The 57,671-nt window shown below is 48.2% G+C and carries 52 protein-coding genes, 2 tRNA genes and 2 pseudogenes (2 of these 56 cut by a window edge); 21 read left to right on the top strand and 35 right to left on the bottom strand.

Annotation, left to right across the window (positions count from 1 at the left end; all coding sequences use genetic code 11):
* On the bottom strand, positions 1–855 hold the 5' portion of the coding sequence (sbcB, locus tag AM379_RS23620; RefSeq protein ID WP_425592153.1) for an exodeoxyribonuclease I. The gene continues 582 nt to the left of window position 1, outside the view; only the first 855 of its 1,437 coding nucleotides appear in the window; it begins with the start codon at positions 853–855; its stop codon lies off the left edge, out of view.
* 198 nt (positions 856–1,053) lie between these two features.
* On the opposite strand from sbcB, the gene dacD reads away from it, so the two are divergent.
* The 4 genes from dacD to AM379_RS23600 all read left to right on the top strand — a co-directional run bounded on the left by dacD (position 1,054) and on the right by AM379_RS23600 (position 4,468).
* Positions 1,054–2,208, top strand: a complete 1,155-nt coding sequence (dacD, locus tag AM379_RS23615; RefSeq protein ID WP_106504320.1) for a serine-type D-Ala-D-Ala carboxypeptidase DacD — start codon at positions 1,054–1,056, stop codon at positions 2,206–2,208.
* Positions 2,209–2,339: 131 nt separating this feature from the next.
* Positions 2,340–2,813, top strand: a complete 474-nt coding sequence (gene sbmC / locus AM379_RS23610; protein WP_059305514.1) for a DNA gyrase inhibitor SbmC — start codon at positions 2,340–2,342, stop codon at positions 2,811–2,813.
* 92 nt (positions 2,814–2,905) lie between these two features.
* Positions 2,906–3,964: an FUSC family protein gene (locus AM379_RS23605; protein ID WP_020883296.1), complete on the top strand. Its 1,059-nt coding sequence runs from the start codon at positions 2,906–2,908 to the stop codon at positions 3,962–3,964.
* A 168-nt stretch (positions 3,965–4,132) separates the two neighbouring features.
* Positions 4,133–4,468, top strand: coding sequence for a DUF496 family protein (locus AM379_RS23600; protein ID WP_008499467.1), 336 nt, complete (start codon positions 4,133–4,135; stop codon positions 4,466–4,468).
* Between the two features lie 49 nt (positions 4,469–4,517).
* Here AM379_RS23600 and AM379_RS23595 read toward each other — a convergent pair whose 3' ends face one another.
* Together AM379_RS23595 and AM379_RS23590 are read right to left on the bottom strand one after the other, a co-directional pair.
* Entirely contained in the window at positions 4,518–4,850 is a 333-nt protein-coding gene (locus AM379_RS23595; protein ID WP_063858300.1) for a gamma-glutamylcyclotransferase family protein, read from the bottom strand.
* Positions 4,851–4,903: 53 nt separating this feature from the next.
* Positions 4,904–4,979 (bottom strand) — tRNA-Asn (locus AM379_RS23590).
* Between the two features lie 190 nt (positions 4,980–5,169).
* Between AM379_RS23590 and emmdR the strand changes: the two genes are divergently transcribed.
* Together emmdR and AM379_RS23580 are read left to right on the top strand one after the other, a co-directional pair.
* Positions 5,170–6,648, top strand: a complete 1,479-nt coding sequence (gene emmdR, locus AM379_RS23585; RefSeq protein ID WP_425462589.1) for a multidrug efflux MATE transporter EmmdR — start codon at positions 5,170–5,172, stop codon at positions 6,646–6,648.
* Between the two features lie 80 nt (positions 6,649–6,728).
* Positions 6,729–6,804, top strand: a tRNA-Asn gene (locus AM379_RS23580).
* Between the two features lie 119 nt (positions 6,805–6,923).
* Here the strand turns inward: AM379_RS23580 and AM379_RS23575 are convergent.
* The 3 genes from AM379_RS23575 to shiA all read right to left on the bottom strand — a co-directional run bounded on the left by AM379_RS23575 (position 6,924) and on the right by shiA (position 11,559).
* Positions 6,924–8,696, bottom strand: a complete 1,773-nt coding sequence (locus AM379_RS23575) for an aminopeptidase P family protein (protein ID WP_106504319.1) — start codon at positions 8,694–8,696, stop codon at positions 6,924–6,926.
* 18 nt (positions 8,697–8,714) lie between these two features.
* The gene (locus tag AM379_RS23570) at positions 8,715–10,169 is read right to left on the bottom strand and encodes an AMP nucleosidase (RefSeq protein WP_014170778.1); all 1,455 of its coding nucleotides are present in this window, start codon (positions 10,167–10,169) and stop codon (positions 8,715–8,717) included.
* A gap of 73 nt (positions 10,170–10,242) precedes the next feature.
* Entirely contained in the window at positions 10,243–11,559 is a 1,317-nt protein-coding gene (gene shiA, locus AM379_RS23565; RefSeq protein ID WP_032680659.1) for a shikimate transporter, read from the bottom strand.
* A 190-nt stretch (positions 11,560–11,749) separates the two neighbouring features.
* Between shiA and ldtA the strand changes: the two genes are divergently transcribed.
* Positions 11,750–12,649: a L,D-transpeptidase gene (gene ldtA, locus AM379_RS23560; RefSeq protein WP_106504318.1), complete on the top strand. Its 900-nt coding sequence runs from the start codon at positions 11,750–11,752 to the stop codon at positions 12,647–12,649.
* A gap of 8 nt (positions 12,650–12,657) precedes the next feature.
* Here the strand turns inward: ldtA and AM379_RS23555 are convergent, their stop codons facing one another.
* Positions 12,658–12,876 carry a hypothetical protein gene (locus tag AM379_RS23555; protein WP_106504317.1) on the bottom strand — a complete coding sequence of 73 codons (219 nt, stop codon included), beginning with the start codon at positions 12,874–12,876 and terminating at the stop codon, positions 12,658–12,660.
* A 495-nt stretch (positions 12,877–13,371) separates the two neighbouring features.
* On the opposite strand from AM379_RS23555, the gene AM379_RS23550 reads away from it, so the two are divergent.
* The 7 genes from AM379_RS23550 (at position 13,372) to cap3 (ending at position 22,060) form a co-directional block, all read left to right on the top strand.
* Complete coding sequence (locus AM379_RS23550; RefSeq protein WP_001593459.1) at positions 13,372–14,334, top strand: patatin-like phospholipase family protein; 963 nt, start codon at positions 13,372–13,374, stop codon at positions 14,332–14,334.
* Positions 14,335–14,349: 15 nt separating this feature from the next.
* Complete coding sequence (locus AM379_RS23545; RefSeq protein WP_106504316.1) at positions 14,350–15,243, top strand: nucleotidyltransferase domain-containing protein; 894 nt, start codon at positions 14,350–14,352, stop codon at positions 15,241–15,243.
* Between the two features lie 60 nt (positions 15,244–15,303).
* Complete coding sequence (locus tag AM379_RS23540) at positions 15,304–17,049, top strand: hypothetical protein (protein WP_106504315.1); 1,746 nt, start codon at positions 15,304–15,306, stop codon at positions 17,047–17,049.
* A 422-nt stretch (positions 17,050–17,471) separates the two neighbouring features.
* Positions 17,472–18,545, top strand: a complete 1,074-nt coding sequence (locus AM379_RS23535) for a CBASS cGAMP-activated phospholipase (RefSeq protein ID WP_181010272.1) — start codon at positions 17,472–17,474, stop codon at positions 18,543–18,545.
* Positions 18,545–19,843, top strand: a complete 1,299-nt coding sequence (gene dncV / locus AM379_RS23530) for a CBASS phage resistance system c-GMP-AMP synthase DncV (RefSeq protein ID WP_004960895.1) — start codon at positions 18,545–18,547, stop codon at positions 19,841–19,843. Before AM379_RS23535 ends, dncV begins: the two co-directional genes overlap by 1 nt.
* Complete coding sequence (locus tag AM379_RS23525) at positions 19,843–21,612, top strand: E2/UBC family protein (RefSeq protein WP_106504313.1); 1,770 nt, start codon at positions 19,843–19,845, stop codon at positions 21,610–21,612. Before dncV ends, AM379_RS23525 begins: the two co-directional genes overlap by 1 nt.
* A gap of 40 nt (positions 21,613–21,652) precedes the next feature.
* On the top strand, positions 21,653–22,060 hold the full coding sequence (cap3, locus tag AM379_RS23520) for a CBASS system CD-NTase/cGAS isopeptidase Cap3 (protein WP_233433218.1): 408 nt from the start codon (positions 21,653–21,655) through the stop codon (positions 22,058–22,060).
* A 345-nt stretch (positions 22,061–22,405) separates the two neighbouring features.
* Here cap3 and AM379_RS24710 read toward each other — a convergent pair whose 3' ends face one another.
* Together AM379_RS24710 and AM379_RS23510 are read right to left on the bottom strand one after the other, a co-directional pair.
* On the bottom strand, positions 22,406–23,008 hold the full coding sequence (locus tag AM379_RS24710) for a hypothetical protein (protein ID WP_071586668.1): 603 nt from the start codon (positions 23,006–23,008) through the stop codon (positions 22,406–22,408).
* Between the two features lie 9 nt (positions 23,009–23,017).
* A complete protein-coding gene (locus tag AM379_RS23510) occupies positions 23,018–23,377 on the bottom strand; it encodes a mCpol domain-containing protein (RefSeq protein WP_106504311.1) in 360 nt (119 codons plus the stop codon).
* 839 nt (positions 23,378–24,216) lie between these two features.
* Between AM379_RS23510 and AM379_RS23505 the strand changes: the two are divergent.
* The 6 genes and pseudogenes from AM379_RS23505 (at position 24,217) to AM379_RS23480 (ending at position 32,044) form a co-directional block, all read left to right on the top strand.
* Positions 24,217–25,002, top strand: a pseudogene (locus AM379_RS23505) (ArdC family protein).
* 416 nt (positions 25,003–25,418) lie between these two features.
* The gene (locus AM379_RS23500; protein ID WP_223363192.1) at positions 25,419–26,528 is read left to right on the top strand and encodes an ABC-three component system protein; all 1,110 of its coding nucleotides are present in this window, start codon (positions 25,419–25,421) and stop codon (positions 26,526–26,528) included.
* A gap of 3 nt (positions 26,529–26,531) precedes the next feature.
* Positions 26,532–27,026 (top strand): three component ABC system middle component, encoded by a 495-nt coding sequence (locus AM379_RS23495; RefSeq protein WP_000881071.1) that lies wholly within the window; start codon positions 26,532–26,534, stop codon positions 27,024–27,026.
* Complete coding sequence (locus AM379_RS23490) at positions 27,026–29,011, top strand: DUF3732 domain-containing protein (RefSeq protein ID WP_000273879.1); 1,986 nt, start codon at positions 27,026–27,028, stop codon at positions 29,009–29,011. The genes AM379_RS23495 and AM379_RS23490 overlap by 1 nt, the downstream gene beginning before the upstream one ends.
* 145 nt (positions 29,012–29,156) lie before the next feature.
* Complete coding sequence (locus tag AM379_RS23485; protein WP_071562429.1) at positions 29,157–30,398, top strand: HAD-IA family hydrolase; 1,242 nt, start codon at positions 29,157–29,159, stop codon at positions 30,396–30,398.
* Positions 30,395–32,044: a DNA-processing protein DprA gene (locus AM379_RS23480; protein WP_196547718.1), complete on the top strand. Its 1,650-nt coding sequence runs from the start codon at positions 30,395–30,397 to the stop codon at positions 32,042–32,044. Before AM379_RS23485 ends, AM379_RS23480 begins: the two co-directional genes overlap by 4 nt.
* Positions 32,045–32,387: 343 nt before the next feature.
* Here the strand turns inward: AM379_RS23480 and kwaB are convergent, their stop codons facing one another.
* Together kwaB and kwaA are read right to left on the bottom strand one after the other, a co-directional pair.
* The gene (gene kwaB, locus AM379_RS23475; protein ID WP_000187069.1) at positions 32,388–33,347 is read right to left on the bottom strand and encodes an anti-phage protein KwaB; all 960 of its coding nucleotides are present in this window, start codon (positions 33,345–33,347) and stop codon (positions 32,388–32,390) included.
* Positions 33,344–33,934: an anti-phage protein KwaA gene (gene kwaA, locus AM379_RS23470; protein ID WP_032414549.1), complete on the bottom strand. Its 591-nt coding sequence runs from the start codon at positions 33,932–33,934 to the stop codon at positions 33,344–33,346. Before kwaA ends, kwaB begins: the two co-directional genes overlap by 4 nt.
* Positions 33,935–34,271: 337 nt before the next feature.
* Here kwaA and AM379_RS23465 point away from each other — a divergent pair, with 337 nt between their 5' ends.
* Positions 34,272–35,219: an ArdC family protein gene (locus tag AM379_RS23465; protein ID WP_000155899.1), complete on the top strand. Its 948-nt coding sequence runs from the start codon at positions 34,272–34,274 to the stop codon at positions 35,217–35,219.
* Between the two features lie 193 nt (positions 35,220–35,412).
* On the opposite strand, the gene mobC is transcribed toward AM379_RS23465, so the two are convergent.
* The 24 genes and pseudogenes from mobC to ybtE all read right to left on the bottom strand — a co-directional run.
* On the bottom strand, positions 35,413–36,159 hold the full coding sequence (gene mobC / locus AM379_RS23460) for a MobC family replication-relaxation protein (RefSeq protein WP_000909131.1): 747 nt from the start codon (positions 36,157–36,159) through the stop codon (positions 35,413–35,415).
* 9 nt (positions 36,160–36,168) lie between these two features.
* Entirely contained in the window at positions 36,169–38,028 is a 1,860-nt protein-coding gene (locus AM379_RS23455; protein WP_000602684.1) for a type IV secretory system conjugative DNA transfer family protein, read from the bottom strand.
* A 709-nt stretch (positions 38,029–38,737) separates the two neighbouring features.
* Positions 38,738–39,043, bottom strand: coding sequence for a hypothetical protein (locus AM379_RS23440; RefSeq protein WP_000606541.1), 306 nt, complete (start codon positions 39,041–39,043; stop codon positions 38,738–38,740).
* 33 nt (positions 39,044–39,076) lie between these two features.
* Positions 39,077–39,382, bottom strand: coding sequence for a hypothetical protein (locus tag AM379_RS23435; RefSeq protein ID WP_000754361.1), 306 nt, complete (start codon positions 39,380–39,382; stop codon positions 39,077–39,079).
* A 35-nt stretch (positions 39,383–39,417) separates the two neighbouring features.
* Complete coding sequence (locus AM379_RS23430) at positions 39,418–39,816, bottom strand: cag pathogenicity island Cag12 family protein (RefSeq protein WP_000592251.1); 399 nt, start codon at positions 39,814–39,816, stop codon at positions 39,418–39,420.
* A complete protein-coding gene (virB11, locus tag AM379_RS23425; protein ID WP_000125558.1) occupies positions 39,813–40,838 on the bottom strand; it encodes a P-type DNA transfer ATPase VirB11 in 1,026 nt (341 codons plus the stop codon). Before virB11 ends, AM379_RS23430 begins: the two co-directional genes overlap by 4 nt.
* Complete coding sequence (gene virB10, locus AM379_RS23420) at positions 40,828–42,078, bottom strand: VirB10/TraB/TrbI family type IV secretion system protein (protein ID WP_000997454.1); 1,251 nt, start codon at positions 42,076–42,078, stop codon at positions 40,828–40,830. Before virB10 ends, virB11 begins: the two co-directional genes overlap by 11 nt.
* Positions 42,079–42,121: 43 nt before the next feature.
* On the bottom strand, positions 42,122–43,030 hold the full coding sequence (gene virB9 / locus AM379_RS23415; RefSeq protein ID WP_000976328.1) for a P-type conjugative transfer protein VirB9: 909 nt from the start codon (positions 43,028–43,030) through the stop codon (positions 42,122–42,124).
* Complete coding sequence (locus AM379_RS23410) at positions 43,027–43,710, bottom strand: type IV secretion system protein (protein WP_000003229.1); 684 nt, start codon at positions 43,708–43,710, stop codon at positions 43,027–43,029. The genes virB9 and AM379_RS23410 overlap by 4 nt, the downstream gene beginning before the upstream one ends.
* 221 nt (positions 43,711–43,931) lie before the next feature.
* Positions 43,932–45,005: a type IV secretion system protein gene (locus AM379_RS23405; RefSeq protein ID WP_000014009.1), complete on the bottom strand. Its 1,074-nt coding sequence runs from the start codon at positions 45,003–45,005 to the stop codon at positions 43,932–43,934.
* 3 nt (positions 45,006–45,008) lie between these two features.
* Positions 45,009–45,251: an EexN family lipoprotein gene (locus tag AM379_RS23400; protein WP_001593437.1), complete on the bottom strand. Its 243-nt coding sequence runs from the start codon at positions 45,249–45,251 to the stop codon at positions 45,009–45,011.
* A 7-nt stretch (positions 45,252–45,258) separates the two neighbouring features.
* A complete protein-coding gene (locus AM379_RS23395; protein WP_000857358.1) occupies positions 45,259–45,966 on the bottom strand; it encodes a type IV secretion system protein in 708 nt (235 codons plus the stop codon).
* 17 nt (positions 45,967–45,983) lie between these two features.
* Positions 45,984–48,722, bottom strand: a complete 2,739-nt coding sequence (locus AM379_RS23390; RefSeq protein ID WP_001096398.1) for a VirB3 family type IV secretion system protein — start codon at positions 48,720–48,722, stop codon at positions 45,984–45,986.
* Positions 48,723–48,734: 12 nt separating this feature from the next.
* Positions 48,735–49,028: a TrbC/VirB2 family protein gene (locus AM379_RS23385; protein WP_000600171.1), complete on the bottom strand. Its 294-nt coding sequence runs from the start codon at positions 49,026–49,028 to the stop codon at positions 48,735–48,737.
* Entirely contained in the window at positions 49,028–49,738 is a 711-nt protein-coding gene (locus AM379_RS23380; RefSeq protein WP_001593436.1) for a lytic transglycosylase domain-containing protein, read from the bottom strand. The genes AM379_RS23385 and AM379_RS23380 overlap by 1 nt, the downstream gene beginning before the upstream one ends.
* 72 nt (positions 49,739–49,810) lie before the next feature.
* Positions 49,811–50,044, bottom strand: coding sequence for a hypothetical protein (locus AM379_RS23375; RefSeq protein WP_001231171.1), 234 nt, complete (start codon positions 50,042–50,044; stop codon positions 49,811–49,813).
* 568 nt (positions 50,045–50,612) lie between these two features.
* Positions 50,613–50,762, bottom strand: a pseudogene (locus AM379_RS23370) (Hha/YmoA family nucleoid-associated regulatory protein); the annotation flags it as partial.
* A 221-nt stretch (positions 50,763–50,983) separates the two neighbouring features.
* The gene (locus tag AM379_RS23365; protein ID WP_001112403.1) at positions 50,984–51,193 is read right to left on the bottom strand and encodes a TraR/DksA family transcriptional regulator; all 210 of its coding nucleotides are present in this window, start codon (positions 51,191–51,193) and stop codon (positions 50,984–50,986) included.
* Positions 51,183–51,764, bottom strand: a complete 582-nt coding sequence (locus AM379_RS23360) for a DUF2857 domain-containing protein (protein ID WP_000937857.1) — start codon at positions 51,762–51,764, stop codon at positions 51,183–51,185. The genes AM379_RS23365 and AM379_RS23360 overlap by 11 nt, the downstream gene beginning before the upstream one ends.
* Complete coding sequence (locus AM379_RS23355) at positions 51,749–51,931, bottom strand: hypothetical protein (RefSeq protein WP_032172988.1); 183 nt, start codon at positions 51,929–51,931, stop codon at positions 51,749–51,751. Before AM379_RS23355 ends, AM379_RS23360 begins: the two co-directional genes overlap by 16 nt.
* A 21-nt stretch (positions 51,932–51,952) precedes the next feature.
* The gene (locus tag AM379_RS23350; protein WP_000205185.1) at positions 51,953–52,138 is read right to left on the bottom strand and encodes an AlpA family transcriptional regulator; all 186 of its coding nucleotides are present in this window, start codon (positions 52,136–52,138) and stop codon (positions 51,953–51,955) included.
* A 139-nt stretch (positions 52,139–52,277) separates the two neighbouring features.
* Positions 52,278–53,204: a hypothetical protein gene (locus AM379_RS24235; RefSeq protein WP_000039782.1), complete on the bottom strand. Its 927-nt coding sequence runs from the start codon at positions 53,202–53,204 to the stop codon at positions 52,278–52,280.
* A gap of 870 nt (positions 53,205–54,074) precedes the next feature.
* Positions 54,075–56,096 (bottom strand): siderophore yersiniabactin receptor FyuA, encoded by a 2,022-nt coding sequence (gene fyuA, locus AM379_RS23340; RefSeq protein ID WP_024622778.1) that lies wholly within the window; start codon positions 56,094–56,096, stop codon positions 54,075–54,077.
* A gap of 130 nt (positions 56,097–56,226) precedes the next feature.
* On the bottom strand, positions 56,227–57,671 hold the 3' portion of the coding sequence (gene ybtE, locus AM379_RS23335; protein ID WP_032414542.1) for a yersiniabactin biosynthesis salycil-AMP ligase YbtE. Its footprint extends 133 nt past the window's final position; 1,445 of the gene's 1,578 nt are visible here — the last part of the coding sequence; its start codon lies beyond the right edge, outside the window; it ends in the stop codon at positions 56,227–56,229.

The raw sequence follows: 57,671 nt of genomic DNA, 5'->3' as shown, positions 1-57,671 counted from the left end.
CCGTTCGCGCAGCGTATCGCTGTCGAGCTCGAGCAGCGGTGCAATATCACCGGCTAAATCCACCATAATCACGGCATTACGGTTATCCGGATGCCAGGCCAGCGGAGCGACCCAACTGGTATTGCCGCGCCAGGCGCCAAACATACCGGAGATATGTACCAGCGGTTTCATCTGCGGCACATCAATCAGCGTGGTGAGTTTCTGCTTGCTGCGGTGGCTCAGCAGATAGTCAAACAGCCGTGGCTGAGCGGTTTTCACCAGCTTTGCCATAGCAATGGTGGCGTAGACATCGGCCATCGCATCGTGGGCATTGCTGTGCTCAATACCGTTCGCGCGCGTCAGGTGTTCCAGTCTGAAGCTCGGCAGCCCTTCATCATTCTCAGGCCAGTTGATGCCTTCCGGGCGCAGCGCATAGCAGGCACGCATAATGTCGAGCAAATCCCAGCGCGAGTTGCGGTTCTGCCAGCTCCAGGCATAAGGATCGTAGAAGTTGCGGTAGAAGATATTGCGCGTCACTTCGTCATCGAAACGGATGTTGTTGTAACCGACCACACAGGTATTCGGGACGGTGAAGAGGTCGTGAATGCGCCGGGCGAATGCGGCCTCGTTCACGCCTTTGTCCCGGGCTTCCTGTGGGGTGATCCCGGTGACCATTACCGCGCCGGGCTGGGGCAGGTAGTCATCGGCCGGCTTACAGTAAAAGACCTCAGGTTCGCCAATGATGTTGAATTCATCGTCGGTACGGATGGCCGCAAACTGTGCCGGTCTATCCAGCGCCGGGTGGGTGCCAAAGGTTTCGTAGTCGTGGAACAAAAATGTAGGGCGCGCGGCTGAATCAGACACCAGTAATACCATCCTGTTAAAAAATGACGTCTCTATGGTAAACGATCGTGCAGGTCAGTCCGAATAAAAAGCGCCCTCACCGTGCAAATTTGCGAGGCCGCTTCAGCGTAAAATCTGCTTTCTGTCACATTTTTTTGCAATTAAGCCAGGTAACGACAACAGAACTCCCGTAAAAAGGTCATCGATTTTTAATGACCTGAGGATATACCGTTGAAACGCCGTCTGTTTATTGCTGTTTCTTTACTCGCTTCGAGTGTCTCTTCTGCCTTCGCGGCCGATCCGCTGGATTTTTCGCCGCAGCCTCCGGCCATTCAGGCGGGCTCCTGGGTGCTAATGGATTACACGACTGGTCAGATCTTAACGGCGGGCAACGAACATCAACAACGTAATCCGGCGAGCCTTACCAAGCTGATGACGGGCTACGTTGTCGATCGGGCCATCGACAGCCACCGCATTACCCCGGATGACATCGTTACCGTTGGCCGCGACGCGTGGGCAAAAGGGAACCCGGTGTTTGAAGGATCGTCGCTGATGTTCCTGAAAGAGGGCGATCGCGTCTCGGTGCGCGACCTGAGCCGTGGTCTGATTGTGGATTCCGGTAACGACGCCTGCGTGGCGCTGGCGGATCACGTAGCGGGGGGGCAGCCGCAGTTTGTGAAGATGATGAACGACTATGTACAAAAGCTGAATCTGCGCGATACCCACTTTGAAACCGTCCACGGTCTGGACGCGCCGGGCCAGCACAGCTCTGCCTATGACCTGGCCGTGCTCTCCCGGGCTATCATTCACGGCGAGCCAGAGTTTTACCACATGTACAGCGAAAAGAGCCTTACCTGGAACGGGATCACCCAACAAAACCGTAACGGCCTGCTGTGGGATAAAACCATGAACGTTGATGGCCTGAAAACGGGGCACACGTCGGGAGCGGGCTTTAACCTGATTGCGTCAGCGGTTGACGGTCAGCGTCGTTTAATCGCGGTGGTGATGGGCGCTGACAGCCCGAAAGGGCGTGAGGAACAGGCCCGGAAGCTGCTGCACTGGGGGCAGCAGAACTTTGATACGGTGCAGATCCTGCATAACGGCAAAAAAGTGGGAACAGAGCGTATCTGGTACGGCGATAAAGAGCAGGTGGAACTGGGCACCGACCAGGATTTCTGGCTGGCCTTGCCTAAAACAGAAGTTCCTAACATCAAAGCCAAGTACGTGCTGGATAAAAAAGAGCTGGAAGCGCCGATTGCGGCTCATCAGCTCCAGCTTTACGACCGTGACAAAGTCGTGGCGCACTGGCCTCTGGTGACGCTCGAAGCGGTGAATAAAGGCGGCCTCTTCTCCCGTCTGAGCGATTATCTGCATCACACGCTGTAACGGCCTGCGTTAAAGCACATGAGCAGACTGGCGCGGTTGCGAGTCTGCTCACATAATAAACACTCCTCGTTTGCTGAACAGTTAAAACCTGCTTTATAGTGTATAAATATACAGTAATAAAAGGAGGCAGCATGGACTACAGCATCAAGCAGCAACAGAAACGTAAAATCGCCGGCTTTCATCTGGTCGGGCCGTGGGACAAAACGGTAAAACAGGGCTTCGAACAGTTAGTCATGTGGGTGGATGGCCGTCACATTCAGCCGCTGGAGTGGGTTGCGGTTTACTACGATAATCCGGACGAGGTCCCGGCAGAAAAATTGCGCTGTGACACGGCCGTAACGGTCCCGGACGATTTTGTCATTCCTGAAAACAGCGAAGGCGTCATGATGACGGAAATCGCCGCTGGAGAGTATGCGGTGGCGGCGGCGCGCGTTGAAAACCATGACTTCGCGACCCCATGGAACCAGTTCTTTAATTCCCTCTTGCAGGACAACAGCTACCAGATGGCCCCTAAACCCTGTTTCGAGCGCTACCTTAATGATGGTAACGCGGACGGTTACTGGGACATCGAAATGTATATTGGTGTAGAGCACAAAGCGGGTTAAGCCTGGTTATTACAGGGTTTTTCAGCCGGGTGTGATCCGCCCGGCTGAAAACACAGTACAATTGTGATTTGCCGTGTAGCTGGAGAGCGGGTGTGCGTCCCGACAAATCATTAACCCCTTTTGAAATTCGTCTGTACAAACACTACCGCGTGGTACATGGGTGCCGTATCGCGCTGGCCTTTGTGTTGACGTTTGTGCTGGTTCGTTTGCTGGATGTTCCTGAGGGAACATGGCCGCTTATCACGCTGGTGGTCGTGATGGGGCCTATTTCGTTCTGGGGGAACGTTGTTCCACGCGCCTTCGAGCGCATTGGCGGTACCGTTTTAGGCTCTGCCCTGGGGCTTATCGCGCTGAAGCTTGAGCTTATCTCGTTTCCGGTTATGTTGATCTGGTGCGGTGCCGCGATGTTCCTTTGCGGCTGGCTGGCTTTAGGCAAAAGGCCCTATCAGGCGCTGCTGATTGGTATCACGCTGTCGGTGGTGGTCGGTGCACCGGCAGGAGATATGACGACCGCCCTGTGGCGAAGCGGGGACGTGATCCTCGGCTCACTGCTGGCTATGCTTTTTACCGGCATCTGGCCACAGCGTGCTTTTCTGCACTGGCGTATTCAGATGGCTAACTATGTCACCGCGTTCAACCGCGTCTATCAGGCTGGATTTTCCCCTAACCTGGTTGAGCGCCCCCGGCTGGAAAAACATCTGCAAACGATCCTCAACGATGTGGTCAGGATGCGCGGGCTGATTACCCCGGCCAGCAAAGAAACCCATATCCAGAAATCCATTTTTGAAGCCATTCAGACGGTAAGCCGCAATCTGGTATGCATGCTTGAACTGCAAATCAACGCGCACTGGGCTTCTCGTCCCAGCCACCTTTTAATGCTCAACGCCCATACCTTAAAAGAGACGCAGCAGATGACGCAGCAAACGCTGTTGACCATCGCCCACGCGCTTTATGAAGGTAACCCGCAGCCCATCCTGGCGAACAGTGAACGTCTGAATGAGATCGTTGCGGAGCTGAAGCAGTTAATGAATGAGCGTCAGAGCGATAACGTCGCGGAAACGCCTATTCATGGTTATGTCTGGCTGAGTATGGAGCTGGCGCGGCAGCTGGAGCTACTGTCGCATCTCATTTGCCGGGCGCTGCGCAAATAAAGAGCAGCTATCTCCATATGTGACGCCTGCTGCTTCGATTCAGCATCAATTGGGGTTATGATAGCTTTAAACGATATACTCATTGTCATTCGCAGCCGCTGTCAGTAAGGTTATTGTTACAACGGTTGCTTTAACGAATCCGAATCTCACATTATCAGGGGTGTAAAAATGGAAACTACCAAGCCTTCGTTCCAGGATGTTCTGGAATTCGTCCGCCTGTTCCGCCGCAAAAACAAACTGCAGCGTGAAATCCAGGACGTTGAGAAGAAGATCCGTGACAACCAGAAACGTGTCCTGCTGCTCGATAACCTGAGCGACTACATCAAGCCAGGCATGAGCGTTGAGGCTATTCAGGGCATCATCGCCAGCATGAAGAGCGACTACGAAGACCGCGTTGATGACTACATCATCAAAAATGCTGAGCTGTCTAAAGAACGCCGTGATATCTCCAAGAAACTGAAAGTAATGGGCGAAATCAAAAACGGTGAAGCCAAAAGCGAGTAATCGCCGATGAATACAAAAAAGGCTCTCTGGTGACAGAGAGCCTTTTTTATTACGCAGTACGCGGCTGTAGCTGATAAATCCAGGCGTTGACCTGTTTTCCATGCGGCGTGGTCACATTGACCTCAACCCGATCGTAGCCGTCTTCAAATTCGTCCAGCATTGGCCAGTGTGCACTCAGGCTATCAGAGATAAACAGAAAGCCCTCCACGCGTGGGCCGTCCGGATGCAGCACTATCCCCGGAAAATCTGCCGCCGCGCCCCAGCCACGTTCGTAAAACGTCCCGGTGACAAAACCGGCCTGCCATTCGCCACCGATGTTTTCAAGAATATGTGCATTCGCGTGACCCGGGCGTAGCGTGCCGTAGACAAACAGAGCGTTCATTTTCCCTCACCAGCAAAGCAAAAAGCCTGCTATAAAAGCAGGCTTTTTAAATTTGGCTCCTCTGACTGGACTCGAACCAGTGACATACGGATTAACAGTCCGCCGTTCTACCGACTGAACTACAGAGGAATCGTTGTGGAGGCTTATCTTAGCGGCGAAAAAAGTTTTGTCAAACCTGATCTTAGCGATTAGCGATCGATTGATGATTCTGTCGACAGTTTGTTGTAAATCCACACATCTTTTTATGGAAAATACTTTGCAGGTTTAGCATTTCTCCCCCATCATTTGAAATGGAGTTTCAACTTTCTCGTTAAGGTCCATTTTGAACGTCACTGCCCCCCTACGCCAGGCGATTATGCGCACGCCATGGTATGCAAAGCGTAAAAGCTATCGTGTTCTGTTCTGGCGTGAAATCACCCCCCTTGCCGTGCCTATTTTCCTGGAAAACACCTGCGTTCTGTTGATGGGGGTGCTGAGTACCTTCCTGGTCAGCTGGCTGGGTAAAGAGGCGATGGCCGGTGTCGGGCTGGCGGACAGCTTTAACATGGTGGTTATTTCGTTCTTTGCTGCCATTGACCTCGGGACGACGGTTGTCGTCGCCTTTAGCCTCGGCAAGCTCGATCCTAAACGTGCGCGCGAGGCTGCCCGACAGTCGCTGATGATCATGACCATTTTCTCGATCGTGCTGGCGGCGGTGATCCACTATTTCGGCAGGGAAATTATCGATTTTGTCGCCGGTGAGGCCACAAATGAAGTTAAAGACCTGGCGCTGACCTACCTGGAAATGACGGTCCTGAGTTATCCGGCTGCAGCCATCGCGCTGATTGGCAGCGGCGCGCTGCGCGGGGCGGGCAACACCAAAATTCCGTTGCTGATAAACGGCGGGATGAACATCCTGAATATCATTATCAGCAGCGTGCTGATCTACGGCGTCTTCTCCTGGGACGGGCTCGGGTTCGTGGGTGCCGGGCTGGGGTTAACGATTTCACGTTATATCGGCGCGGCCGCCATTCTCGGGGTGCTGATGGCGGGGATCACGCCGTCACTGCGCCTTACGCTGAAGAGCTATTTCCGCCCCTTTAACTTCGCCATTATCTGGGAAGTGATGGGAATTGGTATTCCCGCCAGTATTGAATCCGTGTTGTTTAACGGGGGCAAGCTGTTGACGCAAATGTTTGTCGCCGGGATGGGGACTGACGTTATCGCCGGTAACTTTATTGCCTTCTCCATCGCCTCCCTGATAAACCTGCCGGGCAACGCCCTCGGTTCGGCGTCGACCATCATCACTGGTAAACGGCTGGGAAAAGGGCAGATAGGGCAGGCGGAACGGCAGTTGCGGCACGTCTTCTGGCTGTCAACCATTGGCCTGACGTTGATCGCCTGGGGAAGCGCCCCCTTTGCCGGGCTTATGGCCTCTTTTTATACCCACGAAGATGATGTCAAAGAGGTCGTTAAGATCCTGATCTGGCTGAACGCGGCCTTTATGCCCATCTGGGCGGCTTCATGGGTTCTGCCTGCCGGGCTGAAAGGGGCACGCGATGCACGCTTCGCGATGTGGGTGTCGATGCTCGGCATGTGGGGTTGCCGTGTGGTGGTGGGTTACACGCTCGGGGTCATGCTTGGCATGGGGGTAGTCGGCGTCTGGCTGGGGATGTTCCTTGACTGGGCGGTGCGTGGGGCGTTGTTCTACTGGCGTATGGTCAGTGGGCGCTGGCTCTGGAAATACCCGCGAATAAAACAGGAACCAACGACCACAGAATCAACAGAATGCCTGACAAATGCGCGAAGTGGAGAATAATTCGGCAAACAGTCAGAAATATGCATTCTGCCTTTGACATCATCGGGGAGCATCGATAATATGCGCCCCGTTCACACGATTCCTCTGTAGTTCAGTCGGTAGAACGGCGGACTGTTAATCCGTATGTCACTGGTTCGAGTCCAGTCAGAGGAGCCAAATTTAAAAAGCCTGCTTTTAGAGCAGGCTTTTTGCTTTTCTGCGTTCTGAAAAGGTCTGATGCGACGGGCTTACAGCCGGGTCAGGCGAAACCGCCGCCCGGCATCCACCTGATAGTTCTAGTGGTTAACCCCAACCGGCATCGTCGCCTCAAGCAACCATTGCCGCGCGTCGCTGTCGACCAACGGTAACAGGGCCTCACGCACCTGCTGATGATAATCATCCAGCCACTGTTTTTCCTGTTCGTTCAACAGCTGTAACTCGACCTGGCTCAGGTCGATCGGGATCAGCGTCAGTGAGGAAAACGTGCAGAATCCCGGACGGCTTTCGACAATCTCCACCTGGTTTTCAATGCGGATCCCATGGCTGTCCGCCAGATAATATCCAGGCTCGATAGTCATGATGGTGCCGGCCACCAGGGGCCACGGGTTAACCTTTTTGGCGAGACGATGCGGGTTCTCATGGATAAGCAACTGATGTCCTACGCCATGCCCTGTCCCGTGATCGTAATCCAGCCCCATTTCCCACAACGGGCGACGCGCGAAGGCATCGAGCTGATGGCCCTGGCTGCCGGAGGGGAACTGTAAGGTTATCAACGACAGGAACCCTCTCAGTACGGCGGTGTAGTGCAACTTCTGCTGTGGCGGCACGCTACCCCATGCCAGCGTACGCGTGGCGTCAGTGGTGCCGTTATGGTACTGACCGCCGGAATCATTAAGGTAAAAATGATGATGACCGATGGGCTTATTGCTGGCTTCGCTTGAGTGATAGTGGCACATCGCCGCATTACTGGAGGAGGCGGAGATGGTGGCAAAACTTTGCTCAATAAATCCAGGCTGCTGTTTACGGAACGCAAGCTGCTGCGCCTGCGCTTCCAGCTCCGTCAGCGGTTTTCCCGCCGCCTCACGCAGGGGGACTTCACGGCTTAGCCAGGCCAGGAAATTCACCCAGGCAGCACCGTCCTGGTGATGACACTCGCGATACCCGGTAAGTTCGACCGGGTTTTTAGTGGCTTTCATCAGAGTGATGGGATCGGTTCGCCAGACTATTTCGCCCTCTGGCTCAATGGCAAAGCGCAGGGCGACCGGTGCGGAATCGGCATCAAGCATCACCCGCTTGCCTTGTGACAGGCGCTGGCAGCGTTCGATAAAGGCATCCTGTGGCGCAATCCTGAACGCGTTTCTCACGCTCTCGGGTAGCTCGCTGAGCTTATTGTCGTTAACAAACCACTCCACGCTACCGTCACGATCAAGAAGGGCAAAGGAGAGGGGAACAGGACTGGATGGAATGTCGGCGCCACGCACGTTCAACAGCCAGGCAATGTTATCTGGCAGAGTCACGGCCAGATAATCGGCATCGTGTGCGGCCAGCACGGCGGCAACGCGCTGGCGTTTGGCGAGGCTGCTTTCGCCACTGACCTCCACCGGCATTTCTCGAATACGTCCCGCCGGCGCGGCAGGGCGATCGTGCCATAAGGTATCAAACGGCGACTGACTGAGCGGAACCAGTTCACAGGGTGTTGCAGACAGCTGCCCGAACTCCGTATTGGTCATTAGCAGTGCTTCAAACCCAATACGCATGCCGGCCCCGACGTTGGCTGTGAGCCATTCGGCCAGCGGTTCATTGTGCAAATGGTGGATTTCAATTTCATCCATATTGACCTGAAGGCGAGCCTGAACCTGATAGCGGCCATCGACAAACAGCAAGGCTGTGTTTTTCAGTATCAGCGCCAGACCTGCGGAGCCATCAAAGCCCGTCAGCCAGGCCAGCTTTTCATCGTACGGCGCGCAATACTCACTCTGCCAGGCATCCGCGCGCGGCACGATCATGCCATCAAGATTGTTTTCCTGTAGCCATCGGCGCAGGGCCGATAAGCGTGATGGGGTGTGCATGGTTATTCCTTGTTCTGGTTAGCGGAATGGCGGCTCGTTGAAGGTACGTAATTTACGGGAATGCAGCCTGTCACCTTCCGCACGCAGCAAATCAATGGCGCGAATGCCGATTTGCAGATGTTCGGAGATTGCCCCTTCATAGAAACGGTTGGCCTGACCCGGAAGCTTAATTTCGCCGTGCAGCGGTTTGTCGGAGACGCACAGCAGCGTGCCGTAAGGGACGCGGAAGCGATATCCCTGTGCGGCGATGGTGGCGCTTTCCATATCAATCGCGACGGCACGGCTGAGGTTGAAACGCAGCGCGGAGGCGGAGTAACGCAGTTCCCAGTTGCGGTCATCCGTCGTCACTACCGTACCGGTACGCAGACGCTGTTTAACCTCTTCACCCGGCATACCGCTCACCTCTTTGGTGGCGTCATACAGCGCACGCTGCACTTCGGCGATGCTCGGGATAGGAATATCCGGTGGAAGCACAGCGTCAAGCACATGGTCATCACGCAGATAGGCGTGGGCCAGCACGTAGTCGCCAATCAGCTGGCTTTCACGCAGGCCGCCGCAGTGTCCAATCATCAGCCACACGTCCGGGCGCAATACCGCCAGATGGTCGCAGATGGTTTTGGCATTTGACGGACCAACCCCGATGTTAATTAAGGTGATCCCCTGGCCGTCAGCGGTGATCAGGTGCCAGGCAGGCATCTGGTGTTTTTTCCACGCCAGGTCGGAGATGGCCTGCTCGGGTGCCTCGGTTTCCGCGGTGATCCAGATCCCGCCGGCGCAGGACAGCGCGATGTAAGGGCTATCCGGGTCGAGGATCTGGCTACAGCCCCAACGGACAAACTCGTCGACATAGCGGGTGTAGTTGGTAAACAGTACAAAGGGCTGGAAATGGTCGACGGGCGTCCCGGTGTAGTGACGCAGGCGCGCCAGAGAGAAATCCACGCGGCGGGCATCAAAGTGCGACAGCGGTGAAAATTCTGCCGGGTGGTAGATCCCATCCGCCGTCTCATCGCCAATCTGCGACAGCTCGGTGGTCGGGAAATGGCGCGTCAGCCCCGCGCTCATGGAGCGGTCAAGGGTTAATGCCGAACCGTCAATCACATACGGATACGGGATCTCATGCTGTGAGGGTTCAACGGCAATGTGCGCGCCGTAATCCTGATACAACAGCGTGAGTTGCTCTTCAAGATAAGGGCGGAACAGTGCAGGGCGGGTGACGGTGGTGCTGTAGCAGCCGGAGTGGGTAAAGCGTGCGTAGGCGCGCGTTTTCGGTGTGTTAGTCGCGCTGCCGTCCCAGGTGACGGAAAGCGATGGATAAACAAAAAGGCCCTTACTTCTGGCCTTTTCGTCGGGGAGTTTCCCTGTTTCGATATACTCACTGATGGCGCTGCGCAGCGCGTTGACGGACTGTTCATACAGTGCATCGAGTTTTTCCAGTGCCTGAGCCGGGGTCAGGCTGGAGCCCTTATTATTCATCTCTGTCTCCTTGTTCCACAGGTGTGCGACTCTACCCGATAGTATGTCACACGCCTGTGAAACAAAAGTGAGATCAGGTGTGGCTCGTCTCTTTCATCAATAACGCCGTCGCCGCTGACAGCAGGCAACCGGCCAGCAGATAAAGTGCCACACTGTGCCAGTTGCCCCCGGAGAAGGTCACCAGCGCGGCGGCAATAAATGGCGTAAACCCGCCGCCGACCACGCTTGCCACCTGATAGCCTACGCCCGCGCCGCTGTAGCGATAGCTCGCCCCGAACAGTTCGGTAAACATGGGCTGCTGCACGCAGACCACCATATCGTGGGCGATGTTAGCGAGCATGATGGCAAAGAAGACAATCCAGAAGATCGACTGTGCCTCCAGCGCCATGAAGAACGGCCAGGCGCTGAGGGTGCCAATTAGCGCCCCGGTGATATAGACGCGACGGCGACCAAACCTGTCCGCCAGCCAGGCGAAGCAGGGGATAGTCAGGCAGCTGATCCCGCCGACCAGCAGGCCAATGTTCAGGAACAGCTCGCGGGGCAGACCGAGATTTTGCGTTGAATAATTGAGGGCAAACGCGGTCACGATATACATCGTCAGCAGTTCGCACAGGCGCAGGGCGATAATTTTCAGAAAAGCGCCAGGATGCCGGACAAGCGCCTCCATCACCGGCAGCCGTTTTCTGGCAACGGGCGGTTCTTGCCGCTGTTGTTCGAACTCAGCAGATTCTTCCATGCCGTTGCGGATCCACAGGGCAGCGACAACCAGCACGATGCTGAAGATAAACGGAATGCGCCAGCCCCAGCTCAGGAATTGTTCATCGGTGGTGAAGTGGCTCATCAGCGACACCAGTCCGGTGGAGAGCAGCAGACCTACGCCATAGCCCACCTGCACGCCGCTGCTGTAAAACGCTTTCTTGTTCTTCGGGGCACTCTCAACGGATAACAGCGCCGCGCCACCCCATTCTCCGCCTACCGCGAAGCCCTGAATGGCGCGCAGCGTAACCAGCAGCACCGGCGCCCACCAGCCAATGGTGGAAAATGAAGGGAGAACGCCAATCAGCGCGGTGGCGATGCCCATCATCCAGACGGTGAGCATCAGCATGCGTTTGCGACCGAGACGGTCACCGAAGTGGCCGAAGATCACTCCGCCCAGTGGACGAAACAGGAAGCCGACGCCAAAGGTAGCAAACGCGGCGAGCGTACCCATTGCCGGGCTAATCTGGGGGAAGAATTCGCGGTTAAACACCAGCGCGGCAGTAATGCCGTAAAGCAGAAAATCATACCAGTCGACGACGGCACCCGCGAAGCTGCCGAGGGCTGCGCGGCGGGCACGATTGAGCGAAGGTGTCTCCTCGTTGGGATGTGTGGAGGTGAGAGTGGAGTCCATAGTTGTCCTGTCTGCACGTATTTCTAATTATTGGTATAAAAAAGGTCACTCACATAGCCACCGTCATATAAACGGAACGTATGAGACTACCGCGCCAGGGCGCGTGTGCAAACTGATTTTATTTCCTGATGGGTAATGCAAAGCGGCTACGCTATGCTTAGCAAATCAAGGTGCGACTGAGGAAGGGAATATGTGTCGTATAAATGTGTTGAGTTGTCTTGCTGCATTACTTATCAGCCAGAGCGTTCAGGCGGTAAGTTATCCTTTACCGCCGACAGGCAGTCGGCTGGTGGGCACTTCGCAAACCATTACCGTGCCGGAGCACAATACGCTACCGCTCGAAGCGTTTGCCGCGCAATACGGGCAGGGTCTGAGCAATATGCTGGAAGCGAACCCGGGCGTGGATCCTTTTTTGCCTAAATCCGGTACGCAACTGGTGATACCCCAGCAGCTGATTTTGCCTGACACCGTCCGCGAGGGAATTATCGTTAATGCGGCAGAAATGCGCCTCTACTATTACCCACCGGGAAGCAACACTGTTGAAGTGTTACCCATCGGCATTGGTCAGGCCGGGCGCGAAACCCCGCGAAACTGGGTCACAGCGGTAGAACGTAAGCAGGAAGGCCCCACCTGGTCTCCTACGCCGAATACGCGCCGTGCCTATGCGGCAGAGGGGAAAACGCTGCCTGCATTCGTGCCCGCTGGGCCCGATAACCCAATGGGACTGTATGCGATTTATATTGGCAGGCTGTATGCCATTCACGGGACAAACTCCAATTTTGGCATCGGACTGCGGGTGAGCCAGGGTTGTATTCGTCTGCGCAATAACGACATTAAATATCTTTTCGATAACGTCCCGGTAGGCACCCGTGTACAGCTTATCGATCAGCCCGTTAAAGTGACGACAGAGCCGGACGGCAGCCGCTGGGTAGAGGTGCATGAACCGCTATCACGGAACCGGGCTGAATTTGAATCGACCCGGAAAGTGCCTTTGCCGATATCTGCCTCGCTGCGAACCGAGCTTGTCAACGAGGGGGCGGGCGCGGAACTGGAACGTCGGTCAGGGATGCCGGTTAAGCTCGGCAACTGAGGGCAATTTTACCTGCCCCAGAAAAGCAAAAAGCCTGCTCTAAAAGCAGGCTTTTCAAATTTGGCTACTCTGACTGGGATCGCCTTTGCCAGTAACTGGCTAATATTCAAGCTAAACCTGAATCCACTTTCTGTCAAGACCACCAAAATGACCACCAATAGTAGCGGGTTACGTAAGGCTGGGTTGAGTGAACCTCGGATATGCTGATCGTTACTTTGGTGTTCCATGGATGGGGGGGATATGAAAGTTATCTATTCGCAGAACCGTATGGGTACAGCAATTGACGCACGTAATGCAGTAAATACTGGCCGGACTCTCCGCTTTTGAGTGAAGCCGCAGTTGTGGATTTTATTAAAGTGGCAAATGCGTAAAAATAGATCAATGAATAGTATAGGTTTAGGCCCTATTGTGTAATATGTCCGCAACTCTAGGTGTTTAGGTAAAGTACAGAATGAAGACGCTTAAAGCATCGTTGCTCAATGCTCTGCAACAGATGAGGGAGGCCGTGGTGTGAGTCAAGAGGTATTTTATCTACCTTATTTCGATGGAACGCGACCTTAAAAGTCCTACCTCGAACAAGTTAGCCTACTATGCGATTTGATGGAGATCCATCCGCTCACGCTGTTGGTTTATGCAGGTGTCGGACTACTTGAAGTCTCCAGCTTTTATAAATTGTTCTGTACTAGTTGGATATCCTCGTAGTGAACAAGGAGTGCAAAAGAATGACTTACTCTGTTTCGCCGTCATCACTACTCACCGAGTACGGCAACGACAACATATGCCGTGTTCTCGCACTTGATGGTGGCGGTGCAAAGGGCTTTTATACACTGGGTGTCCTCAAGGAAATTGAGGCTATGCTTGGGTGCCCATTATATAAGAGGTTTGATCTTGTATTTGGTACTAGCACCGGTGCGATTATTGCCGCGCTCATCGCTCTAGGATACGAAGTAGATCAAATACACGCACTGTACACCGAACATGTACCACGAGTTATGTCCAGCCGGTCGGCTGCGGCAAGAACAATGGCGCTCCAGGATTTGGCTAAGGAAGTTTTTCAAGACAAGACATTCGAAGATGTTCTGATGGGTATTGGCATCGTCGCAACTCGATGGATGACCGAAAGACCAATGATCTTCAAAGGTAATGTTGTGCAGGCCCATGGTCGCAAGGGAACCTTCAGTCCAGGATTCGGGGTCAGCATCGCTGATGCAGTGCAAGCGTCTTGCTCGGCTTATCCGTTCTTCGAAAGGAAAGTGATTGTTACCGCAGCAGGAGATAAGGTTGAGTTGATCGATGGAGGTTACTGCGCAAACAACCCCACCTTGTTTGCAATCGCCGACGCCACTGTCGCTCTGAAAAAAGATCACAAGGATATCCGGGTTATAAATGTCGGTGTTGGTATCTATCCAGAACCTAAACCAGGTCTCCTTATGCGGATTGCTAAGAAATGGCTCGCAGTCCAGCTGCTTCAAAAAACTTTAGAGATCAATACACAATCGATGGATCAACTACGCGACATTCTATTCAAAGATATTCCGACGATTCGGATCAGCGACACATTCGAACGGCCTGAGATGGCGACAGATTTACTTGAGTACAATTTAGATAAACTGAATACCCTTCGACAGCGTGGTAGGGAGTCTTTTGGAGCTCGTGAGGCACAATTAAGAGAGTTTCTGATATGAGTGAGGCGAAATAATATGGGAATACCTGAATCACAGCTCGATACATGGTCCCACCAAGGATCTATTGCACAGTCTGCCTCGACTTATAGCATTATAAAGAATGCATTAGAGAGCGCAAACACTAAGTATCATGGAAAGAATTTTAAAGTATTCCTTCAGGGCTCCTATGGAAACGATACTAACATTTATGCTGAAAGTGACGTTGATGTAGTCATATGTCTTGATGATGTCTACTACAGTGACCTCACACAGTTATCACCAGAAGACAAAGAGGCGTATGACCGTGCATTTGTTCCTGCAACCTACTCGTATACTCAATTTAAGCAAGATGTGCTTGAGGCTCTTACAGAGCGCTTCGGGTCTGATGTTAAGGTCGGAGATAAGGCCATAGTTGTAGCGGCAAATGGAAGTAGGCGCAAAGCTGACGTTATCGCATCAATGCAGTTTCGTCGTTATTGGAAATTCAAGGGGCATTACGACTCACAATACGATGAGGGCATCTGTTTCTTTAATGGCGCTGGTGAACGGATTGCCAATTACCCCAAGCAGCATTCAGAAAATCTCACCTTAAAACATCAGGCCAGTAATAAATGGCTAAAGCCCATGGTTCGCGTACTGAAGAACCTTCGAAGTAAACTCATTGCTGACGGAAAATTGAAGCCAGGACTTGCACCTTCCTATTACCTTGAAGGTCTACTCTACAACGTGCCAAATGAAAAGTTTGGCACCAGTTATGCTGATTGTTTTGTCAATGCCATGAATTGGATTCAGACAGAAGCAGATAAAGACAAGCTGCTATGCGCCAATGAACAGTATTACTTGCTTTGGGAGGGGACACATACCTCATGGGAGAAAGCCGATGCGGAAGCGTTTATCGACGCTGCAATAAAAATGTGGAATGAATGGTGAAGTGAGTCGACAAAACTGCTGGTCTTAGGGCACGGCAAACAGCAAGCAGGAGAAATCGAGGTGGCAGGTAGCATCATCAACCTTTTTATGTGGGGATATCAGGACAGCTACAGAATTCACATCCAGATTCTGGCACGTAATGTACTGAAAAAATTGGGTGCACCGGCTGATGCAGAAGTGCTACTTGTTGGTGCTCGCCGCCCTGGCAGTAAAAATGCGAATCCGATATGCGTAGAGCCAGAAGATGGTAAGTGGCATCTATCTTTGTTTGAAGGATTGCTGGATTCAGTTGAATCGATTTACAAGAATCATCGGTTACAGAGTATGATTTTTGGTGATGGGCCAAGCATGCGCGACAAGCCAGAGTGGATACGTCGCGACTCAGTGCGAACATCGGTTAGTAAGGCACTCGAAGCTTTTGATACCGAGCATAACGTAACGTCATTTTGCGGAGAGTCTAGGCGAATAGACGACTATTATGTCACCCCAGTCATACAGATTCCAAACGACACTTTCGAGAAATTCCCTCCTTTGCTCTCCAAGTCTGTTGACGAAAGCCAACAAGGACATGGATTTCGCAGTCTGATACATGCAGCGATGTATGCGGTTCTTCGTGAGGCTACCGAGGAATTGCATAACCCTGATCCAGGACGATTTATCCAAGGCAGTATGAGAGATGCCGAGGAAATAATACGGATTGCTGCAAAGGACTTTCTGCACACCGCAGGCCTCTCGATCGAACGAAGATACATTCATACTGATCTTTTCGATGCTTTGAACCTTGTCTCCTCTCTTATGTACGAGGGGGCGAAAGGCATAGGTCAGCTCATTCTCGTCGATCCAGATAACGAGGCGGTTGAGTTCTTGGCGAAGTTTGTTGAGCCAGTTCCCTTTCGTGAGCCACGATGGGTTCGGAAAGTCTTGCAGATGGCGGCATCAGGTGTCGGCATTATCGCAAATAGTCAGTACATCTATGGACTTGGGAGACTGAAGGAGTCGCACGATCCCAGGGCACAAGATGCGTTCACGGTAGATTTTATAGATCATTATCACTGGCAGTTGTACTGCGGTAACCAAGCACTGCTACTCAGTCAATATGCTGTGCCCAAACTTCCACAGGAGCCTTTTGACAAAGCTGCCTTCCTGGCAAATTACGCGAGACTATTTCCGTTGTCTTCACAAGATAGTGGATTGCACTTGTGGAACCTTCTGATGACCCAAACCAGTCAGGGGCATGGGAGCATGATTGTCGTTGCGGAAGATGCGGCCTGCGAGGCGAATCGACTTTGCAAGCAAGGTACTAGAATCGTGCCAACTAGGCTCACTGAATCACTCCTTCGAAGTGTCAGCGGTATTGATGGCACAATACTGCTTGATCCTGCTGGTCTTTGCCATGCTATCGGGATTATTCTCGACGGTGAAGCGACCGATGAGTGTACGCCATCAAGGGGATCTCGGTATAATTCCGGAGTGCGTTACGTACAAACGAGCGGCACTCGAAGGCTTGCGATCGTCGTGTCGGATGATCGAACAGTCGATATCATTCCTCAAATCAAGCGACTGTGCAGTCGTTCAAAAATAGAACAATGTGTCGTAACACTGGAGGCGGCAACGCTCGACAACTATCATGATTCTCGGAATTGGTTAAACGACCATCGCTTCTATATCAACGCTGAGCAATGCGCTCGAATTAATGCCGTACTCGACAAACTAGATGCCGTTCCAAAAGAAGTAGGTCTTATCTATTTTGAAACTGAGAGATTTGAAGTTGACCCAGAGATGGACGAAAGCTATCTCATAGACTGACCGAATACCGTTGCGTGATGTCAATATTAGGTACCTCGTGCCAATATCATGGCCTAACGTTTGTTGGTGTAAGTAGGGATGTTATCGTCGTTGGCCTTATGGTTAGGAATTATCTTGCCTGTGGGGGGCTTCACTTTAGGTCAGGCAGGCTTCAAGAGTTTGGTTCATCGGACACTGCCTGATAGTGCCAGTGGATGTCACGTACCGCAAAGAGTCATCGAATGATTCTTCTTCGTTTCAAATGAAGACCTTCCTTTGATTGGATATAAAATGTAAAAATTCTAACTTTACAGGTTAAATCAGCATGTTTTATAGAATTAAAAGTGTTTTATACTAATTACAAAAACACTGATTATTTGTACATTGAAAAGAATAAAAACAGACATATCTTATAGCTATATTCTCTGGTTATGGGGTTTTCAATGTCTGAATTGCATGTAGTCAATGACCATGGAGTACGGCTACTCTGCCTAAATGGTGGTGGGGCCAGAGGGATGTTTACAATCAGTGTGCTTGCTGAGATTGAGAGGATACTTGCCTCTAGGCATCCTGACCAAGAAATCAGAATTGGCGATTACTTTGACCTCATCGCTGGGACATCGATAGGTGGGATCTTGGCTCTCGGCCTTGCTAAAGGCAAGAGTGCTCGCGAGTTGGAATGTGTTTTCTTAGATAAAGCGAATGATATTTTTCCACCAAGATGGTGGCCATTCAATCTCCTTAAATCACTTGTTTCTCCCATTTATAGTAGTAAACCACTTCGACAAACAATTGAAACGATGATCGGTGGTGAGACCACCTTTAATGACTTGGTCCGGAGAGTAATGGTCCCGGCAGTCAATCTTTCAACAGGAAAACCTCAGTTCTTCAAGACACCACATAACCCAGATTTTACCCGCGACGGTGCACTTAAATTGATTGATGCCGCACTCGCAACCTCCGCTGCACCGACGTTCTTTGCACCACACCATTGTGAAGATCTTGGTTCTTATTTTGCTGATGGAGGTCTGGTCGCCAACAACCCCAGTTATATCGGATTTTTGGAAGTTTTCAGGGACATGAAGTCTGATTTTCCTGATGTTGCTCATAAAGACATACACATACTTAATATCGGTACTACCGGGGAAGAGTATTCACTTAGCCCAAGGCTGCTGAGCAAAAAATGGTGGAATGGCTACTGCCGACTTTGGGGCGTAGGTAAAAAACTGGTCCTTACAACCATGACGGCTAACCAACATCTCCATAAAAATATGCTCCTGCGCGAGCTTACGCTCCATGGTGCCTCCGATAACTACACCAGTCTGGATGAAGTGATCCCTAATGAAGCTGCCAGCGACATCACTCTGGATAATGCCACGAAGAGTTCCATTGAAAATCTGAGTGCAAGGGGAAGACAACTCGCTACTGTGCAGTTCGCTCAGAACCAGAAGCTTAAGAGCTTTTTCACTACACCTGCAAAACCCTTTAAGCGCGCAATCGCGCAGGAGAAATTCTGATGCCTTGGGATTTTAACAATTACTATAGTCACAATATGGATGGCTTAATCAGTAAGCTCAAATTGAGCCAGACTGAATCCGATAAACTCAAAGCACTTCGTCAGATCGTACGTGAAAGGACGAGAGATGTATTTCAGGAAGCTCGCCAAGTCGCAATTGACGTGAGAAGGCAAGCGCTGACACTTGAAAGTGTCAGATTAAAACTTGAGAAAACAAACGTTCGCTACCTCTCCCCCGAAGAACGTGCTGATCTAGCGCGACTTATTTTTGAAATGGAAGATGAAGCACGCGATGACTTCATCAAATTCCAGCCTCGTTTCTGGACTCAAGGAAGTTTTCAGTACGATACGTTAAACAGGCCTTTTCATCCGGGGCAGGAAATGGATATTGATGATGGCACCTACATGCCCATGACGGTGTTTGAATCCGAACCGAGCATTGGACACACTCTGCTCCTCCTTCTCGTGGATACATCACTGAAATCACTAGAAGCTGAAAACGATGGCTGGGTATTTGAAGAAAAGAATACCTGCGGACGCATCAAAATCTATCGGGAGAAAACACACATTGATGTGCCGATGTATGCGATCCCTAAAGAACAATTCCAGAAAAAACAAACAGCAGCAGATTCCGCACACCTCATAAAGTCAGATTCGGTGTTTGAATCTTTTGCATTGAACCGGGGGGGACGCGAGGCTTATGCCGTTGAGTCCGACAAAGTGAACCTAGCACTTCGCGAAGGGATCAGAAGATGGTCAGTCAGCGACCCCAAAATTGTTGAAGACTGGTTCAACGAAAGCTGTAAACGTATCGGCGGGCATCTGCGTTCAGTTTGCCGGTTTATGAAGGCTTGGCGGGATGCACAATGGGAAGTAGGGGGCCCTTCATCAATCAGTCTGATGACTGCGGTCGTCAACATCCTCGATAGAGAATCTCATAATGGCTCCGACCTCACCGGGACGATGAAACTTATTGCCAGGTTGCTGCCTGAGGAATTCAATCGCGGTGTGGAAAGTCCCGACGATACTGACGAAAAACCATTGTTCCCTGCGGAAAGTAACCATAACGTGCACCATAGAGCTATCGTTGAAACTATGGAAGGTCTGTACGGTATTTTACTTGCCGCTGAGCAATCAGTAAGTCGGGAAGAAGCGTTACGTAAAATCAACGAAGCATTTGGTAAACGTGTGACTAATGCTCTATTAATCACGTCAAGTGCTGCAGCTCCGGCATTTCTCAATGCACCATCCAAAGAGCCATCATCTAAACCAATCAACAAAACGATGGTAAGTGGCTGATGGAGGACGGGAAGCTCCATCAAGTGATGACGGGATGCGGGTATCGCTATATGCGTGCCCGCAATCTCCCTGAAAAATCGATTCTGCACAGCAGGGAGCGAGGTGCAGGATATTACACGAAAGAATACGCGACTGATGCCGGTAATTTTAATGTTGCATTGGTGATTCATCCCGACCCTTTCACAGAACTGCCGACAGCATTCATTATTGAGCAACCTGAACAGTTCAAAAGTTGCCTTATGCCCCATGTCGCCCTGGAAGGGTTCCTTTGCTATGTTGAGCAGATGGAAGCAGACTGGGATTCCAACGAGCTGGAAGCGACATATAAAGAAGTTGATGCACAGATACACCAGACCCTCATTAATTCGGTATCCGCTGCTACGCAAGGGGTAAATGATAAGAGAGAACTGGAAGGGGAGTTTGCCGCATACTGGCGTCCCAGCGAGACACTCTTTCTTCTGTCAAACGCAAGTCGGGGGACCACACTTAAAACCTCTTTGGCAAAATTACTTAAGTCTGATGGAACTACAAGACAGGAGTACATAACGGTTGAGGAATCCTCCCCGGAGGACTCGGAAGCCGTTATGACCAAGTGGCTCAAACAAAGGTATTTCCCCAGAACTTCGTTAAAAGAAATACCCATCAGCACGCATTACATTTCTGTAAATCCCAGCCGTCTTGCCGGGATGAAATGGCCACCGGCTTCATTCCGGGACTTACTGGAATGGCTTGAAAAATCAGACCACAATGCCAGAGATAGAGTCATTGAAAACATCAAAGCCGAAGGGAAGAAAAGGTACATTTTTCTCTTTGATGTTTTAAACCAGGACATCTTAGCTATCTATGTTGAGTTCAATACGCTGTCTGTTGATTTCAGAAGGTACCGGAAGACAGCCAAAAACTCAACGGTCAAGCTTGCGGCGATGTTGGGTGGCAAAAGTGTTTGCACGGAATATCAAAGGCTGGGTGTCATTCGTGCTGACATTGCGACGCTCCTTAGCCGGAATACACGACGGAAGGGGGCAGTAAGTCTTTCAACAAAGCGTATAGCGTTGATAGGTTGTGGAACAATTGGAGGGTATCTGGCCGAATTATTACTCCGCAACGGAGCCGGATGTGGTAAGGGTTATCTGCATCTTTATGATGATGATATCTACAAACCCAGTAATTTTGGCCGTCATACCCTATCATCACATGATTTCGGGTGGCCTAAATCCCTTTCACTTGCGGCAAAGCTCCAGGAGTCTGTGCATTTACAGACAAAGGTTGTTGGATTTATGGAACAATTCCGTATCAGCGCAGATGAAATGCAGAAGTACGACATCATTATTGATGCGACAGGACGCCCACCTGTGTCAAAACGCATCGCTGCGGTGGTTAGACAGATTCCACTGGAGCAAAGACCATTTATTATTCACGCGTTCAACGATGGCAACGGCCGGGCATCAAAAGTCTTTATTGATGATGGCCGAAGCTGTTACGGGTGTATGGTTTCTAACCCTGCAAAATACCATAAAGGAACCGATTCAAGGTTTAATGATCTTGATATATCAAGCGAAAAAAATAAAAGTTGTGGCAGCACTTACACCCTTTATGATGCAGCAGTTAGTAGCATAACGTCATCTCTGGCCCAGATGGCCGTGTTAAGTACTCTAGAACCAGAGTTAAAGTGGACTTACAATGAACATATCCTTGAGGGGGGGCGTTCGCTCAGGCCTCAATTTTTGCCACATCAGCCTAATTGCCCTGTGTGTAATGAACATAAATGAATTGGTATTCATCGATAATTTTGACAATCATGTAGTGGTCATGAGCGAAGTCGTTCGACTGCTCAAATCATATCGCCAAATGCAATATGTCAGCACAGAAGCTGGAGGGGTTCTGATAGGAGAACGCCGGGGACCTCACATCGTTATAACTCACATTTCGGAACCAGGGCCGGGTGACATCAGGACACGTAATCGGTTTGAAAGAAAAGGTGACCATCATCAGCTGAAAGTAGATGAACTGTTTGAACAGTCAAATGGCTTTCTTGTTTATTTAGGCGAATGGCATACACATCCCGAAGATTTTCCTCAACCGTCTTATACAGACATGAAATCTTGGCTGACTGGACTGAACGCAGCAGAGACAATGCTCCTGATTATTGTAGGCAGAAAATCTGAGTGGGTAGGAATAAAAAACGGAAATGATATAAAAAGTATAAGAGAGAAGTAAAAAATAGATGAAGTTATTGAGTTGCACTCATTTTTCAGATATTAGACATTATTAACAGTATAGTTTATGTGTTAAAAGAAATTTAATATGATGTCTATTTTGGGGGCATCTAATGGAGAGAGGGCGAAAAAAAAACACCACTCGAATTTTCCTCGCGATTCTTTATAAGTGGAGACGCCCACAATAATCAGTTTTGATGAAGTATATGGGGTGTGCAGGGGTATTGTTCTAGGGAAATGGCTACTGAAAGGAGTTTATCCATGATTAATATATCAGTAGCGCGAATTATCCTTCTATTTTAAAAGAACGAATATGGATGATTGTGGTAATTAAACATTCCGAAAATTAATAAAAAGATATGTCGGAGTCAGTGTTAAGTGATATTCTTTTTATTGATATTCTCCCCACGGATTTTCTGTCTGTATAATATCGACCAGAAAGTTGGAGCGCATTCTTACTTTCAATTACGTCGAATATGGTCGAGCCAATATACTCGCTCCAACTAGGGTTTTTAGGGGTTGATTTATATACATAATACAATTTGTTGTTATCCAATTCCTTAGTTGGCGTTGCTTCTAGCGTAACAGATTTAACTGTGGGGCCGTGCATTTCTATCTTTGTTACAAGGAGTGCTTGCTTTATTTTGGCGCGGACTTCAAATTCATCATTTGTTTCTGTGATTATATGTCCAACCCAAATTCCATTTAAGTCAGGATATATGTCTTTCTTGAAAAACCTTATTGTTCCCCATATTAGTCTTGATATCTTTGATGAAAGTAGAAAGAAGTTTATGATAATGGATGCTAATGATGATATTGATAACAATTTGAACAGGCTTAAGTCAGAAGACAGAACTGTCTTAAAGATCCAAAATGAAAGTATTGTGACAAACAAAGAGATTAGTGATACCGTTTTTAACAACCAGTCAAATCTTATTATTCTAAACATTTCGCACCATTATAATATGTCTTTGTAAATAGAAATCATATTCTTACCGTTGCTTTTAGAATTTAACAGTGCAACATAGGCTTCTCTTAGATTCGCTCCCACACCAGCTGAAAATGTAATTTCGTCAAAGGAATAGGATTTTATCTTATCAAAAACAAAGTTAAGATTGACCTCGTTGTCTGTTTTCGCTGTAACACCATCTGCGGCTTGGAAAATTATCTCAAATCCATTGGATAAGAGCATTTTAGATATTTTTATTGTGGTATCATTTAATTTGTTGCTTATGTATTTCAACCTCTCTTCTGAGTTGGATAAGTATGATGAGGTTATTTTTCTCCCCACATCATCACCATCTATCGCTATGTACATATTAACTCCAAACTAACATGGATTATTATCTAAGTGGTTATATTATATCAACCCTGAATGCTTAGTTGCAAATGAATTTATTTACTTAAAAACGTTGCGGTTTAAATTGTATTTATACCCAGCCAAAACGAGGTTTGCATTTTAAATTTTTTAATGTTAATGGGTTTAATCCTATGTCTTGTTAAATACATCAAGTGTATTGAGACTTTATATGTTCAATGTGGCGATTAATTCAATTGTTCTGCTTGTAATCTACACTTAAATGATAATTATTAAATCTTTACACTAAAAATTTTTCATGACATTGGCATTATAATTAAGTGAAATAATATACCTGTTAAGCCCTTTGAGAATAATTCCCCGGTTACGGTGCTGTGGCCATTTCCAAGAAATCTCTCACCCCAGACCTAGGTGGTGGTGGATAGACTGGATGCTGCGTTCAATAATGAGACAGCCCGGCTCCGGTTGTAAGTGATGTCGGAACGAGACAATTAATTTAAGAACAAACCGCCCCCGGTTAGCAGGATCGTCTCGTCCGGCAGCAAAGCATGCTAACACCTACATGAAGTCCCTGTCAGTGCAGGCCCCTGACTCAACACCACCATTTTACTTTTCACCACTGCGAAGTAAGGAGCGCTACGCCCGGCTATGCAGGGGCAGTTTTTCTCCTGTGCGCTTTTCGTTCCTGTATCGGCTTTCTGTTAATCGTTTCCCAACACAACCCGTCCCGCAAGGGTAAATGGCACGCATGCTGCGCCTTTGCAGGACAGAACGATGCCGGGAAAGCGAACCGTCAGGCGATACGAAGACGAAAATCACACACTGACGGAGAAAAAACCATGACAATTTCCCTGCTTAACCCCCGGACAAGCGCCCCTAACACCGCAGCGGCGACCAGCGTATCCCCGCTGGACCCGTCAGGCTCCTCAAAAACGAAATTTTCTAAAACCAGAAAGGATATTTATCAGACCGTTACCGACAACATCATTGCAGCACTGGAAGCCGGTGTTAAACCCTGGTCCTGCCCTTGGCAGCGTGTATCCGGCATGTCTGGTCTGCCATCCAATTACACAACCGGAACCCACACTTGAGAAGGAAAACGACGCCGGAGAAGTTGAACAAATCCCGATGCTGAAAACCTTCACCGTATTTAACGTTCAGCAAATCGACGGTTTGCCCCTGACAACGGAAACGGTCAGCCCGGAAGCGACATTTGACCCGTTGCCGCAGGCTGAAAACCTGTTCAGGAAGAGCGGTGCAAACATTATTGAGAAAGGACAAAATGCCTTTTTCCGACCCTCAACTGATGAAGTCTGGTTACCGGAGCGCCATCTGTTTCGGATGCGGCTAACTTCTACGCTACCGGTCTGCATGAGCTGGCTCACTGGAGCGGGGGTAAAAAACGCCTTAACCGTGAAATGAAAGGGAAGTTTGGCAGTGCGGATTATGCAGAGGAAGAACTTGTCGCGGAGCTAGGAAGTGCTTTTGTGATGGCTGATCCTGGCATTGAAGGAGAGGTACAACATGAAAGCTATATTGCTTCCTAACTGAAAGCGCTGAAAAACGACAAGCGTTATATTTTCAAAGCGGCCGCTGCGGCATCAAAATGCATCGTTATTGAATGATTTAAGCTCAGGGTTAAGAGAGGGACAGTGGATCAAAGCAAAAAGCCCGCTCAGGTTTCCCTAAGCGGGCTTCTTTAAATCTGGCTCCTCTGACTGGGATCGCCTTTGCCATTAACTGGCTAATAAATAAGCTAATACGGAACTCACTTTCTGTCAAGACCACCAGAATGACCACCATTAGATAGGATATTGCCTGACCTGAGAATTTTAAGTGATCTGGCTATGCTTTACATGAAATAGCCTAGATTTTTACGCTTCTGTACTTGTAATTTGTAGCAAAATGTGTAAAAAAATTTCTATTTGGATGGAACTAGATGGTGACTTCAAGAGTGAAAGGGCAACCTCAGACTAGGCGTAAGACTGAGGTTCCAGGTCAGGCACTAGGCTACAGCCTTCAATTCACACGACTCACGCACATGCTGCTTCAAGCGCCGGAGGGAAGTGTGTGCAGTTTAGAACTTCTTGATGATGTAGCTCAAGAGGATGGAATTGGCGGTGTTAAACTCGTTCAAAGTAAAAGTGCCCTAACTGCTAATCCTGTGGCTGATCGAGCAAAATCACTTTGGAAAACGCTCTCAAATTGGGTTGAGCTTATTGCATCGCCAGGGTTCGATGTGAATAAAGCCATTTTCGAGCTTTATGTTTCTCGTCCTGTTGAAGGGCCAATCGTTAATAGTTTCGCCAACGCGAACACTCAGGAAAGCGCTCGGGTAGCTATCGCACAAGCTCGCACTGCATTATGGGGTAATGCTCCTCACTTTGATTTTAGAAAAGATATCTCAGCAGAAATTGCGCCATATATTGAAAAAGTATTTACAGCAGACCCTGATCTTGTAGAACGACTCATTTGCAATTTTCAATTGACGCATGGTAGTGGCAGTCCTCAGGCAGACCTTGAGGCGCTAGTTCGAAGTCATCCAGTATCCCCATCTAAGGTCTGCGATATTTGCAATCACCTTTGCGGGCAGGTCAAGCGTCATATTGATATGCTATTAGAGGCCGGTCAGCCAGCAGTTATTGCACGTAATGACTTTCATATCTGGTATACATCGTTCGTCCAAAAAATTGATCGACAAACGGTCCTTTCGAGTCGCGCTCAGGCACCATCAGAGGAGGTCTCACGAGAATATCTTCCCGATAACTTCGTTAAACAAATGGACATCATTGGATTGTCATACGAGGAGATGCTCGGAGCTGTCAACGATTATTTAATGGCCTCATTTGACCGCACCGATTGGGCTGTAAGAGGTGAAGTTGATGAAAGTTCTTTTGACGATCTTGATGAGATTCTGACACGCTCATGGAAGAATAAACAGAGAGCCTGTCGGTTGAATCATAGAGAAAAGTCTGAACAGGACCAAGGCCAAATTTTATATTCAGACTGCATGCAGTTTGCTGTGCCGGTTCAGTCAATGTCACCTCCTGGATACTTCATCCCAGGCTGTTTCCACATGCTGGCCGATGATTTCGTCGTAGGATGGCATCCTGGCTATGAGACTAAGCTAAAGGGCAAAAAGGTGGCGTAAGATATGCTGGCTAGAGAAGTCCAAAATGTTCAGAATCCTGCATTAGGTGCTACGCTCGTCTGGCGTTTTTGTTGTGGCTATGTCGAGGCTCATCGCGTAGATGCTTCACCGCCTCTTCCTTTACTCTTTTTCGTGCTCCCTATCATTTTGCATCAAGCAACCTCAGAGTTTGTGAAGCGCACTTATAAAAGCTCGGGTCTACGGGCATTTGCGGCAAAGTTTGGGGATTCCTCAGTGTCCAAACAGGATTTATTGCTTCAAGTGCAAGAACGATCAATTCGTTGGCGTAAGCTCAGCTTGCAATCCATTGAACTTGCAGTCGCTGGACAACTGATCATTCTCCAAGATACAGGCGAGGTAATTCCACTTTCGAGAACCAAGGCAAGGGGTTTGCCCGACGAGGTGAAGCAACTTATAGATTTGGCGGAAAAACTTGGTGCATGGTGCGGTGAACTTACCATGCATGAGGTTTTGACAACGTTGAAGGTGAAACTCTAATGTATTTCCAAATTCGAGGTATTGTGCTTTGGCCGCGAAACAAAAAATTCAAACCTCGCACGTTGCGGTTTGAGCTTGGTAAGGTCAACGTCATTAGTGGGGCTTCGCGCACGGGTAAATCAGCTGTTATTCCCATCATAGATTATTGTCTCGGTGCCAGTACTTGCTCAATTCCTGTGAATACCATTCGTAAATACTGTGAATGGTTTGGCATTGTTGTGGCGACTGAGCAGGGTGATAAGCTCTTGGCTCGAAAGGAACCAGGAGCTCAGCGTAGCACCAATGATATGTTCCTGCTGGAAGCAAAGGAAATAAATAAGATCCCCCACCATCTTAGTAAAAATACTAATGTAGTAGCAGTTAAGAGACTACTTGATGACCTCGCCAATTTGCCTAATCTTGACTTTTCTGGTGGAGAAGACTCCTCGGGGTTCGATGGTCGTCCCGCGTTCCGAGATTTAGCTGCATTCACATTCCAGCCGCAGAATGTAGTTGCCAACCCGGATGTTCTATTTTTTAAGGCTAACACTTACGAGCACCGAGAGAAGTTAAGGAAGATCTTCCCCTACATACTTGGCGCAATCACATCGGCTTTGATGGCCAAGCAGTTCGAGTTGAACAGAACTCGCCAGCTTCTACGCCGCAAAGAGCGAGAACTCAGAAATGCTCAGGATGTCTCCGCACGGTGGCTTGCCGATTTAAGATCTAAGTACAGTGAAGCACAGGAGCTTGGTTTGGTCCCCAGGCTGGAGGGAGAGATATCACGAAACCAAATGATTGAACATCTTGAAGAAATAATCGTCCGCACAGACCTAACTTTGGCTGTTAGCACATTAACGATTTCGGATGCGCTACGCGAGTTAAATAATCTAGAAAGTGAAGAGCGGGTTGTTTCGCGTGAACTCACTACGCTTCGTCATCGTCTGGAAGAAATGAATCGAATGCGAGCGGGTGTTCAGCAGTATCATTCGGCATTATCAATGCAGAGAGATCGTCTTCAACTGTCGAGTTGGCTGGTTTCACATTCAAGCGATGAGATGGACTGCCCCATGTGCGGCAGCCACACTGACTCAGCGAAACGAAAATTGCAGGTTCTGGCTCAGCGACTGGAAGAGGTAGAGAGTGCTGCGAATGTCGACAAGGACAAGGAAGTGCCAGCAGCCTTCGATCGGGAGTTGCAGCGCGTCACATTAGAAGTTGATAGCACCACCGAACGATTGAGATCCGTGCAGGTCCGTAAAAGAGCGTTGACGAGTAGATCGAAGGAAGCCAGTGATCAGCAATTTTCTGTGAAACGTACCGAGCGTTTTATAGGCAACATCGAATCGTCATTGGATCTACATCGTAAACTGGGCAATGACAGTGAACTTGTCGAAGAAGTGCGAGTGCTCAAGCAAGCTGTGCAGACATTAGAAGTTGAACTCCACGAGCAAGATATTGAAACTCGTAAACATAAAGCACTGCGAGTTATCAACAAAAATGCTGGGAAACTTCTACCCTTTCTTGATGTAGAGAATCCCCATGATCCAATCTCATTAGAAATCAACGATTTAACTATTAAAGTTCATGGAGTTGAGCGCGATGATTATCTTTCAGAGATAGGAAGTGGCTCGAATTGGCTTTCCTATCACTTGGCAGTGTTGCTCTCACTTCATCAATTCTTTCTAGGACAATTAGGCAGTCCTGTACCGGGATTTCTTGTGCTTGATCAACCTAGCCAAGTTTACTTCCCCAAGCCCATATCACATCAGGATATAGTTTTAGAAGAAGAACCCAAGGTTCGTGATGAAGACGTGGAAGCTATACGCAAGGCTTTCGAAGTTATGGGCAGTGTTGTACTTCAGGGGAATGGAAATCTTCAACTTTTAGTCCTGGATCATGCATCGCGAGCAGTGTGGGGAAATATTGATGGGGTTGTTGGCCTGCCCGAGTGGCGTGATGGAGTCAAGCTTGTTCCAATGGAATGGCTTTCAGAGAATAAATGAAAATATTCGTATTGGTAAGAAAAAATATGATTCAAATGAATAGATAAGTCTTACTATCTTTCTGTGGTTAGAGATATTTGACAAGTTTTTATTTATCACATGAATCTTTTTCGATAAATAGTTCCATTATAATATGGAGTTGAAAATGTTTGAATTGTGTATTTTTGATTTAGATAATACTTTGATACATACAGATGATTTGAAAGAAATAAGAGAGAGCCTTGCTAATAATGATGATGAGGGTATTCTAGACGATTTATCAGAAGCCCTTGAGGAAGATGTGGATAGAATTATATATTCTCAGGATCTTATACAAGAAATAATTTCTAGACATCCTAACATCTTCTTGATTATTTTTACTAGGTCACCACGTAGTTATACCGAAGCAGTTTTAGCGTGGGCATACCCTGATATAGAATGGGATATGCTGGTTTGCTACGAGGATGTGAGGCCAACGAAACCATATGGGAAAGGAATTCATTATGCTATGAAGGAATTTGATATTGACGATCTTGAGCGAGTTATAATGATTGGTGATACAGATGTCGATATAAAAGCTGCTTACAATGCCGGTTGTTTTGCAGTGCTTGATAAAAGTGGTTGGCCATACAAGTATGCACAAGGACATTGGAATGCACTCGGTTTAATTCCTGATGCAATTATAAATAGTCCTGAGATAATATTAGATGTTTTAGATGAACCATGTAAATTCTTACCAAGTTTAGAATGTTTATTATCTTCTGATTACATCATTTCTAAAAGATTTGACAAACTTAATCATTTTATACCAAAAGCTATTGGTGGGGATACAACCACTTTCCCTATATATTCAGCTGGCAGAAATTTTTCAAATTATGAATCGCTTAGTTACAAAAGGTATGAACATTCACTTACTAATTCGATAGAGAATAACAAAAGCTCTACCAACTTTCCTGCTCAGTGGATCAGTAGTCTCAGAGAATTTCTTCGTACTGAATGTGCAGGCTTTTTTGGGGCGACAACGACAATAATTACCTGTGTTCCTCATCGGCCTGGGCGTGTTCCTCGCTTAGAGCACCTACTTAATCAATTAATGATTTCACTAGCAAATGATCCAATTGAACACTGTAATGTTATACTGGTACCAGATCTATTAGCCTACCGTGATGGAGTTCGTTCGCAGCATGGTGAGCATTTGAGCCACGGGGACCGATTTATGAACGTCAGAGATCATTTGATTACTGGTAATGTATCTAAACTGGCTTTGGCTGATAAAGTGCTTGTAGTTGACGATGTGGTCACAACAGGAGCATCGTTAATATATGCATCTAAATATCTAAAAGATGCAGGGGCTAGGAATGTTATACTATTTGCTTTAGCTAAAAATATAAGTGACATCTTAAGATGAACAACAATTTAACAGGAATCATTACTCCTTCTACAAAGTTATTACTTACACTCTCGATGATTAAAGGAGTAGGTCCAGTTCTACTTAAAAAAGCAGCATCTTTATTTTCATTTTCAAATATTTCATCAATAGATGAACTGTCAAGAACTGATCCGAAATTTTCGTCGTTGGTCAACAATGCAGAAAATTTTTTGTTGGCAAAGGAAAAGGCTGAAAAGCAAATTGAATATGCTGACAAATATTCTTTTCGAATAATATCTGTATTGGATGATGATTATCCAAAGTTATTGTCCGAAACAAAGGATGATCCTTGCTTATTGTATGTTAAGGGACGTTTATTTAATTATCCTGATAATTCCGTTGCTATCATCGGAACTAGAGAGCCGACTCATCATGGAAAGCTGATTACGGAAAGGATAACGAAATTCTTTGTAGAAAAGAATTGGAGTATTGTGAGTGGATTAGCATTAGGCTGCGATGGTATTGCCCATGAAACTGCATTAAATTGTAATGGGCATACTATTGCTGTCTTGGCTCATGGTTTACAAACTATCGCACCTTCTCGCCATAAAAAATTGGCCTATAGAATAGTTGAAGAAGGAGGTGCGTTGATAACTGAATATCCATTTGGGCAAGACATACAAAGACAACAATACGTAAAGCGAGATCGCATTCAGGCAGGCATGGCTCGTGGCGTTGTTATGATTCAGTCTGACATAAAGGGGGGAAGCTTACATGCCTCAAGAGCATCTTTGGATTATAACCGATGGCTTGCAGTACCATATCCAACAAAAGATGATGTCGAAAGAAATGAACCTAAAACTCAAGCTAACTTACTAATAGCAAATGGGTCCGATTCTGATAAAGTCAAAATTCTTAATTTTGATAAAACTAAGTTGGAAAATATTATCGTTTTGAATGGAAAAAATGATTATAATAAATTAATTGATGGTTTTTATTTGGAAAGAAATTCCAGAAATGCTCCATCTGTAATTGATATGTTTGATTCTCTTATTAAATCAGATGAATCTCAATTCGACGCAGATAATGGTTACGTTTTACAGGAAAGTAACCGGCCCGATAATAAGACAATGACCCTCGATATGGCATCAGATATTTCCATTCAAACAGGAAAATCATCTCAGAATAACTCTGTAGAAACAGACGAGATGAAGAATTCAAAAGTTGGGAAACTGATGGTATCCAGTGATTTTACTTTTGATTTTAATTCGGCATTGAAAAAAATAACCGTTAAAAATGAAAAGTTAATGACAAAGTTAGATAAGCAAGATGAAAAATTACAGCTTATTAAACTACGGTTGAAAATCATTGTCAGGAATTTAAAGTTGTTGCATGGAAATAAATTCCATGAGGAAAAAGAAACTGTTAACATTCTAAAAAACAAATTGATAATCGAAAGTGTTCTTGTCCATATGCTAAAGGTTATAATTCTTTGTAATTTTGAAGGTTCTGAAGCTGACGACATAGTTCCGTTAAAAGGTAAAATTGAAAATATTTTGTTCAATTTTCCAGATTCAATTGTTTTCTGTGATGTTAATTTTCAGTCAGATGATAGTTGTAACCTTTTTGATAATCATAGATTAGTTAAAGTGTTAGAAGAATTTAATCGGTTAGTCTTATCATGAATGTGTTTCCAGGAGGGGTTACCCTCCTGCTGACATTGAATTTCAAAAAAGTGGTTTTTTGTGAGATGGTTATTCCAGTTTTTGATTGGCATTCGTTTTTTTAAAATTTCAATATCCTTTTTTTGTATTATAATAAAAAATCTCTTGGTTTTTTAAATATGAAAACACCTTGGCTTTCAATATCTCACATAGATATTGTATGCAGTTATTAATTTTTATGCCATTTACACCAAGGTTTTATTTTTCATATGAAGTGTGAATTTTATATTTCCCATGCATGTGGTGAAAGTTATTTAGCCCTGCTGTATTAAAGTTTCAGGGCTGTTTTTTTGATTGTCATGATTTAATTTGTTTTTAATTCATCTTTAGCTAGTGAGTCGTAGAGAATTTTCGTTAGAGGAGACTCAAGATAGTCATCACTTAATAATTTTATGAAATGTTTTTGAGATTCTTTAGTCTTGATAATTAGCTTTCTACCATCCTCACTAACAATTAATACTGTAGATAAGTAAGTATGATGACTAACATAATGGATGATTACTGGGACATCAATTTTTCCTAAAACAGGGGAATGTTTTGAGATTTTGGCAAGTTTTCTTGAGAAAGAGATTTCTTTTGCGCTTTTTTCAAGGTGAGAAAGGTCATCAATTAATGATGACGACCTTAAAGATTCCAGAGCGACAGTCGCCTGAGCTTCAATTACTTGGTGGAATTGCATTGTAACTTCGAGAGTTTTCTGGTTTTTTATTAAAAAATCATTTTCCAGGAGAGCAAGGTCGTAGTTGTAATCCAATCTAAATACTTGATTTGGTAACTCTTTCAAGTAACCATCCGAATCAGGTATCAAGTTGAATAATTTACGGCTTTGTTCAAACACGGTAAGGTTGGTTTTGTTTTTATACAAAGATAGACACTTATTATTTCCACGTAATTGAATTATTATCCCTTTAACATCGGTAAATTTATTCCTCAAATCATAAAAATCCTGCGAGTTAGGGGGGATGGCTGTAGCACTTTTAATAAATCCAAATTCTTTAGGTTGTTCCTCATAATCAAATTTAAATAGAGCATTCTTTCTATCATCAAAATTTGATAAAAGAGGTATGGTCAAATCATCATTTTCTATCATATCCTCTTCAATTTTTCTTTTAAATCCTTCAACAATTTTCGGCAGAGCCCCTGCTTCAATTTTTGATAATTTTAAAGAATAACTATCCTCAATCTTCACAACGAAAATAATTCTGATGCCAGTAAAATTATCGAAGATATCAGAAACTTCACGCTTAAGAATTTCAGGAGTCATTGTTTTTTCCTTGCTATGAAAACATAATCATCTAAAAAACTGTAAAAGACTTTGTCGTTAACAGCCAAAATATCAGTGGATATTGCAATAACATTTTTAACTTCAACGCTTCCTGTATAAGAAACATTAACTCTATATAATTTGTATCCAAAAAGGGCTAGCGTAGGGTTTGCATAATATTTATCCGTTTTGATGAAGATTAAACCAATGATTATTACTAACAAAAGATAAGCAATATTTTTCTGAATGTCATCGAAACTGAAACCCATAAAAGGAACTATATACGTAGCTAAAAAAGTTAAACTTTCATAACTCTCACTTTGGCAGGATGTTATTGTAACAGTGTCAGCATTGTTGATTTTAATTAATGAGCGAAACCTCTTATAAAAATAGCATGCTAAAAAAATAAAGAAGAAACATATTATTGGTATTACATTGTCGATGGCTAATTTATAAAAACCTATAAATTCACATGAGTCACCATAACACATCGGAATTTTTGCACTTAAGATGATAATAAAAACAAACAACAGCATTAAAGATAGTATGTACAACCCTATCTTATTAAATGTGCCTTTGCTTTTCATTTTTCATCCTCCAATTTAAAACATAATAATTAAAAATCTCTTAACTGAATACAAAAATCATACACCATGATACTGGTTATTTATACAGTTAATTTTGAGTATTTTTTGTTTCACCACTGCGGAGTAAGGGCCGCTACGTCCGGCTATGCAGGGTCAGTTTTTTTCTCCTGTGCGCTTTTCGTTCCTGTATCGGCTTCCGGTTAATCGTTTCCCAACACAACCCGTCCCGCAAGGGTAAATGGCACGCATGCTGCGCCCTTGCAGGACAGAACGATGCCGGGAAAGCGAACCGTCAGGCGATACGAAGACGAAAATCACACACTGACGGAGAAAAAACATGACGATTTCCCTGCACACCACCCGGACAAGCGCCCCTAACACCGCAGCAGCGACCAGCGTATCCCCGCTGGAGCAGTCAGGCTCCTCAAAAACGAAATTGTCTAAAACCAGAACGGACATTTATCAGACCGTTACCGACAACATCATTGCAGCACTTGAAGCCGGTGTAAAACCGTGGTCCTGTCCGTGGCAACGCGTATCGGGCATATCTGGTCTGCCATCGAATTTCGCCACCGGAGCAGCCTACAGCGGTATGAATATCATGCTGTTATGGTGCAGCGCATCTAAACAGGGTTTCAGCGATTCACGCTGGATGACCTACAAACAGGCACAGGCAGCAGGTGGACAGGTTCGCAAGGGTGAGCATGGAACAACAGCCATTTTCTACACCACACTCGAAAAGGAAAACGACGCCGGAGACGTTGAACAAATCCCGATGCTGAAAACCTTTACCGTGTTTAACGTTCAGCAAATCGACGGTTTGCCCCTGACAACTGAAACGGTCAGTCCGGAAGCAATCTTTGACCCGTTGCCGCAGGCTGAAAACCTGCTCAGGAAGAGCGGCGCAAACATCATCGAGAAAGGACAAAACGCCTTTTTCAGCCCTTCAACGGATGAAGTCTGGTTACCGGAGCGACATCTGTTTTCTGATGCGGCGAATTTCTACGCTACCGGCCTGCATGAGCTGGTTCACTGGAGTGGTGGCAAAAAACGTCTGGGCCGTGAAATGAAAGGGAAGTTTGGCAGTGCTGATTATGCAGAAGAAGAACTGGTGGCGGAGCTGGGAAGTGCCTTTCTGATGGCGGATCTGGGGATTGAGGGCGAGGTACAACATGAAAGCTATATTGCTTCCTGGCTGAAAGCGCTGAAAAACGACAAGCGTTATATTTTCAAAGCGACCAGCGCAGCCTCTAAAGCACATCGTTATCTGATGGATAAACTCTGAGGCCGGAGCCGGACAACCGCAAGGGAATGCGGTTACATGGTTTTTAACCGGCAACGCTGCAAGGCGCAGACTGAGGCGGAACGTAGCACAGCGAGTACCGAACAGTCTGCGCCTCGCAGTGGAATAAATAATTTCTGGCCTGGCGGTATCGCCGCCAGGCCGGTGAGGCCACCATGATGGCCTGTGTAAAAGCTTACGTATAGCTGTCTAATGACAGGCGTTTCAGTTCATCAAGGGTATAAATGCGAAACACCCGGCGGTGGCGTTCTTCCAGCGGGACGTGCTGATGGTTGATGATGACATGCCTGATGCTGGCAAACAGCAGTTCAAGTGCACGCTTCTTCTGTGGATCGGGTACAACATAAAAAACGTAAATCCACTGCTTGCGGGTACGGGCCAGCAGGTGGCTTGCCATGATCGACTGATACCGGGCTCGGGTTTTCAGGCGGCGCTCGGTTTCAATGGCAATAACGTTACCGTCGGGCAGCGTCAGTAATCCGTCCGGGCGATGTTTTACCTGATACTGGCTGAGAAAGGTGGCCCGGTCGCCGTTAATCCATCCCGAAGTGCCTTTCTTCTCCAGAATAAGTCTGGCGGCCTGATTATCAAGATGGTGCTCCAGCGTCCAGCCGGTGATTTTTGATGGTTCAAACCGCGCAGGAAAGATTTTATCATTCGGGGTTAACACCACCGCCAGCCCGTCGCTGGTGATCCCCCATAATGAAATCTTCATTGTTCGTGATTTAAGCACATGCTTCTGGATTAACCCCATTTGCTCAGTTTTTGCCAGCAGCGAATAAAGCGATTTATGATCCCGGAAACCAAATAGCAGCATCAGCGTTTTGAAATCGCTGTAGGTTTCTTCTTTCAGGAAGTTCAGCAGTTGTTTTATTTTTTCTCTGTTGCGTGTCTGGCGCTCTTGATATGTCGAAATCAGCATAACCGCTCCTTAAAAATCCAGCGGGGACAGATGTTCTCCCGCATCAGGTTGGGGCTCTGCCGGTTTGACTTCGCTTTCGTTGAAGAAAAGACCCGGGTGCGTTGTCATTACATCCTGTATGGATGGTTTATCATCCTCGTCAAAATCCAGTGCGATTTTCACCGGTGCCGCCGATGCGGTAATATCAGGGGAAACCGAGAAGATTTTTAGCTGACGCTTTCTGATCTTTATCGGTGAAATCAGTGAGGCAGAAGGTAGCGTTTTTGTCGTAAAGATAAAGCTGACAAAATCGGGCAGGTTCAGGATCATATTGCTGTCAATAAAGAAACGCTCGGCCTGGCGGATTGTGCGCTCACTGTCGATGGTCTCCGTGAGCATATTATCTGTTTTAGCCTTACGGAGTTCGTCATCCACCAGAATAGTGCCTGACATTCTCGCTACCCATTCCGCTGTATCCGGGTCCATAACCCGGTAAACCAGTTTGAATTTGGCATTTTCAACGACCGCACCGACAACGGCGTCACCTTTCAAATCTGCCGGGCAGTCTTTTAAATCGGCAATGGACTGGTGGTCCATAATAATATGCACGCCTTTATCCCGCGCCGCACCTAAACCTTCCAGCGCTGGCCGGGATAAATGGTATTTCAGTTCGGAAAGATAAATAGCTATGGGGCGGGGGACGTTTGTTACACGGTCGCGCCTTTCTGCTAACTGGTACAGGCGAACCAGCAGCATACGCTGCGAGGTAATAATCTTGCTGTTTCGCATAGAGCCGATAACATAACAGCAGCCGCCTTCATCAAATATCTCATTAAGCGAAAATCCTGTCGGCGCATTGATGGCATTGAGCAAGGCCAGTTCCTCAATCTTTCCGAAAAAGGCTTTGATCTTTTCGGCAATACTCTGAACGTAATCACCGTTATAAACATCCCGGATTGTTGTCGATGGATTATCGCTGACAAATTGTGCGGCTATTCGGGCGGCCTTCCGGTCGTCGATCCGATAAAAGTCAGATTCCTGACCTTTTTCCGCCAGACTGAAACCTGCAACAAACAATTCTTCCAGTTCATCGGGCGTAATATCTTCAATCAGGTTTAGCTGGTATTGCTGTTTTCGCAGGTCAATTAAGGCAAAGGGTTTTCCCGCATCCTCGCAGGCTTTGCGGTAAAGGTGTGGTGCCCATTCATCATCCTTGGGGTCCATAACAAACACACCTTCACCGGCCAGAATACTTTGATAAAGCAATATGCCGGTGGCAACCCCTTTACCGGCTCCGGTGGTGCCGATAATATCCGCGTGCTGTTTCTGCCAGTCTTTTAACGGGAGATACATTGGTTCGTTCTCCCTGTTTATGCCAGTAAAAATGCCTTTATTCAGGTCGATATAATCCAGCGGATCATAATGCAGTGTTTCCGGCAGCAGGGAGTTTACGGTGCGGACATCGGTGCGCAATTCCCGTTCAAGAGTGGTCTTTTTAACAAGGCGTTTCTTTATTTTGTCCAGTTCTGGCGTGAATACCCGGCGAAGCATAATATGAAAAATAATCCCGGTTACAGTGAAAGCAATCCGTACTGACCACGCCAGTACCGTATTATCACTGGTGAGTCTGGTCTTATACAGCCACTGGAAGGATCCGATAACTATCGGGGCCAGTGTGCCGGAGAGAAAACACAGCAGGGAAAAAGAGATAATCAACCTTTTCCATAACGGGGCTTTCTGCCGTTCATCGCTTTTCATTGATACAAAAAACGGCATCGTCAGCCCCGCTAATAACGCCAGCATCAGTTGTTGCTGTTGCACAAAAGCGAGCAGTGCCAGCATCCCGTTCACTATCGGCGACAGTGAAGCGGCAAGCTTATTTAAAATCATGATGCCTCCTTCGTCAGCGATTCGCCCCATGACATCGCCCCATCAGTTCGCCCCACGGTGTCGGGCGAAAACGTGGGGCGAGCGTATGGGGCAAAGAAGGTGGCCGCTGCGCGGCCATATGCAGGAAAGCATGCTTCCCTGCACGAAACGGTGTGCGCCAGTACATGCGGGCTGGACGCCCTTATTGCCTGTCGCATGGGGGTAATGTCGTGGCTGGACGCCGCGTCAAAACCCCCAGGGTCAAAGGCGGCACACCGTCGCCCGCTACGCGCGACCAACCCCTTTAAGACGCGCGTTTAGCCTATTTTTTCTTCGCAAGCTCGAAAAAATGGGAACGCTGCTTTAAAGGGGTTGGTCGCGCCTAATCGGCATATTCCCCGCCGGGGCGGGAAATATAGCCTGGCTGCGACGGTGTGCGGGGCAAGCCCCCCACAAAAACCGGCACGTGGGCGTGCCTTTTTGCTCGCTGGGGCGGCAAAATTTTTGCGGCTCCCCCCGGCCCGCTTCAATTCGCTGGGGCGAATGTTCGCGGGTGGACGTGGATCCTGAAAATTAGCAATTTCTCCGAAATTGAATTTTCTGTCCACGTTCCACTTCATTATTTTTCGTCTTAACAATTTCTTCGAAATTGAAGCCAAAAATAATGAAGCCTTAAAATCCCGTCGCCTGTTAGTCTCTGTATTGTACAATACACTTTTGTTTTGTGTGATTACATTTGCTCGCGGTATATTTCAGCCCTGCACTCCCTTTCAGCTTCCAGTGCTTCACTGTAGGACGCATCATCAATTTTCGTACCTTTACTCTCGGCATAGCGTCTTAATCTATTTGCGTCAGCTTCATTAAGTTCTGAAAGATGATCGCGCAAAAGACCGATAAAACAGCTTTCGTATATTTCGTAATGCAGCCCACAACCTCTGTGGGCTTCTTTTGATAACGTGTCATATACCATGGCTACAGATATTCTGTCCTGATTTTTTGAGTGTATATTCTTAATGAATAAATCTTCGTTTATCATTTCGAACCTCTCATATCAAAATGGATATGTCAGTTATCCTTTCACTCTGCCAAATTTTGAAAGGATTTTACTTATTGATTCAGGGTCTGCGGCTTTGCACCCCCCTAAAAATTCTTTTCGCATATCGAATGTTTTACCCGGATTGAAACGATGGTGTTTTTTAAATGCGTTGATTTTAAAAAATGCGCGTTCTGCTGAACTGCATTCACTCCCACCACTATTACCTGTAGCTTTTCCGTACATGCAAAGAACAACTTCGCACGGGTCAGCGGCAAAGGAATAAATCGGCGTTCCTGCGGTCAGGCATAATACAGTCGCCGCGATAACGGTTTTTTTCATGATAAATCCTTATTAGATTGTGTTGCTTAAATGGATTAGCGAGAGAAATAAATAGTGGTTTCTCTGCACGTCAGGCAATTAAATACAGGCTGGTATTCAATAACGCCTTTTGCGCCATTCTGGCGAAGCCAGTTTTTGGCATTAAAGAAATCAGTGCCGGATTGTGCAGTGACGACAATTCGTGTTGAATGGGCGACTGCGTAAAATACTGCTGGAGTCCATATTGTATCGTAGAAACTTTGTGCGCTGATTGATGATGTCCATTTACCGTTAACTGTCGGGGAAGGGACTATAACGTTATTGTCACTCCATTGCGGTAAACTGGTATTTAATGGGTCAGCGGCTTTATCCCACTCCACAGGAACGGGAGGCGGCGGCGATGAACATCCGGTAACTATTGCTGCCAACATGATGACTTTAAGTTTCTTTATCATGCTTTCATTTCCTCAAAATACTGGTTTCGATGAATTGGACGGAAATAGATGTCATTCATACGGCGAACATTTCCGTCTAAATCAATGCTCACAATCACGTCCAGGCTATCCAGAACCTTACGTAACATAAATGTATAGGGGAGCTGGGCGCACTGTGGATTTTCATAGCAACGGGTAATAAACCCATCTATAGCTTCTTTCGCTGATCCTGCATGAATGGAGGTCATACTCCCTTCATGGCCGGAACCTGTTATTTTAAGGAAGTCCCAGGCTTCCGCACCGCGAACCTCTGTTAATAAAATGCGGTCAGGGTTCATACGGTAATTCCAGCGTAAAAGGCTCGCCGGGGTAACGATAGAACCTTTTTCATCTGATGATTCTGACGGATAAAAAAGATGGACGTAGTTTTTATGGATAAAGAACGTGATTTCCGGGTTGTCCTCAATGGTTGATATCCGAAGATGTACAGGAATATACCCTATCAACATTTTCATATAGGTGGTTTTCCCGGTGCTTGTTTCCCCGGCGACCGCGAGAGTTTTACCGTACTCGACGCATTTCTCCATAAACAGAGGAATATTTTTTGTATTGTACAATGCAATTAATTCCTCGTCGTGCGTCTCCGTTTTTTCCTCGCCTGTTACCCGGTTATAAAATCCCGCATCGATGTATGACTGATGCGGGATTTGTACCTTCGATGGCTTACGGATGGTGATAGACACCGTATCGCGCTCACAGGCCGGGGGAACAATCACCTGGCACCGTTCGCCAGATTCCAGCGTGGCTGACAGCCCCGGCTTAATATCTTCGATATTGTCGCCGTGGTGCTTTGCCAGGCACCGGGCAAAGTTGTAGCAATCCTCATAGGACAAAGGAACGGCGTGCTGCTCCCATACGCCGTTGATTTTGGTATACAGCTCACCTGGACGATTGACGGCGATCTCCGTCAGGCCGGGAAGCTCTAGAAAGTCGCCAAAGAAACGCTGTTTATAGCGGTCGAGGGAAATATTCTTAGCGGTCATTTTTCAACCTCAGTGTATAGATGTTGGAAAAATCAATATCCTCGCCTGTGATTAGGTTGATGATCTCGCCCTGATTCTTATAGAGCGTTGGGGGAATATTGATGCTGTTCTCCAGCGTGGTACGTGCCATATCTGCCATAGCCTGGCGGCTGTTTTCCGTATAGTCCGTATTGCGGTCTTTTTTACCCGCGCTGTTGGATGCCCATGCGCCAATATCGGGGATCATGCCGACCATTAACGCGCCGCCGAACCGTTCCCAGAAGTGCGAATCTATCCAGCCATCAACGCCAGCCTCGCCCAGATCGCCAGCCGCGCTGGTATCAACCAACGGGATATCGAGATAAGGCGGCTGGCGGGTGCGTAGCTTCGTCGCAATGATGAATGCCCGCCCTTGCCCGTGCTTCATACCTTCTTCCGCTATGGCGCGGTAAAGTAATGATGCGGTGGTGCCTTTCTCTATCAGCTTCGTGTTGCCGCTGGCGCTCCAGATGTCAGTAGTGACCGTGCAGCGAAGTTTCCCCGCCCGGTCAGATACAAAGCGGCGATCCAGTGAGCAGGGGATCGAGGTATTTTCCGGGATGTACAGGTCAGGGTTATAGGGTATGCGGCGCACTGGTGCGGGGCTTTGTCCCGGCGGCGGTGCGGCGGTATTTGTGGCCGCGCTGCTGTCCTGTTGTCCGGTGGTCGTTGCCGATGTCAGCGTCATTTCCTGCTGCCGGGTTTTTACCGGGTTCTGTGTGGTGGCCGAACCATCACGGCGAATAAGGAAGCTGGCTTTGTTGAGTTCTGGCGGGGCGGCCGGAGCCACCTGCCCTGTTCCCCCCGTGCTGCTCTGGCCGTTATCCTGTTGCTCTGGCTCTTCTTCGGCTGTATCGGTGGACATACCGAGATCGTTACGCTGCCGGTAATCGGTTTTGTTCGTCTGCGGGGCTGTGTCCTGTTTCTTTTCTTCCGTAGGCTGCCACAGGATATTGCGATAAACCCAGTTACCACCCCATGCCAGGAAGATAAGCGTGACCGCGACAATGGCAAGAAAGGCGGTTGCTTTGCCCCGTTTGCGCTTTTTCAGCTTGTTAACGGCGGGTTGTACCGGGTCTTTCTCTTCGTCGTCCTGCGCATTGAGAAGCTCGGCCTCCCTTTTAGCGCGGGCTTCCCGCTCAAGCGTGGCAATATCATCCTCAGCGTGTGCCGGGAATGCCTGCGCTTCATCCGGCACAGGCATTTTGTTTTCGTCGTTCATATGCACGTTTCCTTTTATAAAAATATAAAAATATTTTTATAGGTTAATTGGATTCCGGTTTTTCCACTCTTTCCACCTGCCGGGATACGGTGGAACCATCGGCGGCGTGTACCTTGCCAAATCCGCTATTTTCCAGACCCACAACGGCATTACCGGAACGCAGTACTAGGCGTGGCGTCACCTCCTGAATCACCAGTACGGTGAAATCGCCTTTCTTCTGGATACTGCTGTTAACCACATGCTCTTTGCCGTTCAGCTCTTTGGTGACGGAAGGAATGGACTTAGACGGGGAGAAGCCCACGAACGTAAAGCGGCCATCGTCGTAAGCAAAATCGGGAACAATGTTGAAACTGCCTTTGCCCGGATATTTGGTGTAACTCCAGTTGCGGGGCGTCTGCGCCGAGTTCAGCGCTTTCTGGACGCTGGCCTGTTGCTGTTTCTGCTCCCACTCGCGCTGTCTGGCCGTCGCCTCCCGGCTCGCTTTGTCCCGTTCTTCGCCCGGATAGCGATAGCTCACCTGGAAAGCGGGTTGTTGTGCCGATTTATCATCGATGACGTTCAGCTCGACGTTGTACAGGCGCTTACTGGTGACAACCAGCATATTGGTATGCCAGTCCCGGCTGTTCGGGGGGATCACGACCTGCGTTGTGTTGCCATCTTCTCCGGGCGCTCCCTGCGTGAGCGCGACCGGGCGAACGTTGACCCGGTTTGCATCCGGCGTGGCTTCCCACGCCTCATCAAAGCCAGGTTTGGCGCTTATGACCGCCTCATCGTTATCAAAGACTAGCGTTGTCATAAAGCCGGGTTTGGTGTTAACGACAGTGACGTTCTGCGGGTTATAGATAACCTGCTGCACGCGGGAGTCATAGCGGCTTGCCTGCGGTATGGCCGCAGCCCATGCCGCGCCGCACATCATCAGTGCCAGTGCGGTAAACGTTAACTTTTTCATCATTCACCTCCCCGGATTTCGCGGTCGGTCTGCCAACTGGTGACGGTAAAGCCGAAGTAGTTGATCTCGCGTTCCGCATCGCTCATTTCCTTGTCAGGGTTAGAATGGAACGTGAACCGGGCATCCCAATATTCGTTGCGGGTGCTGTTATCAGCCAGACGGCGGATAATCTTCTTGTAGCGGATGGTGGCGACCCTATCAGGGGCTGTCGCATCGGTGATCTGGTTGGACAAGATCTCCACTTTCACGGTGTGCGCCCCGTTCTTATAAACCTTGTCTGGGGCGTTTTTTCCGGCGTAAAGCGCCAGATAGTCATCGTTTACCTGGGGAGCGTTGTAGACTTGTACCGTCTCGTAGTCGTCCTGCAAAGAGGGATAGACATACCGCTCACGCACTTTGACGTAGTTTGCGGCCATCGCCTTTTGATAGGCTTCTGTTGCGGTCAGGCTGGTTTTCGATGTCCGGGTAACGTGTTCCACCCGTCCTGTGTGGTTATCCAAGGTATACAGCTCAACGTCCGTCTGTTTCAGCGGCAACATCACGACCACGGCGACGAGCGCCAGTACCGCAATCAGCAGACCCATACCGCCAACAACAAAACCGGCTTTTGTGGCGCGTTTATCCCGCTCAATCATTTGCTGCTCAAAAGTGCGGGATTCAGCTATTAATTTCTGTTCACTCATGACTGTTTAACTCCGCCATAATTTGAGGGGTGTTTACGGGTTCTCCCTTACCGCTAAAGGCAGAGGGAGGCGTGTTCTGGGCGCAGCCAGAAAGCGCGCACAGCAAAGCCAGCGCAATCAAGCGTTTCATCAATGATTTCCTCAACTAAATTAGATATATGAAAATATAATTATATTTTCATATGATGATATTTCGGGGGGATGGACGGGAGACGTCTGGCCTAGCTGTTGAACTTCTTAACCGCGGATTCTCTCGACTGTGCCAGCCTCCGCGCTTCGTTCCGGGCTATCATCTGCTCAATCGCGTACTTCCGCGCTTTAGATGCGTTATAGCCTAACTCACCTCCGGGCTTGCCGGGCTTACCTGCATTCGCATCCTTCCAGCCCTGAATGTTGTCCTGGGCGGAACGTTTGGTTTCTTTAACTGCACCCCCGGCTAGCTTCCCGGCACCAAAAGCAGCCGCACCGATACCTACAGCGGCCAGCCCCTGCATGGATACGGTAGCGCTTGCCCCGGCCAGAGCTGCGGCTACCTTAGCGGAAATATACACCAGTATTGCAGCGAAAATACCTGCAAGGCAGACTTGAGCACCAAGTTCAACAATTGTTGAACTGTCTGCTACCTTCGTCGCCTTATTAAGAACGAGATTCAAGTAATTCACTACAATTCTCAATGAGAGAGCGGCAAATAGAATTGTTAATATTCCTGCAAATATATTTTGCAACCAGTTATTGAACATGGGGCGGAGGAAACCATACATAAGGCAGAATATGAAAATAGGTGCAGTTATTCCTAATAGTAGAATCATTACTTCGGCAACCATTGAAACAAAGCCCGCTAGAATCATAAGTGCGAATATTCCAAGCCATACACAAAATTGAGCAGTCATTCCCTCATCTTTTACATATGTAGAATTATCCATGTCATGTAGCGTTTTCCCTAACACTTTAGCCTTATTCCATAGGGTGTCTAATAACTGCCATATATTATCACTACCAGAAAAACCCTCCTTTATTCCGTTTATGGCATCAATAACGCCATCGAGGTAGCCGCCTAAATTAGTCACAAAGGACAGGATGATCGCCATCCTCATGATGTCCCACATCGTGTCTTCCATAGGCGTAGATAGCTTACCAGCCAAAGTCTGGTATCCACGCCACATGATGTAGATGGTAGCTGACGCTGCTGCCAGCCCCATCATCATAGAAGAGTACGACATCATCAATCCCTTTGTGGCGTCTGTAATTCCTCCTATCAGGTATTTCTCAACCCCAACAAAAAGACCGCCACTCATATATTACTCCTCTAAATTATTTAAGTCTGGAGTTGGTGCGTTTAGCTGCTTGATTTGATAGTGGGCTTCATTTGCATTCTTGCAATTTTCAGAAGCGTCACCACTCTTTTGGCACTTTTCATAAACTAGTTTTAATTCGTCAGGGTGATCCCTATACCATTTTGTTGTTTTAGCTTCCTCTTTGCATCCAACAATAGAAAAGCACAGGGTGATCGTCGAAATTAAAATAATTTTTTTTGATAACATAAATACCTCATAAATTATTAAGGTCAGCAGTTGGCGCGTTTAACTGCTGCTGATTCCACTGCTTAACACGCTCCGCTTCTAGCGCATTTTCGCGCTTCTCTGCTGCTTTCACGCTCATTTCCCATTGGGTGGTAAGCGTGTTCAGCATGACAGATTTTAGCTGAATACTGTTTGCAAGGTCTTGAGATTCTTTCGAATCTTTGGCTAACGCTACCCTGTTGGAGAGACTGTTTATTTCCCCCAGGGTCTGGCTTACCTGGTTCTGAACCTCGTCGGTTTGCTCAAGCTGGATAGCCTTGTTGATGACCTGCTGCTTGCATACGTTGGCATAACTCCCCGATTGCGCAGTGTTGCAGGTGTCGAAAATTTTATACTTCTCGTACAACGCATCGAACTGCCCGGAGGAACCGCCGGAGAGAAGCAGGTCATTCAGTGCCTGTCCGGGCTTACGCAGCTTTTCAAGGTCAGCTTTCAGGCCTTTGGCCTGGTCAACAAAATCAGCAATATCACGAACGCCAGTGGCCGTCGCCAGTTGGTCTTTATATGCCTGTATTTGTGACTGGTAGTGTCTGGCCGTTTCCATCCAGCGTTTTAACTCCTGCGCCCACTGCACGTCCCGCATAGGGTCAGCATCAACAGCGACGGGAATACCAGCATGAGCCAGTGGGCTTGCAATGACGCAAGCCAGAATAAGAGTACGAAAGCGAGTTTTCATCGTATATCTCCTTTGGGTCAGAGCGCTTTAGCCAGGTAGGTATCGAGCCATTCATGAGGCTGCATTCCTTCCCGGTAAATCGATTCGAATATTTCGAGGTTGGGGGCATCGCCGCTCATGACTTTGGTGTATCTGCCGATACCCGACAGGTCGAGCGTGACACGAGCGGCAAAACGTTTGGTATCGCCGCGCTTGAACTGATTTTTCACCACAACATACTGGCGGGCTTGCGGGTCAAGCCCTTTCACCACGTCGAACACTTCCGGTTCAAACTTCATACCGTCAACATAGTGTGCGCGGTCGGCGTTGGGGTTCGCCGCCAGAATCTGTGTCCCGCACTGCTCAATCACTGCCGGGGCGATATCATCTTTGATGATCTCTGCCGGGGATTGAGTACCGACGACCAGCATCCCGTTCAGCTTACGGATGGTTTTCAGCTTGTTATAAGCAAAGTCCTTAAACACCGGGTCGCGTAACCACTTCCAGAATTCATCCATGAAAATGACCAGGCGTCGCCCGTCAAGCAGGCTGGTAATGCGGTACAGCAGATAAAACGAGATTGGCGCACATACGCTTGCATCGTCCAGGAACTCCGTTCCGTCGATGCCGAAGTTATCGCAGTTGCTGATATCGAACGTGTCAGACTCGTTATCAAACACCCAGCCGAACTCACCGCCCTGCGCCCACTGTGACAACCGAATGCTAAGGCCGTTTTCCTGGGCTTCTTTCGTAGCCGGCTCAGGCAAATTTTCCAGCATTCGGGTAATGCCGTAGACGCGATATTGCGGCTCGTCATTCATCACAGCATTGACCGCATCACTCAGACGTCGTTCATCGCGTGGGGAGATCGTCGAGCCGTTACGGGTACAAAGGATTTTCATCAGTTGCTTGATGAAATTGATATTGCGTTTGGTTGCTGGCAACGAGAACGGGTTCCACCCTGTAGACTCACCACTGATAACCCGATAGTAACGGCCACCCAGCGCCCGGATGTTCATCTCTGCGCCCCGGTCTTTATCGAGGTAAACGGTTGTCAGCCGTTTGGTTTTGGCATCCGGGGAGAAGCTATCCTCGCGCCCGTATTTCTGCTGCATGATCTCAAAGAACGTCATCAACATGGTTTTACCCGAACCGTTCGTACCGAGGATGCAGGTACTGGCCGGGTTCTTCTCGTTGAATTCGTCCTTATCTGCCAGTGTGTTATGCAGGTTGATATAGTAGCCATCGCCTGACGGGGTGCGCAGTAAAGCCATCGCATCCCCCCAGGGGGCTTTATCGCGCTTGCCCGGATAGAAATTATGGAGCGCGGCCAGCTCCACAAAGTTCTGGCTACTCAGCTCCCCTTTACGTGGCCTCAGGTTGTAGTTGCCTGGCAGTTGCGCCATATACGCCGCTGAAAGCGATATTTCTGCCGGAACAGGCGTTATCCCTATGTTGTTCAGCGCGTTACTGATTTCATTCGTATCAGCAACCAGGCTTTCCAGCGACGGGGAATACACCATGATGGAAAAATGGTGCTTGCCGTAAGCGATTTTCCCCGATGTCAGCAGGTCAAGCGCCACATCCAGATCCAGCCGCTGGGAAACAGCATCGTCGTCGGCACTCATCAAAAGGCGACGGGTACGCTTAATGGCTTTCTTCGCTTCCTCGCGTGACATGCAGGTATAGGACTGCGTGATCACGTAATCGCAGGGGGCGTAAAGAAGGGAGTCCATCATCCCCGTGGCGGTCTCTTCGGAGAACTCTTTAACCTCCAGCCCCCGGAAATATTGCGTACCGTTGGCGTGGTTTATCTGCCCGGATTCAGCCGAAAAGAACAACGCCGCCGCCCCCATCACGTCATAGGCCGGGGTACGGGTGACGCGCACTTTTCGCCACTGGTGCGTTAGCAGATATTCATAGAAAGCCAGTTGCGACGAAAACACCGCGTTTCCTTCGGTAAACGTACCGAGAGGTCGCGCACCATAGCGCGACAGCGCGGTATCGAGCGTGCTTTTTATTTCCAGCATTTCCAGCAAAGCACCGTCCAGCTCCTTTAGTTTCTGGCTGTCTTTCATCCGTTTGCGTTCTGCTTTTTCAAGGCTGACAAACGGGCGATAGCAGACCGTCAGGAACAGGCGGTTGCGCCGGAACAGACCGACAGAAGCGTAGTAAAGACGGCTAACTTCATCGGCATACGGGTTGCCGGAATCTTTATGAAGATTGTCGGTAAACGTATTGCGGTCGTTATGGATATAGAAAGTAACTGGCATACCTTCGAATGAGCGGATTAGCCCGTGTAACTGGTTCGTCCCGAACTGGAGCGACTCGTCAGACTCGCAGTCGAACGGCGTTCCCATCAATTCCCAGGTGCAGTACAGATCGCTCTTAGGGGAACGAACCACATGCTGATGAATGTGCGATGAGTACGGGATGTACTTCTTGATGGTGGCACACTGATTTAGTTTCATGGCGTCGAGAAACTCCTTGATATCAACATCATCATGCTCAACGGGCATAAATGTTGTTGCGCCAAATAAACGGTTTGCTACCGGCTTTCCCTTCGCTCTCAGCCATACGGCAATCAGATTGAACCGCATCGGTTCATTTCTGGTAAGGGACTTCATCACCAGAAATTGCACAGGAAGTAAGAACAGGAGAGCGACGGAAGTCCAGATAGCAACGATGATGGTTACACCCGTGACAGCCAGCAGGGGCACCATTGGCACCCCCCACAGCGCCGCCGGGCGTTTCATTGCCTTGAGCAGCTTTGCCATATGTTCAGCCTCTTAGCTCATCAGCAGAGCGCCGATTTCACTGCCTCCGCCAATTAAAATGCCGCCAATGATGATGTAGCCGCACTGCGACAGGCTCTCGCCTTTCCACAGGGTCTTATAGCCAATCCAGATCACGGCCACGGTGATCGTGATTGCCGCCAGACCATGCAGCCCGGTTGACACTTTTTGCATGACAGTATTTGCCCGCTGAAATCCGTCGGCCAGTGCCGGGGTTGCAGAAAAAGTCGTCAGCGTACAGGCCGAAACGGGGGGGACCACAGCTTTTAGCTTGCGGAAAAGTATCATTATTCCTCCTCCTCACGGGGTGACAGGGAGAAACTCCGGCGCACTGACGGCGCGGAGAACGGTGCGATGAAGATTTTTTCTTGGCGGAGTTTCGCAGGGACGCCACGGACGACGACTCCGGGCCAGATCACGTGGTGACGGGATGAGTCACTGGCAGGGGCGGTTTTCAGGGGAACGGCAACTGATGATTTGTCCTCACGGGTTCCGGGGACCGCATAGCGGGATGATCCCGGCGGATAACCGATTCGCTGGATATAGCTCGTTCCGGAAAACGCCGTTTCAGGTTGTTGCCCGGTACTGAAATTGCCGGAATAATAACAACTCAGCGCCCTTTTCAGCGTGCCGCCGCGCCGGTAGCAGTCTCTGAGAATGTGTTCGAAGACGGACAGATTGGTACAGGGATCAAGTAGCTCTGTGGCGGACACACCATAATGGCGGAAATTGGTGCTGGTGATTTGCATCAGCCCGACAGAGTAACGGCGATCCTGTGCTGACAGGCGACGGAGAATATGCTCTGCATCTCCCCGGCTGGCTGGCAGGTGAGAAATAATGTGTTGATCGCCGAAAGAGGGGCCGGCCTTCGGGACAATCTCAGCGATGGCATAAGGGTTAAAACCGGATTCCACCCGTGCCACGTCGAATGCCGTGGACGGATGAATGCTGGCGGCGCACTGCATGGCTATCGCCAGAAAGGCTGTGGTGGAAAGCATGGTGACCTCAGTAAACAAGTGACATGCAGGGTCTGCTGATACTGCATGCTGTGGGAACAGAATTAAGGGTGGTTACGACACGGTTTCGATGGGGCCCGTATTCTGTGGTGGATTATTTTCCTCCCGGGGCTCAAGCAGGACCAGTTTGCCGGAAACGGCAATACCGGGCGTCAGGACAATATTCAGACCGGATTTACCGTGGTGGGGAAAGGCGACTCCGACCTTTGTCCACCAGGTATTTTTCTCACCCTGAGAGTCCGGATGACTTTCCTGGGCAACATACGCGTAATAAACAGGCTTTCTCATAATGTCCTCGTTTAATTAAAATTGTTGAAGATGATTTCTTCGATCACATTCCGATCCTGCATTCCGGTTTTAACGGGTCAGCGAGAACATTCAGCGGCACCCTGAATTATGGTTGTGTGACAGCCCGCTCCATATTGTTAAAGAGCATGGTCAGGATGCAGGAGGGGTAATGAAATTTTAACGGGAAAATAAATACCGGAAGGAATGATAAAAAAGTATGTGAAATTAACGTATTACTGGCACGGTGTGTGTGTGCATGAATGATGACGGGCGGGCTGATAATAATATTTGTTGATTATTATCAGGTTAAATTAAACATCCGGAGGAAGACTTTCTTTATATGTCAGATGGGGTTGTATGCTGTCTCTGTGGCTGAATTTGGTAACGACAATAATGTGTAAGGCGTGAAAGACAGGAATACAGTAGTCCCTTTTGTTGTAAGGGACGGTCTTTAATCTGGTTAAACGTTTCCCGGCCACTTAGGCCGATACTTACCGGGCCGGGTGGTGAAATTCGTTTTCATGCCGCAGTGGTGTCCGTCTGTACCTGTTGCATAAAAAACACAGAGTTATCTGACATATTTCCAGACATTACCGGGAACCTTATCAAAGTACTGGTTCATTACAATCTCTGCGCGGCGATAATCTGCTGCGGCATAAAGCATTTCAAGCTCATTCCCTGTGAGCTTTTCTTCCATATGCCCGACAACCTTTTCCAGCAGGCTGCCGTCATTTATTTACCGCAGTTTTCTGACGAATTCCATCTTGTTTGCCGGTTTGTTCATGTCTGACCTCTGGTGTACTGACTGTAAAAAAGGATTGCCACAGCAGGAGATGTGAGCAGGTTATTCATCCATGACATGGAGGCACGGGAACCTGAAAACAAGCCGGCTGGTGCATATTAAAATGTGCGGAGCTATTCTCCTCCGCACATACAGATTTAACGTCTGCGTTTCTCCAGTATCGACTGACAGTCAGTACAGGTTGTTACACCCGGCAGCGTCTGACGGCGTTTTTCCGGAATAGCCTTGCCGCAAAATCGACAGTGCTGCAGGGAAGGTGTCGGTGTGGGTCTTAACCGGCTTTGTTCAATCAGTGCTTCTAGGCACCGTTCATTAAACGCCTGATCGCGATCGATTTCATCTGGCACGTTGTATTCTCCTTACCGTGTTCTTTCTTTCGCAATGCGTGATGCAGTTCCAGACAACGGTCAGCGAGGGGGCAGTACACGATGAAAGGTTTTCTGTAACCTGCATCATGGCGTCCAGCGCCTCCGGGGAATCAATGTTTTCGACCCGATATTTTTGCCACTGATGCCAGATTGCAGCATCGGTTTCTTCATCCGGAATGGGTGTTCTCCCGTTTGGAACGGAGACACCGAGTAACCGGCGGCGTGCACAGGTTTCTCTGGAGCCAACCCCGAAATAACGGTTCATCAGTGCGATTGAGCCCCCCAGCCTGACAGCTCTGTTCAGTTGTTCCTGACGCCTGTTTTCCTCGTGGGATGATGCCAGTAATTTTTGCAGGACATCATGGCGGATAGTAATATCGACAAGCGGTAAAGGTGCCTGACTGAGGGTGATAAGATCGTTTATTGATAAGCAACCGAGCAAATTCATTTCATCGTAAGTGAATCCCATAGTTTCGCAGTGATGAATATTTCCTTCCCGTAGCGCCTGAAGAGCAACGGTTAATATAATATGATTCAGGGATGGAAGCATGAAATTGACTCCTTAACTGAATAAGTGCTCAGTAATTCAGCTGAATATTCAGTGAATGGTATAGTGTCATATAGCACAATACCGGGCAGCTCTGAAATATACATGCAGGTGCTTTTTTTTATACCTGCAGGATCGAAGTTTATGAGTGCCGGGATATTAATGTTCATCATCTTCTCCTCATTGCGTCTTTATCGGTCAGATAACTTTTTGTTGATCCACTCGTCAATCTCAGACTCGAGCCAGGCAACACTAGCAGGGCCTATTTTTATTGAACGGGGAAATGCACCCTCTTTCATATAAAGGTATATCTGTGAACGCTTCAGCCCTGTTTTTTGCTCAACCTGTCTGAGGCGTAGTAACTGATAAGATGTCATATATCCTCCTGTGACTGAAATAAACGGTGGCCGGAGAATAAAAAAACACAGTGGAAGCCTGAGAGAAAGCTGGTGAGCCCTAAATAAGGGATGCAAAACCCTTATTTAGGGTTGTCGGCCATTACAAATGGGGATGGTATTAGCCGGATAAGGATGTCGAAGATGGCGAACCACGCTTCAGCGCATTTTTCAGTGTTTCAGCGTCCAGTTTTTCCCCGATGCCATCGTCTGATGCCCATTGTTCAAAAATAGAAAGGAGCTTATAGGGATGATTCAGCAGTGGGCTGATAGTATCATTGTGCTTGCAGGCCAGCCAAAACAGGCGTGATAACGGTGTTGTCATACGGGAAGGTGAAATGGGATGACTCTCCCTTTTTTTGTATAAATTAATTAGTCTTTCGACTTCGGTGTGGCGAATAACAAAACAGGCATCAGGCGGTAATGTATAAAGAGGAAAGCACCCATTGTGATTATATTTTATGGTCGTCACTTCTGTTAGTTTTTTTATGACATCTAATGCTGTGTTTTTAGGTAGTCTGGAAATTTGTTTTTCTACGCGTTCTTTCCAACTCATCGTTTCGAAAATTTGAAAAAGCTCCTCTGAAAATCTTACTATAATACCATGGTTAGTTTTTCTTGCCCCCACAATTGGGGAGGGGAATTTAAGTTCACGTGCCAGTATGCGCTGAATCAAAACATATTCATAGCCTATCAGGGGGGTATCTATAATTTGTTGCACAGGACAAACATATCTGGCTTCTGTACAGAGTCTTAAATTTTGACCATAAATAAAACCGTCCCTGTCAAGCATGCATAGTTTATCAAGTAGGTCTCCCTCAAACTGCCTGAATTTTATTTTTCCATTAAAAGTTTGTATCTTCTTAAGTATCACAGGAGACTGGAAATAGACCGATAGTAGGATGTTGCCACTCAAGGCATGACGATAAATATCGCTAGGAGTAATTTTTTGTTTTATGGCTTTGGTAGTGATCTCAACTGCTTCCGTTATAGTGACCCATGTTGACATATAATGAGTTATAAGCAATGGCTGATATTTTTTTGACATAATATTATCTCCTTCTACACAACAATTCGTTCCGTTAAGGAAAAAGATTGGTGCCACAAGTATTTATTTATGATTAATCAGAGGGTTTATGACAGAGAAAAGGATGTATATTTCTGAGTGAACATGTACAGGCCTATGGGGTGACTATTTAATGAGTAAATGCCGAATGATTTTCGGGGTGATGATTATAACTTGAGGAAAAATCCCAGCGTGGTTTGAGTAGTGTACCTGAGTGATATTTGTGTTATGTATGCATTGATTGCAGAAGAATAAATATAGTTCAGGCTAGTATAGTTTGTGGTAGCTATGAGAATATATAATCTATTTTACCTATAAAATAATTTATATGTATGGGGTGGTTTTTTTGTGGCGAATTGGTTTTACTGAACCCTAACTTTTGATTTTTAAGTTTGCACTTATTGATATGTTAATATGATAAATGCTTTATATCAGTTTTACTCTACAGAATTTCAAAAAAATAGATGTGTTAATGACTGTTTTTGCCGATGAAATCTTTGAGTTTTCGAAATTGTTTTGAGTTGAGGGTGTGTAATTGTAAAGGTTTTATTAATTCGGGTTGTTTTTTTTGGTTGTTTGTCTGTGCTTTTATATTCTGGAGATGTGCCTTGTATATAGGATTGTTTGTTGGTTGTGTTTTTAATGTTGCACTGTTGTGAATTTTTATTTTGATATGATTATTTCTTTAGTATAAGGAGAGAAAGGAACGAGAAAGTTAAATCTATTTGTCCTAATCGCAATTTCATTGTTTAAATAATCACTATGGATTAATATTTTTTGCGACTCTGCTGAGTTACTGGTTTTAACTAGTGGTGTAAAAGGGATACCTTTTCGGTATCCCTTTTACAATAATCAGAAGAAATCAATTCGCGTATTGATACCGACGGTGCGACCCATATTGACCTGTGCGACGGCGCTGCTGCCGTTCATGTAGCCATAGGTACGGTAACGACGGTCGAACAGGTTATCGACATAGACGGAAATGTTCATCCGTTCAGTCGCTTGCCAGCCCAGGCTGCTGTCCAGGGTGGCATAGGTGCCTTGCCGCAACTGGTTGTCGCCATCGAAATAATGCGGCCCGACCAGATTAACCGCCAGTCGGGGCATCAGTGCGCCATAGCGCGTATCAATCACGCCGTTCACGCTGCTTCCCGCGCCATAACGTGGTACGAACGGCACCCGGTTACCGTGATACAACTCACTGTCATTGGTGAATTCGGAACGGATCACGTTGCCATTGATATCCCATGACCAGCCTGGCGCAAACCGCCACTTCGCTTCAAGCTCAACGCCGGTGGCGTCGGCTTTACCCGCATTGCTTAATGTCTGCATCCCGACCGGGCCAGAGTAAAGCTGCATGTCTTTGGTGTGGGTATAAAACGTCGCGGCTTGCAGCGTGACGTCAGCGGTTTCGTAGCGGGTGCCAAGTTCATAGTTGATGGATTTCTCGGCGACGAACGGTTTGGCATCAAGACCCGCAGTAGGCACGATGTTGTACCCGGAAGGTTTATATCCCTGGGCTACACGGGTATACACTCTCCAGTCATCGGTCAGCATATAGCCTGCGGATAGCTGCCCGAGCACCTGATCGTCATTGCTCTTACCCTGGTCGCCAAACGGGTTGCCGAGCATGCTGCCGTGATATTGTGTACTGGATTTATCATGCGAGAAGCGCACGCCGCCGCCGATATCAAAACGATCGGTTAAATGCCAGGTCAGGTCACTGTATGCGGCCAGCGTTTCAGCGGTGGTATAGCCGGTACTGCTTAAATAAGGCATTGTCGGCATGTCGTAGGCTGAATTTAACTTCTCGCGGGTGTTCTGCCGGTACAGCCCAAACACCATATCAACGGTACGCGCATCGCCCAGGGTTGCGGCGCGCAGCTCCTGCACATCCTGATTCCAGCGCTGAGGCATATTGACGATTAACGAACCGGAAGGGAAGGTGCGCGAATAATGCTGCTGCTGCCAGGCGCTGATCAGGTTGAAAACCCAGTCATCGGTGGTGTATTTCCCACTCAGGGTCTGGCTGTCAGTGCAGCGCCGCATGTACGGGTCTGGTGAACCATCGCTGATCGACAGCTTACGGCCCTTAATATCATTCCATCCCACATAGGCGTCCTGGGTGGCGCGGGTACATTCGCGTGAGGCGGCAAAGCCCATTTCCCAGGGCTGATCGTCCGGCGCCAGACGCAGTTTCACATTCCCTATGCTGGCGCGGGTGCCGCCTAAGTCATCGCTTCCCGTCGCGGGGTTAATCATGTCGCCGTCATCAACCTGGCGTAACAGGGTGACGCTGCCGTACAGCAGGCCATCCTGAATGGGGCCGCTCAGGTTGAACTTACTTCGATAACTGTCGCGGCTACTGACGCCGCCTTCAATATAGCCGCGCGGCGTGCTGTCCGGCTGCTGGGTGACGATGTTGATGATCCCGCCCTGAGCGCTTTTGCCATATAACGTTCCCTGTGGGCCTCGCAGCAACTCCAGGCTTTGCACATCGGTAAGCGCCTGGATGGTGTTGGTGGAAAGCTGAGGGACGCCATCGACATACAGGGTGACGGCGGGGTTATAGAAGTCCTGCGCTGAAGAGACGCCGCGTAGCGAGATCGTCGAAAAAAGCATGTTGCCGCTATTTTCAATATTGAGCCCGGGCAAGACTCTGGGGAGTTTGTCGCTGGCGGTGACGCCGGCGTCGCTTAATTCCGGCGCGCTGACAACAGTAGACGAGACGTTGTTGGCTGATGCCGAGCGGGAAGATTGTTTACTGGCGGTAACCACCAGCGTGCTTTCGTCTTGCTGTGAAGTCTGGGCATTAGCAATGGCGGGGAGCAATAATCCCCCCAAGGCCAGAGGATAAAGCCGTGTCATTTTCATTGTTGTGAGTCCCTGTAAGACGGCGAAACGCCAAAAATACCGACAATGGTGAATTGAAAATGATAACTATTTCTAATAGTGGTGCTACCCGAAACGGGTTTATTTCAACCTGTTTCGGGTCGGTTTGCGCTTATTGGGCAGAATGGCGATAACGGTCGACGGCGAGAGCCGTCAGGCGTTTTTTGTCTATCTTGCCGACGGCGGTGAGCGGCCAGTGGTCCAGAAACTCGATTTGGTCAGGAATTTTCCACGCGCTGAGCCCCATACGGGTCAGTTGTTGACGCAACTGCTGATAGTCAGTTGGCACCTGCTGCGCGATGATAAACGCGCAAATCCGCTCGCCAAGCAGCGTGTCCGGCGCGGCGACCACCGCGCAATCTTGCACTTCCGCTAAACGCAGCAGTGCCGATTCCACTTCAGCCGCGGCTATTTTTTCTCCGGCGCGGTTGATCTGCTCTTTTATGCGTCCCTCAACGTGCAGGTTCCCCACCTCATCCAGCCTGACATTGTCGCCTGTGCGGTAAAACCCTTGCGCGGTAAAGGCCTGCGCGTTGTGGGCAGGGGCGCGGTAATAGCCCGAAATGGTATAAGGGCCGCGCGTTAACAATTGCCCGGTTTCGCCCGGCGCGACGTCGTTCTCGTCTTGATCAACGATGCGGATTTCATCCAGAGGGGACAACGGGCGCCCCTGGCTGTGGAGAATGGTGGCATGCGGATCGTCCAGCCGGGTAAAACAGAGCAGGCCTTCCGCCATACCGAAAACCTGTTGCAGGGTACAGTCAAAGGTGGCGATAACCTGCTCAGCAAGCGTCGGGTCGAGCCGGGCGCCGCCTGCCTGAATGACGCGCAGCGACGAAAGGTCGCTGTCTTCCCACTCCCTGGCCTGCACCCATAATTGCGCCAGCGCCGGAACCAGGGCGACGTGAGTCACTCTTTCCTGCGCGATTAAAGGCATCACCTCATCACAGCTGGCGCTGTCGGTCAGCACCACTTTTCCGCCGCAGGCAAGCGTTCCCAGAATACCGGGGCAGGCCAGCGGAAAGTTATGCGCCACCGGGAGGACGGCGAGATACACGCTCTGTTGGCTGATGCCGCACAGTTCAGCAGAAGCGCTGAAGTTATAGCTATAGTCGGCATGTCGGCGCGGGATGAGTTTGGGCGTGCCGGTTGTGCCGCCTGAGAGCAACAACAACGCGGTGGCGGAAACATCAGGCTGCGGCCATGCCTGTCGCTCACCGTGAAGGGAGAAGAACGGCGTAAAATCGTCGCTCACGGTCTCTCCAGCGACCAGAACATGACGCAAGCAGGCGTGTTTGTGCGCCATCTGTCGGGCCAGCTCTGCGTGGTTTTCCACGTGAATAACGTAAGCGACGGGTTGCGCCAGCTCAATCAGCGCGTCGATATCCAGCGCCCGTTGCGAGGGCATCGCCAGCACGGGGATAACGCCCAGTCTTAACAAGGCGAACAGCAGGGTAACAAACGCGTTGTCGTTGGGAAGCTGCACAATTACATGCTCCCCCGAACGCAAACCCAGTGATGACAGACCTGCGGCAAGTTCGTCAACTTGTGCATCAA

Origin of the sequence: Enterobacter cloacae complex sp. FDA-CDC-AR_0132 (assembly GCF_003010695.1) — a bacterium.
In the GTDB taxonomy this organism is placed as follows: Bacteria; Pseudomonadota; Gammaproteobacteria; order Enterobacterales; family Enterobacteriaceae; genus Enterobacter; species Enterobacter ludwigii.
Note: the sequence above shows the minus strand (reverse complement) of the source record. Positions and strands in the feature narration are given on the sequence as shown.

Excerpts from the sequence above, each read along its gene's own strand:
- AM379_RS23435 (WP_000754361.1), bottom strand. The coding sequence starts at position 39,382 with ATGAAAAAAACCGTTATCGCGGCGACTGTATTATGCCTGACCGCAGGA.
- AM379_RS23440 (WP_000606541.1), bottom strand. The coding sequence starts at position 39,043 with ATGATAAACGAAGATTTATTCATTAAGAATATACACTCAAAAAATCAG.
- AM379_RS23405 (WP_000014009.1), bottom strand. The coding sequence starts at position 45,005 with ATGAGTGGCGGTCTTTTTGTTGGGGTTGAGAAATACCTGATAGGAGGA.
- AM379_RS23390 (WP_001096398.1), bottom strand. The coding sequence starts at position 48,722 with ATGGCAAAGCTGCTCAAGGCAATGAAACGCCCGGCGGCGCTGTGGGGG.
- AM379_RS23395 (WP_000857358.1), bottom strand. The coding sequence starts at position 45,966 with ATGAAAACTCGCTTTCGTACTCTTATTCTGGCTTGCGTCATTGCAAGC.
- AM379_RS23525 (WP_106504313.1), top strand. The coding sequence starts at position 19,843 with ATGGAGGACGGGAAGCTCCATCAAGTGATGACGGGATGCGGGTATCGC.
- AM379_RS24235 (WP_000039782.1), bottom strand. The coding sequence starts at position 53,204 with ATGTCAAAAAAATATCAGCCATTGCTTATAACTCATTATATGTCAACA.
- AM379_RS23535 (WP_181010272.1), top strand. The coding sequence starts at position 17,472 with ATGTCTGAATTGCATGTAGTCAATGACCATGGAGTACGGCTACTCTGC.
- shiA (WP_032680659.1), bottom strand. The coding sequence starts at position 11,559 with ATGGACTCCACTCTCACCTCCACACATCCCAACGAGGAGACACCTTCG.
- AM379_RS23355 (WP_032172988.1), bottom strand. The coding sequence starts at position 51,931 with ATGAACATTAATATCCCGGCACTCATAAACTTCGATCCTGCAGGTATA.
- AM379_RS23555 (WP_106504317.1), bottom strand. The coding sequence starts at position 12,876 with ATGGAACACCAAAGTAACGATCAGCATATCCGAGGTTCACTCAACCCA.
- AM379_RS23570 (WP_014170778.1), bottom strand. The coding sequence starts at position 10,169 with ATGAATAATAAGGGCTCCAGCCTGACCCCGGCTCAGGCACTGGAAAAA.
- AM379_RS23385 (WP_000600171.1), bottom strand. The coding sequence starts at position 49,028 with ATGATACTTTTCCGCAAGCTAAAAGCTGTGGTCCCCCCCGTTTCGGCC.
- dncV (WP_004960895.1), top strand. The coding sequence starts at position 18,545 with ATGCCTTGGGATTTTAACAATTACTATAGTCACAATATGGATGGCTTA.
- cap3 (WP_233433218.1), top strand. The coding sequence starts at position 21,653 with ATGAGCGAAGTCGTTCGACTGCTCAAATCATATCGCCAAATGCAATAT.
- sbmC (WP_059305514.1), top strand. The coding sequence starts at position 2,340 with ATGGACTACAGCATCAAGCAGCAACAGAAACGTAAAATCGCCGGCTTT.
- ldtA (WP_106504318.1), top strand. The coding sequence starts at position 11,750 with ATGTGTCGTATAAATGTGTTGAGTTGTCTTGCTGCATTACTTATCAGC.
- AM379_RS23465 (WP_000155899.1), top strand. The coding sequence starts at position 34,272 with ATGACGATTTCCCTGCACACCACCCGGACAAGCGCCCCTAACACCGCA.
- AM379_RS23410 (WP_000003229.1), bottom strand. The coding sequence starts at position 43,710 with ATGAGTGAACAGAAATTAATAGCTGAATCCCGCACTTTTGAGCAGCAA.
- AM379_RS24710 (WP_071586668.1), bottom strand. The coding sequence starts at position 23,008 with ATGTTTAGAATAATAAGATTTGACTGGTTGTTAAAAACGGTATCACTA.
- AM379_RS23600 (WP_008499467.1), top strand. The coding sequence starts at position 4,133 with ATGGAAACTACCAAGCCTTCGTTCCAGGATGTTCTGGAATTCGTCCGC.
- fyuA (WP_024622778.1), bottom strand. The coding sequence starts at position 56,096 with ATGAAAATGACACGGCTTTATCCTCTGGCCTTGGGGGGATTATTGCTC.
- virB11 (WP_000125558.1), bottom strand. The coding sequence starts at position 40,838 with ATGACCGCTAAGAATATTTCCCTCGACCGCTATAAACAGCGTTTCTTT.
- AM379_RS23455 (WP_000602684.1), bottom strand. The coding sequence starts at position 38,028 with ATGATTTTAAATAAGCTTGCCGCTTCACTGTCGCCGATAGTGAACGGG.
- AM379_RS23510 (WP_106504311.1), bottom strand. The coding sequence starts at position 23,377 with ATGTACATAGCGATAGATGGTGATGATGTGGGGAGAAAAATAACCTCA.
- virB9 (WP_000976328.1), bottom strand. The coding sequence starts at position 43,030 with ATGATGAAAAAGTTAACGTTTACCGCACTGGCACTGATGATGTGCGGC.
- AM379_RS23595 (WP_063858300.1), bottom strand. The coding sequence starts at position 4,850 with ATGAACGCTCTGTTTGTCTACGGCACGCTACGCCCGGGTCACGCGAAT.
- AM379_RS23575 (WP_106504319.1), bottom strand. The coding sequence starts at position 8,696 with ATGCACACCCCATCACGCTTATCGGCCCTGCGCCGATGGCTACAGGAA.
- AM379_RS23480 (WP_196547718.1), top strand. The coding sequence starts at position 30,395 with ATGAACAACAATTTAACAGGAATCATTACTCCTTCTACAAAGTTATTA.
- mobC (WP_000909131.1), bottom strand. The coding sequence starts at position 36,159 with ATGCTGATTTCGACATATCAAGAGCGCCAGACACGCAACAGAGAAAAA.
- AM379_RS23360 (WP_000937857.1), bottom strand. The coding sequence starts at position 51,764 with ATGCTTCCATCCCTGAATCATATTATATTAACCGTTGCTCTTCAGGCG.
- AM379_RS23495 (WP_000881071.1), top strand. The coding sequence starts at position 26,532 with ATGCTGGCTAGAGAAGTCCAAAATGTTCAGAATCCTGCATTAGGTGCT.
- AM379_RS23550 (WP_001593459.1), top strand. The coding sequence starts at position 13,372 with ATGACTTACTCTGTTTCGCCGTCATCACTACTCACCGAGTACGGCAAC.
- kwaB (WP_000187069.1), bottom strand. The coding sequence starts at position 33,347 with ATGACTCCTGAAATTCTTAAGCGTGAAGTTTCTGATATCTTCGATAAT.
- AM379_RS23485 (WP_071562429.1), top strand. The coding sequence starts at position 29,157 with ATGTTTGAATTGTGTATTTTTGATTTAGATAATACTTTGATACATACA.
- AM379_RS23500 (WP_223363192.1), top strand. The coding sequence starts at position 25,419 with ATGCTGCTTCAAGCGCCGGAGGGAAGTGTGTGCAGTTTAGAACTTCTT.
- AM379_RS23375 (WP_001231171.1), bottom strand. The coding sequence starts at position 50,044 with ATGAGAAAGCCTGTTTATTACGCGTATGTTGCCCAGGAAAGTCATCCG.
- virB10 (WP_000997454.1), bottom strand. The coding sequence starts at position 42,078 with ATGAACGACGAAAACAAAATGCCTGTGCCGGATGAAGCGCAGGCATTC.
- kwaA (WP_032414549.1), bottom strand. The coding sequence starts at position 33,934 with ATGAAAAGCAAAGGCACATTTAATAAGATAGGGTTGTACATACTATCT.
- AM379_RS23490 (WP_000273879.1), top strand. The coding sequence starts at position 27,026 with ATGTATTTCCAAATTCGAGGTATTGTGCTTTGGCCGCGAAACAAAAAA.
- AM379_RS23400 (WP_001593437.1), bottom strand. The coding sequence starts at position 45,251 with ATGTTATCAAAAAAAATTATTTTAATTTCGACGATCACCCTGTGCTTT.
- AM379_RS23350 (WP_000205185.1), bottom strand. The coding sequence starts at position 52,138 with ATGACATCTTATCAGTTACTACGCCTCAGACAGGTTGAGCAAAAAACA.
- AM379_RS23380 (WP_001593436.1), bottom strand. The coding sequence starts at position 49,738 with ATGCTTTCCACCACAGCCTTTCTGGCGATAGCCATGCAGTGCGCCGCC.
- AM379_RS23430 (WP_000592251.1), bottom strand. The coding sequence starts at position 39,816 with ATGATAAAGAAACTTAAAGTCATCATGTTGGCAGCAATAGTTACCGGA.
- AM379_RS23545 (WP_106504316.1), top strand. The coding sequence starts at position 14,350 with ATGGGAATACCTGAATCACAGCTCGATACATGGTCCCACCAAGGATCT.